Origin of the sequence: Pantoea sp. ICBG 1758 (genome assembly GCF_002928325.1) — a bacterium.
Classification (GTDB): Bacteria; Pseudomonadota; Gammaproteobacteria; order Enterobacterales; family Enterobacteriaceae; genus Pantoea; species Pantoea eucrina.
The window spans coordinates 1-57671 of the sequence record NZ_POWL01000006.1; the positions used below are offsets into that span (position 1 = coordinate 1).

The 57671-nt window shown below is 55.2% G+C and carries 50 protein-coding genes and 5 pseudogenes (1 of these 55 running past the window's edge); 36 read left to right on the plus strand and 19 right to left on the minus strand.

Features of this window, described 5'->3' with window-relative positions; genetic code table 11:
* A pseudogene (locus C1Y41_RS16725) lies at window positions 1-658 on the minus strand (transposase); the annotation flags it as partial.
* 103 nt (window positions 659-761) lie between these two features.
* Between C1Y41_RS16725 and C1Y41_RS16735 the strand changes: the two are divergent.
* Window positions 762-1049: a type II toxin-antitoxin system RelE/ParE family toxin gene (locus C1Y41_RS16735; RefSeq protein WP_369826830.1), complete on the plus strand. Its 288-nt coding sequence runs from the start codon at window positions 762-764 to the stop codon at window positions 1047-1049.
* A complete protein-coding gene (locus tag C1Y41_RS16740; RefSeq protein WP_104085904.1) occupies window positions 1046-1345 on the plus strand; it encodes an XRE family transcriptional regulator in 300 nt (99 codons plus the stop codon). The genes C1Y41_RS16735 and C1Y41_RS16740 overlap by 4 nt, the downstream gene beginning before the upstream one ends.
* Window positions 1346-1540: 195 nt before the next feature.
* On the opposite strand, the pseudogene C1Y41_RS16745 reads toward C1Y41_RS16740, so the two are convergent.
* Window positions 1541-2089 (minus strand): annotated as a pseudogene (locus tag C1Y41_RS16745) (DUF4113 domain-containing protein); the annotation flags it as partial.
* 712 nt (window positions 2090-2801) lie between these two features.
* Window positions 2802-3131, minus strand: a pseudogene (locus tag C1Y41_RS19930) (hypothetical protein); the annotation flags it as partial.
* Window positions 3132-3505: 374 nt separating this feature from the next.
* On the opposite strand from C1Y41_RS19930, the gene C1Y41_RS20475 reads away from it, so the two are divergent.
* The 9 genes and pseudogenes from C1Y41_RS20475 (at window position 3506) to cobA (ending at window position 16480) form a co-directional block, all read left to right on the plus strand.
* Window positions 3506-3742 (plus strand): ATP-binding cassette domain-containing protein, encoded by a 237-nt coding sequence (locus C1Y41_RS20475; protein ID WP_369826831.1) that lies wholly within the window; start codon window positions 3506-3508, stop codon window positions 3740-3742.
* Window positions 3705-3964: pseudogene (locus tag C1Y41_RS20265) on the plus strand (ABC transporter permease); the annotation flags it as partial. The gene C1Y41_RS20475 and the pseudogene C1Y41_RS20265, both read left to right, overlap by 38 nt.
* Before the next feature lie 567 nt (window positions 3965-4531).
* Window positions 4532-5755 (plus strand): nitrate regulatory protein, encoded by a 1224-nt coding sequence (locus C1Y41_RS16770; RefSeq protein WP_104085905.1) that lies wholly within the window; start codon window positions 4532-4534, stop codon window positions 5753-5755.
* A gap of 262 nt (window positions 5756-6017) precedes the next feature.
* Window positions 6018-7280, plus strand: a complete 1263-nt coding sequence (locus C1Y41_RS16775) for a CmpA/NrtA family ABC transporter substrate-binding protein (protein WP_104085906.1) — start codon at window positions 6018-6020, stop codon at window positions 7278-7280.
* Entirely contained in the window at window positions 7280-8152 is an 873-nt protein-coding gene (ntrB, locus tag C1Y41_RS16780) for a nitrate ABC transporter permease (RefSeq protein ID WP_104085907.1), read from the plus strand. The genes C1Y41_RS16775 and ntrB overlap by 1 nt, the downstream gene beginning before the upstream one ends.
* A 10-nt stretch (window positions 8153-8162) precedes the next feature.
* The gene (locus C1Y41_RS16785; RefSeq protein WP_065647954.1) at window positions 8163-8951 is read left to right on the plus strand and encodes an ABC transporter ATP-binding protein; all 789 of its coding nucleotides are present in this window, start codon (window positions 8163-8165) and stop codon (window positions 8949-8951) included.
* Window positions 8952-8961: 10 nt separating this feature from the next.
* Entirely contained in the window at window positions 8962-13035 is a 4074-nt protein-coding gene (nirB, locus tag C1Y41_RS16790) for a nitrite reductase large subunit NirB (RefSeq protein ID WP_104085908.1), read from the plus strand.
* Window positions 13032-15653, plus strand: a complete 2622-nt coding sequence (locus C1Y41_RS16795; protein ID WP_104085909.1) for a nitrate reductase — start codon at window positions 13032-13034, stop codon at window positions 15651-15653. Before nirB ends, C1Y41_RS16795 begins: the two co-directional genes overlap by 4 nt.
* On the plus strand, window positions 15650-16480 hold the full coding sequence (gene cobA, locus C1Y41_RS16800; RefSeq protein ID WP_104085910.1) for a uroporphyrinogen-III C-methyltransferase: 831 nt from the start codon (window positions 15650-15652) through the stop codon (window positions 16478-16480). Before C1Y41_RS16795 ends, cobA begins: the two co-directional genes overlap by 4 nt.
* Window positions 16481-16619: 139 nt before the next feature.
* On the opposite strand, the pseudogene umuC reads toward cobA, so the two are convergent.
* A pseudogene (umuC, locus tag C1Y41_RS16805) lies at window positions 16620-17768 on the minus strand (translesion error-prone DNA polymerase V subunit UmuC); the annotation flags it as partial.
* Window position 17769: 1 nt separating this feature from the next.
* Between umuC and C1Y41_RS20270 the strand changes: the two are divergent.
* From C1Y41_RS20270 to C1Y41_RS16820, 4 genes are all read left to right on the plus strand, one after another.
* Window positions 17770-18189, plus strand: coding sequence for a site-specific integrase (locus C1Y41_RS20270; protein WP_233207459.1), 420 nt, complete (start codon window positions 17770-17772; stop codon window positions 18187-18189).
* Between the two features lie 95 nt (window positions 18190-18284).
* Window positions 18285-18821, plus strand: coding sequence for a site-specific integrase (locus tag C1Y41_RS20275; protein ID WP_233207451.1), 537 nt, complete (start codon window positions 18285-18287; stop codon window positions 18819-18821).
* Window positions 18818-18982, plus strand: a complete 165-nt coding sequence (locus C1Y41_RS20280; protein ID WP_233207452.1) for a hypothetical protein — start codon at window positions 18818-18820, stop codon at window positions 18980-18982. The genes C1Y41_RS20275 and C1Y41_RS20280 overlap by 4 nt, the downstream gene beginning before the upstream one ends.
* Before the next feature lie 224 nt (window positions 18983-19206).
* On the plus strand, window positions 19207-21024 hold the full coding sequence (locus C1Y41_RS16820; RefSeq protein WP_233207453.1) for a tyrosine-type recombinase/integrase: 1818 nt from the start codon (window positions 19207-19209) through the stop codon (window positions 21022-21024).
* A 223-nt stretch (window positions 21025-21247) separates the two neighbouring features.
* Here C1Y41_RS16820 and C1Y41_RS16825 read toward each other — a convergent pair whose 3' ends face one another.
* Window positions 21248-21736: a DUF2938 family protein gene (locus C1Y41_RS16825; RefSeq protein ID WP_104085912.1), complete on the minus strand. Its 489-nt coding sequence runs from the start codon at window positions 21734-21736 to the stop codon at window positions 21248-21250.
* Window positions 21737-21818: 82 nt separating this feature from the next.
* On the opposite strand from C1Y41_RS16825, the gene C1Y41_RS16830 reads away from it, so the two are divergent.
* The 3 genes from C1Y41_RS16830 (at window position 21819) to traI (ending at window position 25735) form a co-directional block, all read left to right on the plus strand.
* Window positions 21819-22939 (plus strand): IS3 family transposase gene (locus tag C1Y41_RS16830; protein WP_104085913.1). Its coding sequence is split into 2 segments (ribosomal slippage): window positions 21819-22077 and window positions 22077-22939, totalling 1122 coding nucleotides; the frame shifts between segments, so codons are not numbered across the junction.
* Between the two features lie 493 nt (window positions 22940-23432).
* Window positions 23433-23774 carry a plasmid mobilization protein MobA gene (gene mobA / locus C1Y41_RS16840; RefSeq protein ID WP_104085914.1) on the plus strand — a complete coding sequence of 114 codons (342 nt, stop codon included), beginning with the start codon at window positions 23433-23435 and terminating at the stop codon, window positions 23772-23774.
* Window positions 23774-25735: a TraI/MobA(P) family conjugative relaxase gene (traI, locus tag C1Y41_RS16845; protein ID WP_104085915.1), complete on the plus strand. Its 1962-nt coding sequence runs from the start codon at window positions 23774-23776 to the stop codon at window positions 25733-25735. The genes mobA and traI overlap by 1 nt, the downstream gene beginning before the upstream one ends.
* A gap of 942 nt (window positions 25736-26677) precedes the next feature.
* Here the strand turns inward: traI and C1Y41_RS16850 are convergent.
* The 3 genes from C1Y41_RS16850 to C1Y41_RS16860 form a co-directional block, all read right to left on the minus strand.
* Window positions 26678-27607 carry a DMT family transporter gene (locus tag C1Y41_RS16850; RefSeq protein WP_084798743.1) on the minus strand — a complete coding sequence of 310 codons (930 nt, stop codon included), beginning with the start codon at window positions 27605-27607 and terminating at the stop codon, window positions 26678-26680.
* Complete coding sequence (locus tag C1Y41_RS16855; RefSeq protein WP_065647982.1) at window positions 27607-28194, minus strand: TetR/AcrR family transcriptional regulator; 588 nt, start codon at window positions 28192-28194, stop codon at window positions 27607-27609. The genes C1Y41_RS16850 and C1Y41_RS16855 overlap by 1 nt, the downstream gene beginning before the upstream one ends.
* A 178-nt stretch (window positions 28195-28372) precedes the next feature.
* Entirely contained in the window at window positions 28373-28612 is a 240-nt protein-coding gene (locus C1Y41_RS16860; protein WP_104085916.1) for a biofilm development regulator YmgB/AriR family protein, read from the minus strand.
* A 433-nt stretch (window positions 28613-29045) separates the two neighbouring features.
* On the opposite strand from C1Y41_RS16860, the gene ycgZ reads away from it, so the two are divergent.
* The 3 genes from ycgZ (at window position 29046) to C1Y41_RS16875 (ending at window position 30060) form a co-directional block, all read left to right on the plus strand.
* Complete coding sequence (gene ycgZ, locus C1Y41_RS16865; protein WP_065647984.1) at window positions 29046-29288, plus strand: regulatory protein YcgZ; 243 nt, start codon at window positions 29046-29048, stop codon at window positions 29286-29288.
* Window positions 29289-29395: 107 nt separating this feature from the next.
* Window positions 29396-29662, plus strand: coding sequence for a hypothetical protein (locus C1Y41_RS16870; RefSeq protein ID WP_065647985.1), 267 nt, complete (start codon window positions 29396-29398; stop codon window positions 29660-29662).
* A gap of 140 nt (window positions 29663-29802) precedes the next feature.
* Window positions 29803-30060: a biofilm development regulator YmgB/AriR family protein gene (locus tag C1Y41_RS16875; protein WP_104085979.1), complete on the plus strand. Its 258-nt coding sequence runs from the start codon at window positions 29803-29805 to the stop codon at window positions 30058-30060.
* A gap of 254 nt (window positions 30061-30314) precedes the next feature.
* On the opposite strand, the gene C1Y41_RS16885 is transcribed toward C1Y41_RS16875, so the two are convergent.
* The 3 genes from C1Y41_RS16885 to C1Y41_RS16895 all read right to left on the minus strand — a co-directional run bounded on the left by C1Y41_RS16885 (window position 30315) and on the right by C1Y41_RS16895 (window position 31473).
* Complete coding sequence (locus C1Y41_RS16885) at window positions 30315-30572, minus strand: hypothetical protein (protein ID WP_104085918.1); 258 nt, start codon at window positions 30570-30572, stop codon at window positions 30315-30317.
* Window positions 30573-30634: 62 nt separating this feature from the next.
* Window positions 30635-30880: a hypothetical protein gene (locus C1Y41_RS16890; RefSeq protein ID WP_040113408.1), complete on the minus strand. Its 246-nt coding sequence runs from the start codon at window positions 30878-30880 to the stop codon at window positions 30635-30637.
* Window positions 30881-31236: 356 nt separating this feature from the next.
* Window positions 31237-31473 carry a DUF2171 domain-containing protein gene (locus C1Y41_RS16895; protein ID WP_065647987.1) on the minus strand — a complete coding sequence of 79 codons (237 nt, stop codon included), beginning with the start codon at window positions 31471-31473 and terminating at the stop codon, window positions 31237-31239.
* A 211-nt stretch (window positions 31474-31684) separates the two neighbouring features.
* Between C1Y41_RS16895 and C1Y41_RS16900 the strand changes: the two genes are divergently transcribed.
* The 7 genes from C1Y41_RS16900 to C1Y41_RS16930 all read left to right on the plus strand — a co-directional run bounded on the left by C1Y41_RS16900 (window position 31685) and on the right by C1Y41_RS16930 (window position 40002).
* On the plus strand, window positions 31685-32485 hold the full coding sequence (locus C1Y41_RS16900) for a glucose 1-dehydrogenase (protein ID WP_104085919.1): 801 nt from the start codon (window positions 31685-31687) through the stop codon (window positions 32483-32485).
* A 111-nt stretch (window positions 32486-32596) separates the two neighbouring features.
* On the plus strand, window positions 32597-34135 hold the full coding sequence (locus tag C1Y41_RS16905) for a methyl-accepting chemotaxis protein (RefSeq protein ID WP_104085920.1): 1539 nt from the start codon (window positions 32597-32599) through the stop codon (window positions 34133-34135).
* 315 nt (window positions 34136-34450) lie between these two features.
* Window positions 34451-35182, plus strand: a complete 732-nt coding sequence (gene traT / locus C1Y41_RS16910; RefSeq protein WP_065647990.1) for a complement resistance protein TraT — start codon at window positions 34451-34453, stop codon at window positions 35180-35182.
* A 673-nt stretch (window positions 35183-35855) separates the two neighbouring features.
* On the plus strand, window positions 35856-37193 hold the full coding sequence (gene frlA, locus C1Y41_RS16915) for a fructoselysine/psicoselysine transporter FrlA (RefSeq protein WP_065647991.1): 1338 nt from the start codon (window positions 35856-35858) through the stop codon (window positions 37191-37193).
* A 21-nt stretch (window positions 37194-37214) separates the two neighbouring features.
* Window positions 37215-38237 (plus strand): fructoselysine 6-phosphate deglycase, encoded by a 1023-nt coding sequence (frlB, locus tag C1Y41_RS16920; protein ID WP_104085921.1) that lies wholly within the window; start codon window positions 37215-37217, stop codon window positions 38235-38237.
* Window positions 38238-38380: 143 nt separating this feature from the next.
* Window positions 38381-39166 carry a fructoselysine 6-kinase gene (frlD, locus tag C1Y41_RS16925; RefSeq protein WP_104085922.1) on the plus strand — a complete coding sequence of 262 codons (786 nt, stop codon included), beginning with the start codon at window positions 38381-38383 and terminating at the stop codon, window positions 39164-39166.
* Between the two features lie 101 nt (window positions 39167-39267).
* Complete coding sequence (locus C1Y41_RS16930) at window positions 39268-40002, plus strand: GntR family transcriptional regulator (RefSeq protein WP_065647994.1); 735 nt, start codon at window positions 39268-39270, stop codon at window positions 40000-40002.
* Between the two features lie 152 nt (window positions 40003-40154).
* On the opposite strand, the gene C1Y41_RS16935 is transcribed toward C1Y41_RS16930, so the two are convergent.
* The gene (locus tag C1Y41_RS16935) at window positions 40155-40838 is read right to left on the minus strand and encodes a haloacid dehalogenase type II (RefSeq protein ID WP_104085923.1); all 684 of its coding nucleotides are present in this window, start codon (window positions 40836-40838) and stop codon (window positions 40155-40157) included.
* A gap of 84 nt (window positions 40839-40922) precedes the next feature.
* The gene (amyA, locus tag C1Y41_RS16940) at window positions 40923-42401 is read right to left on the minus strand and encodes an alpha-amylase (RefSeq protein WP_104085924.1); all 1479 of its coding nucleotides are present in this window, start codon (window positions 42399-42401) and stop codon (window positions 40923-40925) included.
* 200 nt (window positions 42402-42601) lie between these two features.
* Between amyA and C1Y41_RS16945 the strand changes: the two genes are divergently transcribed.
* The gene (locus C1Y41_RS16945) at window positions 42602-43171 is read left to right on the plus strand and encodes a DsrE family protein (RefSeq protein WP_158249874.1); all 570 of its coding nucleotides are present in this window, start codon (window positions 42602-42604) and stop codon (window positions 43169-43171) included.
* A 48-nt stretch (window positions 43172-43219) separates the two neighbouring features.
* Here the strand turns inward: C1Y41_RS16945 and C1Y41_RS16950 are convergent, their stop codons facing one another.
* From C1Y41_RS16950 to C1Y41_RS16965, 4 genes are all read right to left on the minus strand, one after another.
* Entirely contained in the window at window positions 43220-43657 is a 438-nt protein-coding gene (locus C1Y41_RS16950; RefSeq protein WP_104085926.1) for an ASCH domain-containing protein, read from the minus strand.
* Window positions 43650-44135 (minus strand): DinB family protein, encoded by a 486-nt coding sequence (locus C1Y41_RS16955; RefSeq protein ID WP_104085927.1) that lies wholly within the window; start codon window positions 44133-44135, stop codon window positions 43650-43652. Before C1Y41_RS16955 ends, C1Y41_RS16950 begins: the two co-directional genes overlap by 8 nt.
* Before the next feature lie 99 nt (window positions 44136-44234).
* Entirely contained in the window at window positions 44235-46229 is a 1995-nt protein-coding gene (gene betT, locus C1Y41_RS16960) for a choline BCCT transporter BetT (protein WP_104085928.1), read from the minus strand.
* A 90-nt stretch (window positions 46230-46319) separates the two neighbouring features.
* Window positions 46320-47582, minus strand: a complete 1263-nt coding sequence (locus tag C1Y41_RS16965; protein WP_104085929.1) for a DUF2254 domain-containing protein — start codon at window positions 47580-47582, stop codon at window positions 46320-46322.
* 212 nt (window positions 47583-47794) lie between these two features.
* Between C1Y41_RS16965 and C1Y41_RS16970 the strand changes: the two genes are divergently transcribed.
* Entirely contained in the window at window positions 47795-48487 is a 693-nt protein-coding gene (locus tag C1Y41_RS16970; protein WP_104085930.1) for an aspartate/glutamate racemase family protein, read from the plus strand.
* Here C1Y41_RS16970 and C1Y41_RS16975 read toward each other — a convergent pair.
* Entirely contained in the window at window positions 48470-49066 is a 597-nt protein-coding gene (locus tag C1Y41_RS16975) for a TetR/AcrR family transcriptional regulator (RefSeq protein WP_104085980.1), read from the minus strand. The two genes, C1Y41_RS16970 and C1Y41_RS16975, sit on opposite strands and share 18 nt — an antisense overlap.
* Before the next feature lie 278 nt (window positions 49067-49344).
* Here C1Y41_RS16975 and C1Y41_RS16980 point away from each other — a divergent pair, with 278 nt between their 5' ends.
* Together C1Y41_RS16980 and C1Y41_RS16985 are read left to right on the plus strand one after the other, a co-directional pair.
* Window positions 49345-51300, plus strand: a complete 1956-nt coding sequence (locus C1Y41_RS16980) for a methyl-accepting chemotaxis protein (RefSeq protein WP_104085931.1) — start codon at window positions 49345-49347, stop codon at window positions 51298-51300.
* 144 nt (window positions 51301-51444) lie between these two features.
* Window positions 51445-52338 (plus strand): ABC transporter six-transmembrane domain-containing protein, encoded by an 894-nt coding sequence (locus tag C1Y41_RS16985; protein ID WP_104085932.1) that lies wholly within the window; start codon window positions 51445-51447, stop codon window positions 52336-52338.
* A gap of 4 nt (window positions 52339-52342) precedes the next feature.
* On the opposite strand, the gene C1Y41_RS16990 is transcribed toward C1Y41_RS16985, so the two are convergent.
* A complete protein-coding gene (locus tag C1Y41_RS16990) occupies window positions 52343-53224 on the minus strand; it encodes a LysR family transcriptional regulator (RefSeq protein WP_104085933.1) in 882 nt (293 codons plus the stop codon).
* 104 nt (window positions 53225-53328) lie between these two features.
* On the opposite strand from C1Y41_RS16990, the gene budA reads away from it, so the two are divergent.
* From budA to C1Y41_RS17010, 4 genes are all read left to right on the plus strand, one after another.
* Entirely contained in the window at window positions 53329-54111 is a 783-nt protein-coding gene (budA, locus tag C1Y41_RS16995; RefSeq protein ID WP_104085934.1) for an acetolactate decarboxylase, read from the plus strand.
* Window positions 54112-54125: 14 nt separating this feature from the next.
* Window positions 54126-55805 (plus strand): acetolactate synthase AlsS, encoded by a 1680-nt coding sequence (gene alsS, locus C1Y41_RS17000; RefSeq protein ID WP_104085981.1) that lies wholly within the window; start codon window positions 54126-54128, stop codon window positions 55803-55805.
* A gap of 22 nt (window positions 55806-55827) precedes the next feature.
* On the plus strand, window positions 55828-56601 hold the full coding sequence (locus tag C1Y41_RS17005) for a (S)-acetoin forming diacetyl reductase (protein WP_104085935.1): 774 nt from the start codon (window positions 55828-55830) through the stop codon (window positions 56599-56601).
* 507 nt (window positions 56602-57108) lie between these two features.
* Window positions 57109-57671, plus strand: the 5' portion of a protein-coding gene (locus tag C1Y41_RS17010; RefSeq protein WP_104085936.1) for a DUF2235 domain-containing protein. It continues 1126 nt past the right edge of the window; the window shows 563 of its 1689 coding nt (coding positions 1-563); it begins with the start codon at window positions 57109-57111; its stop codon lies beyond the right edge, outside the window.

Below are 57671 nucleotides of genomic sequence, written 5' to 3' on the forward strand. Positions count from 1 at the left end.
GGCTCTGTTACGGCGAACTGTCGCTCAAGATGATTCGGGATAGCAACGTGCTCATGCCCCCCACGCTTATACCGGTGAGTCGGCTGCTGACAACTGACCAGCCCCAGCTCTTTCATGAGTCTGCCAGCGAGCCAGCGCCCCATCTGGTAGCCTCTCTGGATTGCCATTGTGGCGATGCTCCTTGCTCCGGCTGAACCGTGGCTGATGTTATGCAGCTCCAGCACCTGGCTTCGTAATACAGCCCGCATGCCGTCTGGTTTTTCAGGACGGTTTTGCCAGTATTTGTAGCTGCTGCGATGAACCCCGAACACGTGGCAGAGAGAGGCCACTGGATAACGCGCCCTGAGTTTCCCGATTAACGAGAACTGTTCAGGGAGTCTGACATCAAGAGCGCGGTAGCCTTTTTTAGAATATCGTTTTCCATTTCAATACGTTGTAGCTTTTTCTTCAGCTCACGTATTTCGATTTGTTCTGGTGTTATCGGAGAGGCTTTTGGTGTTTTGCCCTGACGCTCTTCACGCAGTTGCTTGACCCATTTTGTCATCGTGGAAAGACCGACATCCATAGCCTTAGCGGCATCAGAGACGGTGTAGTTTTGATCGACAACCAGCTGAGCGGATTCGCGTTTGAATTCAGGACTAAAATTTCTTCGTTTCATTGGTGCACCTATATTGTTCTGAGGTGAGCATATCACCTCTGTTCAGGTGGCCAAATTCAGTAAACCACTTCACAAAGAGCAGAACAGGGCGATGTAACTGGATGTGCTTGCCGCACTGAACCTTCTGAAGCAGGAAGGTCCGCATCTTGGTCGGCCTCATGTGGATACGCTTTACGGCTCAAAAATCCCGAACATGAAAGAACTGAGGGTGCAGAGCAGCGGGCGGCCCGTAAGAGGGTTCTTTGTGTTTGACCCCATGCGTAAAGCGATTGTCCTGTGTGCGGGTAATAAAGAAGGCGCAGATGAAAAGCGCTTCTACAAGACCATGATCAAAACAGCGGAAAATGAGTACCACCGACATCTGGACCAACTGAAACGGAGCGGGAAATGAAAACGCTTGATGACCTGATGGCTGATCTGACACCTGATGAACTCACGCAGGTTCATGAAAAAGTCGCGGCAATGCGACTTGATTCTCAGCTGTATAAACTGCGTGAGGCGCTGTCGAAAACCCAAAAGCAGCAGGCTGAAGCCATGGGTATTGCACAGCCTTCTGTTGCGGCTATTGAAGGGCGCGGTGAAGATCTGAAAATTGCCACGCTCAAACGTTATGTTGAGGCGCTTGGCGGTCAGCTGACGATTGGAGTTAATATGCTTGGCGGCGAGCACGTCGATTTTACCCTCTGACTGATGCTGATATCCCGGAAGGTGCGTCAGCGGAAATACGCCTGACGCATTTTTTCGACAAGTGCCGGTGAGCGCTGACCCTGTTAGTAACGCAAAACAAGGGTGTGATGCCTGGCTTCAGGGCCTGTCCGGTAAAAAATTTTTCATACAGACCCCTCTGAAAAAAAACAGTCGATGTTCCGTTTGCTTGCCCGGCTATAAAATGCGGGCAACTGGAATGTCATCCCAGCGCATGGTCCATGCCGGCGAAAGCATCTCACGTTTCATCTGCCACTCTTTGCTGACACCCTGACGGGCAAACCACATGTGCCCCAGCCCGGACTGATTAATGCCGTCCAGCACCTTCATCAGCTGCGCGCTGTTTGCCCGTGGCTTATCCTCATCAAACAGGTTCAGCTGACTGACGCCGTTCGGTGTGACGTCATCGAGTATAATGCCAGCCTTCATAAAGCATAGCCCGTCAGGCCAGATTCGGTCGAGCGATCATATCGTCCCCCGATCAAGTCCCGCGTATCCTGTGTGACCACCTTTGTCGTGATGCGCTCCTCAAATGACCGGCCGCAGACGATCTGCTATTTCGCCGGCGAAAACTCCTCGAGGTGAATGCACGATTCACCGTTGAGCTCGCGAACGGTGCGTTCGATCACTACGCTGAAGTTTTTTCGGATGAGGGCAGGGTGCGCGCGCCAGCAGTAGGGCGTTTTAAATGCCCATCAGGTTGAGCCTCTTGCCGGTGCGCCGGCCGGCCGGTCATTACCGGTGAAACGGCTGACACGGACAGCATTTATCTTCCTGATTTCAGTTAGGGTACACTGTTATCAGCATTTGGTGAGGAAAATGCCGCCTCTGGCGGCGTCAGTCAGCTCAGTCTCCTCCGCTGCAACCGGCCTTGAGCCCGTCAGAGACATCTGGTACATCCCGGCACTCCAAGATGATATCAAGCATCTGCAGGATATGGCCCACCGGCTTGTCTTCGAGGTCGCTGAGGCGATGGGCTGTGCGGACAACGTGCGGAAAGATAAACACTCTCAGTCAGCAGGCTTTGCCGCCTCCGAAACCAGTAGTGAATTTGTCCTCTTTCTGGCGGGTCTGTTCAGCTCCCTTCCAACAGACAATTCTATATGTTTATGTTCTGCCTAAATTTCTTCGGTACTCAGTCTCCGGAAACCGTCAAAAGCGTTCTGCAAATTCTGCGGAGCGGTAATACGCTGTGGCCTGGTGAAGATGAGTTCTAAGGCAGTCTTTGCTGGAACATCTGCGTGCCGGATGCCACAGGTATTGGGTGCTGAAGGAGATCGACAGGGTTACAGACGGTGAGGTTTTCAGTTAACACGGCCCTGCCTGTTTGTTAGACAGCCTTAAGCCGCTGCCTGACAAACAGGCAGGCTACAGGTGCGGGCGGCATAGAGCCGGCGATTATTTTGACTCATTCGAGCTGAGCCTTTTCAAGGCTATTTTATTGACAACACAAACGTGTTTTTGTATTTAAATAGTTGCCTGGTGTGATCTGTATACCCGTCCAATCATTCCTCTCACGCCGGGACAAAAGCCTTATCCGTACGGATAAGGCTTTTGTTATTTTTACGGTAGCTCCATTTACCCTGCATCTATACACATCACTGAAATGGCTCTGAATTTTATACAGACGCCGTGTTTCTCTTCTGCGACCATTAGGCGTGATATTGACCGCCATACCCAGACTTCGCTCTCTGCGGTGGGCAATGGCCTCGCATTTGGCATCTTCCGTAATCTGATCCATCACTGTCAGCCAGCGGCGTGCAGCGCGTCGCCTTAAGCCCCGTCATTCCAGTGGTTCTGCTGCAGTGTTTTTCGGTTCCATATGCCTCCATTGGCGTAACTCCTGCATCAACAGTGCAACCGATTCTTTTATAGAAGTAATCATGGTTCCTTATTTAACCCAGCGTGCATTCTCAGAAAATGGAGTTCCGTGTGTTAACAGGAGCCTATTGATGTGTATCCGTCGCTTTTTAATGCAATAAGCTGGTGCCCGCCTCGCCGTAGTGCATGCGTTTCTTCCAGAGGTCCATCTATTCATCGTGCCATCGTGCGAGGGGGGTTGCGCAGAAATATTTTGCAGTGAGCTGCATCATATTAATATGTTATTACATACCAGTTTACCTGTCATTGTCGAATACCTATATGTTGACAACAGTGCTGGTTCTCGAAGCCGAGCACCTGACACTTACCTTGAATGGCAAAACGATTGTCCGCGCTCTCTCTTTTTCGTTGCTACGTGGCGAGCGCGTTTGCTTATTGGGCGCATCTGGCTGCTGTAAATCCTTAACCGTGCGCGCCATCACCGGTACGTTACCGGCCCAAACCCGTATTGATGGTGCGGTTCACGTCACTACCCGCATTGGCTCGTCCACTAGTTAAGCATGCAATGCTGCGCGTGCCGGGTATTGCGTTGTCTTTATCAGCGTTGGGATTTTTGGGCCTGGCGCAGCACCGCCGTCACCGGAATGAGGCCGTTTGCTGGCGGAGGGGTTACCCTATACTGAACGCGCTTGGTGGGTAGTGTTCGCGCCGATCAGTGCGCTAATCTTTAGCTTATGCTTTCCTGTATCAGTCCGCGCGGGCTGTCCTCAGACAGGTTGAAATTGCAGCCGATATAGGCCATCCGGTGCTAATAGCTGCTCCAAAATGGGTTAGTGCAGTACGAAGCATCCATATCATAATACGTCGCGGGCCCGGTCAGGCTGGCGGCTTCGTGAACGTGATCAATCAGCATGTTTATTATGTGAGCGCCCCTGTCTGCTCTGACGAACGAGTCGGCCAGTTGAGTAGGGCGGATGCGCAGAGTATTCATGGTGGACTAAGGCGTTGAGTGTCCCGTTCACTGCATCAGTTCGTACAGCGGCATGCCATGCGGTACGCTGGTCAGCGCGGTCACTGCTGAGGCACGCCCCCGGCTGCTGGTTGTCATTCCGCCGCTTGTGCAGAACATAATTACATACGACTCTCAAAGGTGATTTATTCTCTTTCCGGAGAGCATGTTAACCCCCTGTATTAATTTCCAACCGCTGGGGTAGCTCACTTTTGCATCGTTGGTGACAGGAAAGACAGATGGGTTGATAACAAATAGTCTCGGAGAGAAAAGAGGTGATGAGAAAACGGCATGGCTTTTGCTTGACTCACTTTTTCGCATCAAAGGGTGAGGGAGCAATGGATGACGCACTGAGTTGGTTACAGGCCTCAAGGCAAAGCGATATTGCCAGCCTGCAACGCCTACGCCAGACCGGCAAACTCATTACCACCGTCAGCGAGCTGGTGCATCAGCTTCAGCGCGAGCGGGGAGCGAGCAATCTGTGGATATGTTCAGAAGGCAGGCTTTACGGCGAGCAGCGGCTCGCCAGTGAGCAGGATGTGACGCGCTGCCAACGGGATTTTTGCCAGGCCTTACCCAGGGTTGAAGCCCAGCCGGGATACAGCCGCTTCTGCAACCTGATCGCCGCCGCGCTGCAGGCCCTGGCCGGATTACCGGCGTTGCGCCAGCAGATTACGCAACAGCAGATCGCGCACGCGCAGGCCGTTGCGGCGTTCAGTACCATTATCCGTAGCTTACTGAACCTAGTCTTTGAGGCCGCCGACACCGCCAGCCATCCTGACATTACCCGCGCGCTCATTGCGCTGTTCAGCTTTATGCAGGGCAAAGAGCTGACGGGACAGGAACGCGCCCTGGGAGCGGCCGGCTTTGCTGCCGGACAATTCAGCGCGGAGCAGCGCAGCGCCATGGTGGCCTTAATTGAAGCAGAGGAACAAAGCTTTTCGACCTTCCAGCAGTTTGCCGATGAGGCGGTTTTACACCACTGGCAGCCGCTGGCGCAGGCCAGTCGTGAAATTGAACGACTGCGACGCATTGCCTGTACCGACGGTCGGCGGGACGACAGTGGCGCGCTGCACTGGTTTTCGCTGCTGTCACAGCGCATCGACCAAATGAAATTGCTGGAGGATCGGCTGTCAGCCACGCTGATGTTGCGCTGCCGTGAGGCGATCGCACTGGCACAGCATCAGGCAGCTGAACCTCTGCATGTGGCGCAGTCAGGCTGCGATTTTACTTTATATGTCTCCGGTGTGGACTGGCTGCCCACCGAGTCCGGTGCGCTGAACAGCGACGGGCTGGCACCCCAGCTAGGTCGTTCACTGCTGTCGTTGATCACGGAGCAGTCTCAGCGTTTACAGCATCAGGCCAATGAGCTGGCCACCCTGCGCGCCACGCTGGAAGAGCGGAAACTGCTCGACCAGGCCAAAACCTGGCTGATGCAGCAGCATGGGCTGAGTGAAGAGCACGCTTGGCAACGGCTGCGTAAAAGCGCGATGGATCAGAATAAACGGCTACCGGAAATCGCCCAGGCGATCGTCACGGTGGCAGCCACAATGAAGAGATAACTCTAAAGCGTTAGCTGCACAATGCTTGTGCGTGGTCTGCGTCACAAACGTGCAAAATCGGTTAAAAAACCAGCCCGGCGAAAGCCCTGATCGCCACGCGCAGGGCCGTTTCAAAGCTGGCATGCAGTTTGCTTTACCCTATTAAGTGTATGCATTTGCTTTGCCAACGGCGGTAAAGCGAGTGCTTTTGGATAAAGGCGTCCATCTCCCTGTGAAAGCAGTGGAGAGGACGCCTTTTTTTATTTCCTGAGGGTGGCAAAAAATGAGCAAATCGCCAGTTTCACTGTCTCGACGTCAACTGCTGTTATCCAGCGCCGCCGCTGGCGGGCTGTGGCTGTTGCCGGGATTGCGCAACGCCGTATGGGCGGCGGGTTCCGATGCGCCAGAAAAAGCCACCGTGCGGGTGGGATTTATTCCACTGACCGACTGTGCGCCGGTCGTCATGGCCTCGGTGAAAGGCTTCGACAAAAAATATGGTCTGATGCTACAGCCCAGTAAAGAAGCCAGTTGGGCAGCCGTCCGCGACAAACTGATCTCCGGTGAGCTCGATGCGGCACACGTCCTGTACAGCATGATCTATGGCCTGCAACTGGGCGTTGCCGGCCCTCAGCATGCGATGGCGAACCTGATGACGCTCAATAACAATGGCCAGGCAATCTCCCTGTCGAACCAGCTTAAAGCGCAAAAGGTCACCGATGCCGCCAGCCTGAAAAAGACCATCGACAGCAAGGCCAAAGGCAGTCTCACCTTTGCGCATACCTTTCCGACCAGTACCCACGCGATGTGGCTCTACTACTGGCTGGCGAATGCCGGCATCAATCCATTTGATGACGTGCGCACTGTCGTCGTACCGCCGCCGCAGATGGTGATGAATATGAAGATTGGCAATATGAGCGGCTTCTGCGTGGGCGAGCCGTGGAATCAGCGCGCCATCAGTGATGATATTGGTTTTACCGTCGCTACCAGTCAGCAGATTTGGCCCGATCACCCCGAAAAAATTCTTGGCACCCGCGCCGCGTGGGTGAAAGAGAATCCCAATACGGCGCGCGCGCTGACGGCGGCTGTCTTGGAGGCGGCACGCTGGATCGATGCCTCCGATGATAACCGCCGCGAAACGGCGCAGGTGCTGGCCGGACGCGCCTGGATCAACACCAAACCTGAGATTCTGCAGGGTCGCATGCTCGGCCAGTACAAAAACGGGCTGGGACAGAAATGGCAGGACCCGCATGCGATGCGCTTCTTCCATGACGGCAGCGTCAGTTTCCCGTATCTGTCCGATGGCATGTGGTTCCTCACCCAGCTTAAGCGCTGGGGAATGCTGACCGAGGATCCGGACTATCTGGGCGTCGCAAAGCAGATCAACCGAATTGATATCTACAAACAGGCAGCGAGCGCCGTCGGCAACATCACGTTGCCCGGCAGTGAGATGCGCAGCAGCACCCTGATCGACGGCAAGGTGTGGGATGGCACGAATCCTGCCGTTTACGCCGCCAGCTTTGCCATTAACCACAAAGAGAGGTCGTGATGAAAAGCCAGACTCGCTCCCTGACGCAGCCTGAGACGCTGCCCACCCGGGCCACGGTGGTGCCCCTTCAGGTCACGCCAAAAAAGATGCGCTCGCCTGCGCGCCTGCGTCCGTTTTTGCAGCGTGCCATTCCCGCGCTGTGCGGTGTGATGCTTCTGCTTCTGATCTGGCAGATCGCGGCCCTTTCCAGCAAAGGCTTTCCCGGCCCGTACGCCACCTGGGAAGCGGCGAAAATCCTGTTCGCCGATCCGTTATATAACAACGGCCCCAACGATCAGGGCATCGGCTGGAATGTGCTGGCCTCGCTGCAGCGCGTCGCTATCGGCTTTGGTCTGGCCGCGCTGGTAGGGATTCCCGCAGGCTTTCTGCTGGGGCGTTTTGCCTTTGTGGCACGCATGTTCAATCCGGTTATCGCGCTACTGCGTCCGGTCAGCCCGCTAGCCTGGCTGCCTATCGGCCTGCTGCTGTTCCAGCGCGCCGAACCGGCCTCCAGCTGGACCATTTTTATCTGTTCTATCTGGCCGATGATTATTAATACCGCAGAAGGTGTACAGCGCATTCCACAGGATTACCTCAATGTGGCGCGCGTGCTGCAACTGTCGGAATGGACCATCCTGCGCCGCATCCTGTTTCCCGCCGTTCTGCCTGCGGTGCTGACCGGGGTCCGCCTGTCGATTGGTATCGCCTGGCTGGTGATCGTGGCTGCCGAAATGCTGACGGGAGGCCTGGGGATCGGCTTCTGGATCTGGAACGAATGGAACAACCTCAATGTTGAAAACATCCTGATTGCCATTTTGCTGATTGGCGTCGTCGGCCTGCTACTGGAGCAGGGACTGATGCTGCTGGCGCGTCGCTTTAGCTGGGATAAATAAGGGGAACACTATGCAACCTATCATTCGTGTACAGCAGGTCAGCCAGCGTTTTACCACTTCCGGCGGCGATTTTCTGGCGCTCGATAATGTCAGCTTTGATATTCATCAGGGGGAAACCCTGAGCCTGATCGGCCACTCCGGCTGTGGTAAATCCACGCTGCTCAACCTGATAGCCGGTTTAACCCGACCTACCAGCGGCGTCCTGTTATGCGATAACCGCGAAGTCACCGGCCCCGGCCCTGAGCGCGCCGTTGTGTTTCAAAACCACTCGCTGTTGCCCTGGCTGACGGCGTATCAGAACGTTGAGCTGGCGGTGGAGCAGGTGTTTAAAGGCAAGATGAACAAGGCGGAAATGCGTGACTGGATCGAGCACAACCTGAACCAAGTGCAAATGAGTCATGCCATGCATAAACGCCCCAGCGAGATCTCCGGCGGCATGAAGCAGCGTGTCGGTATCGCCCGCGCGCTGGCAATGAAACCTCGCGTGCTGCTGCTCGACGAACCCTTCGGTGCGCTGGATGCCTTAACGCGCGCGCATCTGCAGGACAGCGTCATGCGCATCCAGCAGGCGCTGAACACCACCATCGTCCTGATTACCCATGATGTGGATGAAGCCGTGTTGCTGTCCGATCGGGTACTGATGATGACCAACGGTCCGGCGGCGCAGGTGGGCGATATCCTGACGATCGACCTGGTCCGGCCGCGTTCACGCGTGGCGCTGGCGGATGACGTGCGTTATCACCAGCTGCGCCAGAAAGTGCTGCATTTTCTCTACGAAAAACAGACTTCGGCGGCATAAGGACGACACCATGAGACAACGGCTGCTGGTTGCGGGTAACGGGATGGCGGGCATGCACATGGTAGAAACTCTGTTGCAGCTGGCGCCGATGCGTTACGACATCACTGTGATTGGCCGTGAGCCGCACGGCAACTATAACCGTGTGCTGTTGTCGCCGCTGCTGGCCGGAGAAACCACCGTTGAGCAAACGCTGATCCACGACCCTGACTGGTATCACCGTCACGGCATAACATTGCGGGTGGGAGAGACGGTGGAACAGGTGAATATTGCTGAGCGGACCTTACGCACCGACCAGCGCCTGCTGCACTGGGACCGCCTGGTACTGGCGACCGGATCGCAGCCCTGCAGGCCGTCTGTTCCAGGCAGCGACCTGCCGCATGTCAGCACGTTTCGCACGCTGCAGGATGTGAACACTTTGCTGGCCGGGCACGGTCCGGTAGTGGTGGTCGGTGGGGGCTATCTGGGTATTGAAGCCGCCGCCGGACTTCAGGCGCAGGGACGTCAGGTCACGCTGATTCATCGTCAGTCACGTTTGCTGGACAGACAGCTGGATATCAGGGCAGGGGAATTACTGCTGGCTCAGCTCCGGGCGCGCGACATTCGCTGTGAACTGAATGCCAGCCTTGCGGCGGTCCGGACGGATAGCGTGATCCTCCATGATGGCCGTGCGCTGGCTGCGCAGCAGGTGGTGATGGCCATTGGTGTCCAGCCGGCGATCGCCCTGGCGCAGGCCGCCGGTATTCCCTGTCAGCGCGGCATTCTGGTGGATCGCCAGTTGCGCACTGCGCACGCCGGAATTTATGCCGTAGGCGAATGTTGTGAAATCAGCGGCGAGACCTTCGGTCTGGTCGCGCCCTGTCTGGCCCAAGCAAAGATTCTGGCGGCGCAACTGGCCGATCGGCCTCAGGGAGATTTCTACAGTGCGGCCACGGGCACCCGTCTCAAAGTCAGCGGCATTTCCCTGTTTAGCGCTGGTGACGTTCGCGAAGCCCCGTCTGTCACCAGTTTTGACCCGATCGCCGGGCACTATCGCCGCCTGTTCCTCAAAGACGGCCGACTGAACGGCGTGCTGCTGTATGGCGACTGCCAGCAAAGTGGCGCGCTGCTGAACCAACTCCATAATGCCGGACCGGTTTCTGTGAATACGCTGTTCGGCCTTGATGAACCTGAAACGCAGCCGCTGGCTGCAGGAAACCCTGTGATGAGCCAAACGAAACCTGTATTAGCCGTGGTGGGTCACGGCATGGTCAGCCACCATTTTCTGGAGCAGCTGGTCGCCCGTAACCTGCATCAGCATTATCACATTGTGGTCTACGGCGAAGAGCGCTATCAGGCTTACGATCGGGTTCACCTTTCTGAGTATTTCACCGGTAAAACGGCAACAGAGTTGTCGCTGGTGAGCGAGGATTTTTTTACCCGGAACGCAATTGAACTGCGCAGCGGTTGCCGGGTAGAGGCGATCGATCGCCAGCAGCGCAGCCTGCGTGACAGCGCGGGACGTGAGCTGGCCTGGGATAAGCTGGTGTTGGCCACCGGCTCCCGCGCCTTTGTACCACCGGTACCCGGCCATGACGCCGGGCGCTGCTTTGTCTACCGCACGCTGGACGATCTGGATGCCATCGCAGCTTGTGCCCGCCAGAGTCAGCGCGGCGTGGTGATCGGCGGCGGGCTGCTGGGGCTGGAAGCCGCCAATGCGCTGAAGCAGCTGGGGCTGGAGACGCACGTGGTTGAGTTTGCGCCGCGCCTGATGGCCGTGCAACTGGATGACGGCGGGGCGCTGATGCTGCGGCAAAAGATCGACTCGCTGGGCGTGACGGTGCACACCTCGAAGCAGACCGAACAGATTGCCACCCAGCCTGACGGCAGTCTGGTGCTGCACTTTGCCGATGGCGGCGAGCTGGCCACAGATCTGGTGCTGTTCTCTGCCGGTATCCGCCCGCGTGATGAGCTGGCCCGGAGCGTCGACATCAGCGTGGGGCCGCGCGGCGGCATTACCATCAATGATCAATGCCAGACGAGTGACAGCGACATTTATGCTATCGGCGAATGCGCGTTGTGGAACGGGCAGATTTTTGGCCTGGTAGCGCCTGGCTACCAGATGGCGCGTGTGCTGGCCGGGCATCTGGCGGCCGAACCGGCGCAGTTCACCGGTGCCGACATGAGCACTAAACTGAAGCTGCTGGGCGTAGAAGTCGCCTCCTTTGGCGATGCGCACGGCAAAACGCCGGGCAGCCTGAGCTACCACTGGGCCAACGGGCCAAAAGGCATTTACAAGAAGATCGTGGTTAGCGCCGACAATGCACGACTGCTGGGCGGCGTGCTGGTGGGAGACAGCAGCGACTATGCCACGCTCCTGCAAATGATGTTAAACGCCATGCCGCTGCCGACGGCAGCGGAAGCGCTGATTTTGCCTGCGTTGAATGGCGCGCCGGCCAAAGGGTTGGGCGTCGCTGCGCTGCCGGACAGTGCCCAGGTGTGTTCCTGCCATAACGTCAGTAAAGGCGATATCTGCCATGCAGTGCAGAGTGGCTGTGGCGATATGGCCAGTATAAAAAGCTGCACCAAAGCCGCAACAGGCTGTGGCGGCTGCGCCGCGCTGGTAAAACAGGTGATGGAGCTTCAGCTGGAAAACCTGGGCGTCGCTGTTAAAAAAGACATCTGTGAGCACTTCGCCTATTCTCGTCAGGAGCTGTATCACCTGCTCCGTATTAATGGCATCAAAACCTTTGACGATCTGCTGGCCAGCCACGGACGGGGTTGTGGTTGCGAGGTATGCAAACCGCTGGTGGGGTCGCTACTGGCCTCGTGCTGGAACGATTACCTGCTGAAACCGGCACATTTACCGTTACAGGACACGAATGACCGTTACTTTGCCAATATCCAGAAAGATGGCACCTATTCGGTCGTACCGCGCGTGCCGGGGGGCGAGATCACGCCACAGGGCCTGATTGCTATCGGCGAAGTGGCCGTGCGTTACGATCTCTATACCAAAATTACCGGCGGCCAGCGTATCGATCTGTTTGGTGCGCGGCTGGACCAGCTGCCTGCTATCTGGGAAACCCTGCTGGAAGCCGGTTTTGAAACCGGTCATGCCTACGGAAAATCTCTGCGTACGGTGAAATCCTGCGTCGGCTCGACCTGGTGCCGTTATGGCGTGCAGGATTCTACCGCCTTCGCCATCGCGCTGGAGAACCGGTATAAGGGCCTGCGCGCACCGCATAAGATCAAGATGGCGGTGTCCGGCTGCACCCGCGAATGTGCGGAAGCACAAAGTAAAGATATCGGGGTCATCGCCACGGAAAACGGCTGGAACCTGTACGTCTGCGGCAATGGCGGCATGAAGCCGCGCCATGCGGAACTGTTTGCCAGCGATCTGGACGATGACACGCTAATCCAGTACGTCGACCGGCTTCTGATGTTCTACGTGCGCACGGCGGATCGCCTGCAGCGTACCAGCGTCTGGATGGATAACATGGAGGGCGGGCTGGACTACCTGCGTGAGGTGGTGATTCATGACAGCCTGGGGATCGCCGCCACGCTGGAACAGGAAATGCAACAGGTGGTGGACACCTGGCAATGCGAATGGCAGACCACGCTGGCCGATCCCTCGCGACGTGCGCTGTTTACCGCCACAGTGAACAGCGACCAGCCGGATGAAACGCTGCACTATGCACGCGTGCGCGGACAGCGCCAGCCACACAAGGCCAGTGGTATTCCCCTGATGCATCTGCCCGCCGAACCCTGGAGCGAAATCTGCCCACTGGAGGCCATTCCGCCAGAGGCCGGCATCGGAGCCCGTCTTGGCAGCGTCCGTATTGCCTTATTCCGCATGGGTGATGACTGTTATGCGCTGGAGGATCGTGAGCCGGGCAGCGAAGCCAGCGTACTGTCACGCGGTATCCTTGGTGATGTTGCGGGGGAGCCGGTGGTGATCTCGCCGCTTTACAAACAGCGTGTACGCCTGCGTGACGGACAGAGCCTTGATAATCCCCAGCATCAGCTGCGTTGCTGGCCGGTTAAACTGGAGGACGGCCAGGTCTGGGTCGCAAACCGTCCGCTTAACCTGATGGCGCAGGCATCATGAAAACTACCTGCGCTTATTGCGGGGTGGGCTGCGGCGTCGAGGTCACGCAGCCGCAGAGCGCGTCGCCTCAGGTCAGTGGCGATACCCGTCATCCGGCGAATGCCGGGCGGCTATGCGTAAAGGGCGCGGCACTGGGCGAAACCCTGACACAGGCCGGACGGTTGCTGCATCCTCAGCTTCATCACCAGCGGGTCAGCATGGAGACGGCACTGGATGCCGCGGCTGATGGTTTGCGCAGGATTATCGATGCGCATGGCCCGGAGGCAGTGGCTTTCTACGGTTCCGGCCAGTTGCTCACGGAAGATTACTATGTGGCTAACAAGCTGATGAAAGGCTTTCTCGGCGTCGCCAACATCGATACCAATTCACGCCTGTGTATGGCCTCCGCGGTGACAGGCTATAAACGGGCATTTGGGGCGGATGCCGTACCGTGCTGTTACGAGGATCTGGATGAGGCCGAGGTAGTCATTCTTGTCGGCTCGAACGCCGCCTGGGCCCATCCGGTGCTGTTTCAGCGCCTGAAACAGGCAAAAGCGCAGCGCCCTGAGATGCAGGTTGTGGTTATCGATCCGCGCCGCACGGCCAGTTGTGAATTCGCCGATCTGCATTTACCGCTCCGGCCGGGCAGCGATCCGGCCCTGTTCTCGGGCCTGCTGCACTGGCTGGAACAGCATGACGGCATTGACGCCACGATGCTGCCGCATCTGGACGGTGTAGACACAACCTTACGGGCCGCGTGGCAGTGGGATGGTGCGGCGGTGGCAGCCCATTGTGATATCAGCCAGGAGGTGATCGCTGCGTTCTACCAGTTGTTCGCCCGGCATGAGCGCGTACTGACCTTATGGTGCATGGGCATTAACCAGTCACAAAGCGGCAGTGACAACAACAATGCTATTCTCAATGCGCACCTGCTGAGCGGCAAGATTGGCCGACCCGGCTGCGGCCCGTTTTCGCTGACCGGACAGCCGAATGCGATGGGCGGGCGGGAAGTAGGGGGGCTGGCCAACCAACTGGCGGCGCATATGAGTTTCACCGCAGAAGATTGCGACCGTTTACAGCGTTTCTGGCGCAGTCCGCGTATGGCGCGTGAGCCCGGCCTGACTGCGGTTGATCTGTTTGACGCCATTGACCGTGGAGCAATCAAAGCTGTGTGGATTATGGGCACCAATCCGGCGGTTTCGATGCCAGAAGGCAATCGCATTGCCCGGGCGCTGGCTGCCTGTCCGCTGGTAATTGTGTCAGACGTGCTGGCGCAAACGGATACCACCGCCTTTGCGCATATTTTGCTACCCGCGCAGGGCTGGGGGGAAAAGAACGGCACCGTGACCAATTCTGAACGCCGGATTTCCCGTCAGCGCGCGTTTATGCCTCCGGCCGGAGAAGCTAAACCGGACTGGTGGTTACTCGCGCAGGTCGCCCAGCGTCTGGGCTTTCATGAAGGCTTTACCTGGCCGCATCCGGCAGCCATCTTCCGCGAACATGCGGCGTTGTCGGGGTTTGAGAATAACGGCCAGCGCGCCTTTGATATCAGCGGTCTGGCCGGTATGAGCGACGCACAGTGGGATGCGATGAAGCCGGTACAGTGGCCAATCAACGCTCGTTATCCCGAGGGCTGCGCCCGGCTGTTTAGCGACCGGCACTTTTACCATCCTGATGGTAAAGCCCACCTGTTGCCACCGGCCACGCCGCAGCCAGTGGTGTGCGAAACGGCTTACCCGTTATTAATGAACAGCGGACGGATCCGCGATCAGTGGCACACCATGACGCGTACCGGCCTGGTTCCCCGGCTCATGCAGCACTGTGATGAGCCATTTGCAGCCCTGCATCCGCAGGACGCACAACGCTATGGCCTGTGCGCGGGCGCACTGGCACGGGTGCAGTCCGATGCGGGCTGGATGACGGTGCGTGTGACGCTGGACAGCGGTCTGCGGCGCGGTGAGATCTTTGTCCCTATGCACTGGAACCGACAGTTCAGCCTGCAGGGCACGGTTGGCGGACTGGTGGCTTCAACCCGCTGTCCAGTCTCGGCACAGCCTGCATTTAAACAAACCGCTGTGCGTATCCACCCGCTCAACGCCAGCTGGCAGGGCTGGCTCTGGCAGCGCGACGCAAGCCCGCCTGATGCGCTGCGCTACTGGGCGCGAACACCCTATGAGGGCGTGCAACGCTTTAGCGTGGCTGGAGACGGTTCGCCAGAACAGTGGCTCATGGCAACGATCCCGCTGGCCGGGCTGCAACTGCAAACCGCTCATGCGGCGGAACCGCATTACCGCCTGCTGGCCTGGCGTAACGGTGAGCTGCACCTGGTCTTTTATGCAGGCGCGTCTTTACCCGAGATCAATCATGACTGGGTTGCGCAGGCTTTTCGCCTGGCACCTGTGAATGCGGCGGACCGGCATGCTCTGCTGGCGGGACAATCGGCACAACGTGCCGTGGCTGGCCGGACGATCTGTAGCTGCTTTGGCGTCGGGGAAAACACCATCTTACAGGCGATTAAACAGGGCTGTCACAGCACCCAAGCACTGGGTAACGCACTCAGCTGTGGTACCAACTGCGGCTCATGCCTGCCGGAGCTAAAACACCTTTTGCTTTCTGTTGCTGTACCGGAGGAAGAATGATGGACGCGATCAACCCCTTAGATAAACTGCTGGCGCCGGACAACGCGTCCAGCCCTGGCAAAGTCTGGCTGGTAGGGGCCGGACCGGGGGATGTGGATCTACTGACAGTCAAGGCGCTGCGCCTGCTGCAACGTGCGGATGTCGTGGTCTATGATCGCCTGGTCAGCGAAGCGGTGATGGCGGAAGTCGCCAGCAGTGCACTCTGTATAGACGTGGGTAAACAGCCGGGTCATCACGGCCTGAAGCAGGCTCAGATTAATCAACTGCTGGTGGACCTGGCTGCCAGCGGGCGCAATGTCGTGCGTTTAAAAGGCGGCGATCCCTTTATCTTTGGCCGTGGCGGTGAAGAGATGGTCAGCCTGCAGCAGGCGAATATTGTCTGCGAAGTGGTGCCCGGTATTACCGCCGCAGTGGGCTGTGCGGCTGCCAGCGGCATTCCGCTGACGCACCGTGACTGTGCCCAGTCATTGCGCTTTATCACTGGACACGGGCGCAGCGGCGAACCACAGCTGGATGCGGCGGCGCTGACCGCGACCAATCAGACGCTGGTTTTTTACATGGGGTTGAGCTGGAGCAGCGTGATTAGCGCCCGGTTGCAGGAATATGGCCGCAGAGAGGCAACGCCGGTGGCGATTATTGAGAACGGTACGCGTCAGAACCAGCGGGTGCTGATCACCACGCTGGCCGGGTTGCCCGAAACTGTTGATCAGCAAAAACCGGTGTCGCCGTCGTTACTGATTGTGGGCGACGTGGTGCGCTATTACCGTGCCGATCTAATCGCAGCTCATGAGGGGGAGTTGGCGTTAAGTGATATTGCAGCGCACTGATGCTTATCGTACCGAAGGAAGGAGGACACGATTTTTTCGGGTAGGGGATGAGACGGTCAAAACCAATATTACACCCAGCGCTTATTATGTGGAATACACATTCAACCCTAGAAATAGCCATTTAGCTTATCAGGTCGGGTTACAATATACGTGCAACAGGAATATCTGACCAGCGTGTAGTCCAGGAAGGGCTGAGCATTTCCCGCTTCATTCTCCATTCAGTATTAGTTCCCTGTCCTGCAAACCACACGTGACCCAGCCCGGACTGGTTGATGCCGTCGAGTACCTTCATCAGCTGTGCGCTGTTAGCCCGCGGCTGTACGTCGTCAAAGAGGTTAAGCTGACTCACGCCGTCTAGCGTGAAGTCATCAAGCATAATACCGGCTTTCATGTACCGGCGGCCTTCCAGCCAGATGCGGTCCAAACTGCGCATGGCCACTTCAATGATGTCGCGCGTATCCTGCGTGGGCAGCGTCAGCTTTTCACCGGCCGTGTTGCCGTAAAACACCTCGTTAACAGCATGTGGCGAGGTTCTGATAAAGACACTGATGCGCCTGCAAAACTGTCGTTCGCATAGGAGCTTCTCAGCCGCACGCGTGGCGTACTGACACAGCTCCTGCTGCATGGCCACTTTTGAGGTGATGCGTTCGCCAAAGGATCTTGAACAGCAAATCTGCTGCTTGGCTGGCGGTAGCTCCTCGATCGGAATGCATGACTCGCCGTTCAGTTCGCGTACGGCTCTCTCCAGCACCACGTTGAAGGCTTTGCGAATGAGGGCAGGGTGCGCACGCGCCAGCTGCAGGGCACTGCTGATGCCCATGACGTTCAGTCTTTTACCGATGCGCTGGCCAACGCCCCAGACTTCCTCCACGGGCTGATTGGCCAGCAGTGTTTCGGTGCGTTTCGGATTGCCCGGCGTAAGTGCGAGCACGGCGCGGAACTGCTTCCACTCTTTACTGGCCCACTGCGCTGATTTCGCCAGGGTTTTTGTCGGCCCCATGCCCACGCCGACGGTCAGTCCGGTTGTGGCCAGCACATGCGCGAGCAGGCGCCGGCCGAAGTGCTCAAAGTCTTCGCATCCGTTTATTCCCGTCAGAACGAGAAACATTTCATCAATACTGTACTGCTCGACACGAGGCGTCAGCTCTTCCAGAGCAGTCATCACACGCTGGCTGAGACTATGGTAAAGCCCGTAGTTCGAACTGAAAATGAACACTTTTTCTGGATAAGGCTGATTCTTTATCTGAAACCAGGGGGTTCCCATTTTAATGCCAAGTACCTCTGCATCTATGTTATTTGGAAATGACTATATTTCATACAAACGATTCTCAGAGGGTCACGCCGTGCAAAAGAAGCTGACAGACGCTTTGCCTTTACTGGCCGGAGATGCTTCGGCATGCCGCTGGATAAACCTCCAGGAAGACCTGTTGCGAGCTCCAAATACCGTTGACGCTTATGCCCGTGTGGTCAATGACTGGCTGAGCTTTTGCCACGCTTGTGGCCTGACGGCAACCGGCGCCGGGCATGATACTGTTGCACTGTATATCCGCAGCCTGCATGCTGGCCGTCACCTCTCAGCTGCGACTATCCGTCACCGGTTGACGGTGGTGAGACTCTACAGCGACTGGCTTTGTGAAGAGGGGCTACGGGAAAAAATCGAGTCAGAAGGGGGATCTGGAAAAATAACGGGAAGGGAAAACCGGGCATAGTTCCTGTACAGCGGCGACTGCCGTGGATTCCTGCTGATGAAGACTGGCTGCATTTTCTGACTGTAGCTGCGCAGGCTGACATCAGAACCCGTTTTATGCTGGCACTGGCGTACGACTGTGGATTACGCCGGGAAGAACTCTGTTCAGTGACTACTGGTGATATCGATCCATCCCGACGGTTGCTCTCTGTTCGGGCAGAGCATACCAAAAACCGATCTGGCCGGGTGGTGCCTTATTCCCCGGTGACCGGTGAGCTTTACATGGCCTGGTTGGCTGAGCGGCGTCAGCTCAGTGCATCCCGAGGCCCGCTTTTTCTGTCGCACTCGCCGCGTAACCGGACGGAGCCCATCAGCGGCTGGACCTGGTCAAAAGTGGTACGCAGCCTGGCGCTGCAAGCCGGGCTGCCACTCATCAGTACACATACCTTTCGGCATCTCTGCCTGACGGAACTGGCCCGCACGGGGTGGGATATCCACGAAATTGCCGCATTTGCCGGGCACCGTCGCATCCAGTCAACACTGCTGTACATTCATCTCAGCGCACGCGATCTGAGCCGTCGGTTCAACTGTACAGTGGAGTCTTTGTATACTCACCGCCTTACTCTGTTGCACCTCCAGGATTCTTCACCATGATGCAATCTGAACAGACCGCGCCCTGTCCTGCAATACAGTTCAGCCTTCCCGATCCGCTTTGGGATACGCGACCTGATTTTGCTGTGGGCGAGCTTGAAGCGCTGGACACGCTGATTAGCATTTCCGGCAGGGTGGAAAAAACTGGCCGCCTGAGATATTAAAACAACTGTCTCGTCTTCTCTTACCGCTACGCGACACACTGGTAAGGATGCATGCGGCCAGGGCTCCATACAATTCATCCCTTCACGATATAACCGTAGAGATGCAACGTCTCCGAAAAACATACTGGGCCTGGACACAGTCAGAGTGGTCCGAAGTCATCTGCAGCACAGAAGGTGATTTTCACCAAAGGTTTGGAGCCAGTGGTAATTGCCGGCAATACGTGATGGCACTGGCGTGGTTGCTGTGTGGTTTTGATCGTCTGGAATCCTGCGGTGTTTTTTATCAGTATCGGCTCTGTCTCAAAGTTTTTGGGCGTCAGCATACGGATGCTGCAGTCTTCAGACTTAGCGAAATGATGACTGCAGTGGGATATGTTCCTGGCGATGGGAGAAATAACGGCATCAGGAATGCCTTGTGCATCGCAATGCTGCTTCAGCGGGAACCACAGCCAGAGCGCGTCAATGTCGACACGTTGCAATATATAGCTTCTGCAGGGCCGGCTTACCTCCGCAAGTCTGCTGCTACGTTGTCGCGTATACTAGCGTCATCAGGGATTTTCAATGAAGGTTTCGATTATCGGGTGTCGCAACGTCGCCGGCCGCCCCGGGAATACAATGCTGTGACCGATGTGCCCGCTGAATGGCTTTCCTGGTGTGAACGCTGGCGTGCTACCTCTGTGCAGCGCCCCTCCAGTATTGAAGCTTGCTGGTATGTGTTGCTTAAGTGTGGTCGCTGGCTGGCGGATTGTCATCCGGAGTGCGTGTCACCAGTCAACTGGACACGGGAGACTGCCATGGCATGGGTGACGGCAGCATGCAAAATGAAAGTTGGTGAATGGTCGAACCCAGGAGGAATGTACCGTGAGCGTCGAGGTAGTATGATGAAACCGTCTGCGAGAGCAGGGCTAATCAGACACGTACATACTTTTTTTCATGACCTCCAGGAATGGGGATGGATGCCGGTCAAATTCAGCCCTGAAAGAATCCTCAGGTCTCCGCGGAGTCTTAGCACGCAGATTGGGCCTGACCCTCGCATTGTGAGTGATGAGCTCTGGTGTAAATTAATTCACGCCGGACAAAACCTGCAGGAGACAGACCTGCCAGGCTGCGTCGGGTATCCCTATTTTTATCCGCTTGAGATGGTCAGGGCATTAAGTGTGCTCTGGTTATTTGGTGGTCTCAGACGTGATGAAATTCTGCGCATGCGGTGCGGCTGTATCCGCTGGCAGGCCTCAGAAGAAAATGACGGACAACGTATTTGCCTGATGGATGTCCCGGTCAGTAAGACTTATGCAGCATTTACAAAACCGGTTGACTCCATTGTTGGAGATTATATTGAACGCTGGGAACTGGTTCGTAGCCCGCAGGCGCTTCAGGAAGATCCAAAGACCGGCGAGAGTGTTCATTTTCTTTTTATGCATCGGGGAAAACGGGTGCATGGAAGCTACATCAATAATTCTCTCGTTCCGTTGCTGTGTAAAAAAGCGGGCATTCCTGAGCATGATGCCAGAGGCAGGATCACCAGTCATCGAGCAAGAGCGACTATCGCCAGCCAGCTTTATAATGCCCGGGAACCGCTTGATATTTTCGAACTGCAGAAATGGCTGGGGCATTCTTCACCGGAATCCACCCGACATTATGTCGATATTACGCCAACGAGGCTTGCCGCTTCATTCGATAAAGCGGGGTATTTTGAACGTAATCGTCGCGTGGTTTCGTTACTCATCGATCAGAACATAGTCGCATCAGGTCAGGCAGCAGAGGGAAAGCCGTGGCGCTATTATGATCTCGGGCATGGTTTCTGTACTTATGATTTTTTTGATCAATGTCCACATCGCATGGCCTGTGCAAAATGCTCTTTTTACATACCAAAATCCTCATCGGAAGCTCAGTATCTGGAAGGCCGCCAAAACTTAATAAAGCTTATGCAAGAAATTCCCTTAACCGAGGATGAACTAGCAGCGGTAGATAATGACATTGAAGCAGTCGAGCGGCTTCTGAAAAAACTCAGAAGCGTTGCCTCTCCCGGACAGCGGAAATAGTATGTGGTTAGCTGAATGTCCAACTTATGAGCTTTCGAGAGCCCCCAAGGGTACTGCTCCCCGGATGGCTCTGATGAGCAAAATAAATACTTTAAATAAGTTGCCGGAGTAAAGAGAAATTCAGGTTAAGAGCTTGCTTTAACTGTGTCAGAACAAGCTTTGACGGTCTAATACCAGCCTCAGCAATTAGGCAGATTATTGATTCAAGTGATTCGTTTAGCGTTTAATTGATTGAATAAAGTTGCGCAAATCCATACTGGCCAATGGCAAAGGCAATATGGGCGACGATGATGTAGATAATCATTAAGATCTGATTCGGTAATTTTCTCCCAAAAAAACCGCCACCCATGGCAGGCATCAGCAAAGCTAAGCCTGCAAAAGTGCTGACAACAACGCCAATGATGAAGACAGGGAGAAGGCTCGGTTGCAAAGCAAAGCGGGTACCCCAGAAAACTAACAACAGCAGTGCATAAGCAATACCGATGAGGTAATGGAAAATCCATCTTGTCATTTTTTCAATCGTTCCGGGTGCTCTGGTAGTACGGTTATCGAGAACAATGTTCCCCCGCAGAATCCCTGTAAGCCAGCGGCCAACCATGCCCCAGTCCGTTGGTGGGACTCCCGCTACTTTTTTAACCAGGGTTACCCACAGATCCAGAATAAGGGTAGAACCGATACCCACAATCAGACTAAAAGCAATCCACGTACTCATTTTTGCCCCATTGACCTGCTCCCCGTTGAATAACACACCCCGATGTTAGTAACGTCTTCATAAGCCACATGAGGACATCCCCATGAAGAAGCGTTTTTCCGACGAACAGATCATCAGTATTCTTCGCGAAGCGGAAGCCGGCGTTTCTGCCCGTGAGCTCTGCCGCAAGCACGCCATTTCCGACGCCACCTTTTACACCTGGCGCAAGAAGTTTGGTGGCATGGAAGTTCCTGAGGTGAAGCGGCTTAAATCTCTTGAAGAGGAGAACGCGCGCCTCAAGAAGCTGCTTGCCGAAGCCATGCTGGATAAGGAGGCACTTCAGGTGGCTCTGGGGCGAAAGTACTTACGACAGACCAGAAGCGGGAAGCCGTTGAGTTTATGTGTGATGCGACCGGTCTGTCGCAACGTCGTGCCTGCAGGCTTACAGGTTTGTCTCTGTCGACCTGCCGCTATGAGGCTCAGCGCCCGGCGGCTGATGCGCATTTATCAGGGCGCATTACTGAACTGGCACTGGAGCGCAGGCGTTTTGGCTACCGCCGCATATGGCAGTTACTGCGCCGAGAAGGGCTTCTGGTTAATCACAAGCGCGTGTACCGCCTTTATCATCTGAACGGACTGGGCGTTAAACGCAGACGTCGTCGTAAAGGGCTTGCAACAGAACGTCTGCCGCTGCTCCGCCCGGCGGCGCCCAACATGACCTGGTCGATGGATTTCGTCATGGATGCGCTGGCTACTGGTCGCAGGATCAAGTGCCTTACCTGCGTCGATGACTTCACAAAGGAATGCCTGACGGTCACTGTTGCCTTCGGGATTTCAGGCGTGCAGGTCACGCGTATTCTGGACAGCATTGCGCTGTTTCGCGGCTATCCGGCTACGATAAGAACCGATCAGGGCCCGGAGTTTACCTGCTGCGCGCTCGATCAGTGGGCCTTTGAGCATGGAGTGGAGCTGCGACTTATCCAGCCCGGCAAGCCGACACAGAACGGATTTATTGAGAGTTTTAACGGACGCTTTCGCGATGAATGCCTGAATGAACACTGGTTCAGCGACGTCAGCCATGCCAGGAAAACCATCAGCGAATGGCGTCAGGATTATAGCGAATGTCGTCCACATTCAGCACTGAATTATCAGACGCCATCAGAGTTTGCAGCACGGTGGCGAAATGGAGAATGTGAAGGTAAACAAACCGACATTACTAACTGAAGGTTGTATCTAATATTGGGGGCAGGTCAGTCACTATTACCTCTGTCGGTTGGTGTCAGCGGCTGCTGCTTTAACATCACCTGAAGATCTTACCAGCCCCCGCTTATCCTGATGCTTCTTTTTATCCATAGTGATCTCTTCAAAATTTCTAAGTGTAACATTATAAATTCCAAAATTTTCAAGATGCGCATACACCTTACTAAGCGTGTAGCTCTTTACTGCCATCAGTGTATTTACCCCATCGAACCTGATTAAGTTATAATCCGAATAAATCTGGTTTTAAGCTCCGCAAGGCTCGGTTGGCGATGATAAAACACCTAACCAAATACCACTTCATAGCGCAGTCTGCAATGAAGTGGTAAAATCCTTAACTTGATATTAAAACACGGGGCAGGAAATGTTTTGTCATTACCGCCTGCACGCAGACGGTATCGCCAAAACGACCTGCTCAGGGCTCCGCCCCGAGACCCGGGTAATGTGCCAAGGTTGAGTTATGTCGAAAAGTGAGAAGCGTCAGAAGAACACACTCATTCAGCTTCGCTGTACGGAAGCTGAGGCTGAAGCTATTAAGGCAAAGGCTGTCGCTGCCGGACTTACAACGTCTGAGTACCTGCGGCGCACCGCTCTGAGCCGCCGCATTATGGTGCGTACGGATATCCGGATGATGAACGAACTTCTCCGCCTGGGTGGTCTGCAAAAGCACCTCTATACCCAGATGAAGGACAACATGACAACCGAACTCAGCCAGCAGTTTTCCGGCGTACTGACCAGCATCACTTACGCCATCAATGCGCTGGACATGGCGCCGGTTCCGGCAGAGGAAATCAAGGACTGATGAACGTCATCATCCCGCCAAAACGTCGCGACAAAAAGACCAGCTTCAGAAAGCTCGTTGAATACGTCAGCACGCGCGAAGAAAACAAAAATGCTGAACAGGTGCAGCCTGAGCCTGCGCATACCCCGAATGCCGGTTCTACGGCGACTCCGGGCTTTGGCCAGCTTGTTGACTACGTGGGCCGTAAGAACATATCGCCTGCTTCTGAAATTATCAGCATTTCACCTGAGGGCATTCAGCGCGTGCTTTCAGGTGAAGTGTTGTGCGAAACCAACTGCTTTTCGCTTGAAGCCGCAGCGTCAGAAATGAACATGACCGCGATGCAGAACCGCCACTGTAAGGATGCGGTTTATCACTTTATTCTCTCGTGGCAGAGCGACGAAAATCCTTCTCCTGACGCCGTCTTTACCTCAGTGCGCTACAGCATGGCGCAGCTGGGGATGGCAGATCATCAGTACGTTGCCGCGATTCATAAAGATACCGATAACGTTCACTGTCACGTGTCCGCTAACCGCGTTCATCCGGTCACGTTCCGCGCACAGAATATGTGGAACGATGCAGACACGCTGCAGAAAGCCTGCCGCGTGCTGGAGCGCGATTTAGGCTTCAACGTGGACAACGGCAGCTGGGAAATGAGCGGGGACGGCAGCCTGTACCGCACGCGTCGTGCGCTGCCTTCAGCGCCGCGCGGCGCAGCTAAAAGAGAAATCTTTTCCGATAAGGAAAGCCTTCACGGCTACGCCGTTCGCGAGACGCGTCAGATGATCAGCGACCTGTCCGAAGAGGGCAGTCTCAGCTGGCCGCTGCTTCACAACGTCATGTATACACGCGGGCTTGGCGTGCGGGAACAGAACGGCGGCCTCGCCGTTTTCGATCTGCTCAATCCTGACAGCATCAGCGTGAAAGCATCAGACATTCATCCGGCTATCGGTCTGCAGGCGATGGAAGCAAAGCACGGCAGTTTCCTGCCCGCACCGCCCGCATCCGACCCGGAAAATCATGAGGCCGGCATGCTCATGGTTGATAAGTTTTATCTGCCGCAGCTGCACGTCCGTGACGGAGAGGACCGCCGTGAACGTCGCGAAGCGAGAGCCGTTGCCCGCGACATCCTGCGCACGCGCTATGATGCTTATCGCGCCGGCTGGGAAAGACCCGACCTGCGCGCGGGCGAACGCTTCCGGCAGATATCCGCTCACTGCGTGGCTACGAAGGCGAACGTGCGTCAGGCCGTCCGGGATCCGCTGATGCGCAGGCTGATGTATCGGGTTGCTGAGTTTGAGAAGATGAAGGCAGCAGCAGAGCTGAGACTGCAGCTGCGTGAAGAGCGGCAGACGCTGAAAGAAACCGGACAGGCGCGTCACCTGACCTGGAAGTCGTGGGTTGAACAGGAAGCGCTTAACGGCGACGTCGCCGCAATCAGTCAGATGCGCGGATGGGCCTATCGTGAAAAGCGTGCAGCGTCTAAACGTCAATCTGCCTGGCCGGAGCCAAACGCTGTTATTCATTTCGGGCCGGCTGAAGACGTACCGACATTCAAATCCAGCGCGCATGACACAGCGTTATTACGAGACGGTACGGTGACCTATCTGCGCGACGGTAAACCTGCAGTAACCGACTTTGGCAACAGGGTTGAGGTTTACGCAGCCGCTGACGCAGCGTCTGACCGTCATAACAACGATCTGGCTGCCGAACTGATTGCCTGGCGCAGCGGTGAGAATACTGTTTTACAGGGGGACCCGGCTGCCGTTAACCGCGTGCTTTATGCCGGCGCGGTGAGAAACGTCACGAAACGGGACGAACATTCTTTCAGCGTCAGCGATCAGCAGCACATGGCAAACGTGCGCGCAACTGAGCGTCATCTGAGCGGTCAGGACGTCAGGGCGGAAGCAAGTCATACTGAATATCAGAGCAGGATGGACGATGCAGTCCGTCCGTTACCTAAAGATTTACCACGACCGTGAGGAGAGTAATAGCGAAGACATAACTCAAACTGAAGTACTTAGTCGCTGATTGCACAGGCTGAACCCCTCTACAACCAGCTAACCATTACAACCTGTTGAGGAGGCTGCCATGGCTGCCGTGGATCCTATTCATTTGAAGCTGTTTACAAGTTATTTCCTAGCGTTATTAAAAATTAGGTTGCTAAAATAAACCGGTATTGTGCAGGAGCTAATTTTTTTATGCTGGTAAGTCTAAGATGTAGCGCCAATATATTAATATTTCCCGATGCTTAATGGTGTTTTTAATATTTTCGATCTCTAATCAATTAGGGTGTTATCAAATGGCTTAATTTTTTTCTCGCCGATAAGTTTGAATTATTAGGGGGTTGGGTTTTTTGTTTTTTTGTCAACATCTTGCTGTTCTTGATATTTTTTTGATTTTTTTTATTCGTCCCATCAGTTATAGGTTTTTTTATTTTTTATTTATTATCAATGTGCTGAATCCTAACATCCAAGCCTTGTTCCTATATGCATTATTATAAAGTGGTTTGGTTTTTTTTAATTTCTTGCTAATTTCAATGGTGTTAATAATAAACATGAAGATCAATAAAGCGCTTGGTTAGTTTTGTTGTTATATATTTTATTTGGCTTTATGTTTATTATGGTTTTTATTTTAACTTATTGAAATTCTGTAAAGCTAAGGGGGTGGCAGAAATTACCTTAAAATGGAGTTATTAATTATGAATTCAATCATAGAAGTGCGTAGGTAAAAGGATGTTTTATTAACTCACGTGTTAAGTTGAAGGTGGTTTAAATTTATTTATGATTGGTGGCGGCATCATATCTAATTATAATGTTTTAAGTGCTGCCATTGCCATTATGAAATTTCCCCCTTTATGTTAGCGAAATTGAATTTATCAAGGCGAGAGTTCATTCTCGCCTTGATACCTGTACCAGTTGTTATTAACTTAATAAACGGGGATCTTTGAGCAAATGCTTCTTTGCCGGCGCGGTAATAATGCCGAGGCAGACGACGATCAGACTGACACCTGCCCAGCCGGCAAAGGGCAGCCTTTCACCCACCAGCAGAACCGCCAGCAACGCCGCAATCACCGGTTCGAGCAGGGTGATGGTGGTGGCCATGCTGGCGGGGATACGCGCCAGGCCATAGCCGTAGCAGAGATAGCCGACAAACATCGGGATCAGGGCCATGTAGATCCCGACAGCCGCAGTGTTCCAGCTCGCCAGTAGCGGAGCACCCGTCATAAACAGTACGGGCATCAGCAGGATGCCGCCCGCACCAAACGTTGCTCCCATGGCCGCGCCGGATGCCACACCCGCCTGCATCAGGCGTCGCGCCGACCACGAATAGAACGCGTAGGTAAACCCTGCCAGCAGACCCAGAGCGATACCGCTCAGGGCGTGTTCGTTGCCGGCAGCCTCAGCCTCTCCGCTGCTCTGCGCCAGGCAGAGCAGTATCATTCCGGCGATCCCCGGCACTGCGCCGCACAGCCACTGCTTTGTCAGGCGCCCGCCGTCGAAGCGATACTCAATCAGAGCTGAAAGAAGCGGAGCCGAACCAATCGAAATCACCGTGCCAGTTGTGACGCCGGCATAACGCATTGAGGCATAGAAGGCAAGGGGATACACGGCAACCGCGAGCGCGCCGGTGACCAGAAAGTGCCACTGTGCGGCAATAAGCCGGCGCTGACGAAGAAGTGTGCCAGCCGCAATAAGCCCCTGTAATAAACCGCCGATGCCCATCGCTACGGCCCCAATCGCCAGCGGACTCAGCTCAGGGGCGAAGGTAGCCGCCGTGCCGGTGGTACCCCAGAGGATGGCGGCCACCAGCACGCCCGTTATGCCGCCCAGCCGTTGTCCCGATGAAAGCATCAGCACGCCTCCATCATCTGTTCAGCCATCGCGCGGGCCTGTGCCACACAGTGACTGCTCCCTTCCAGGCCTGCCCGGGAGATGCTGCCTTCCAGCAGGAAGGCGAAATGCTTTGCCACCAGGCCGGCATTTTTTTCCTCTCCGTGTATCAGCTCAGCCAGATGCGAAGCCAGAATCGCTTCAACTTCCTCTTTGTGTTCACGTACAGCCTGGCGTCCCGGTGCTCCGGCAGGCAACTCTGCAGCGGCATTCAGCAGCCCGCAGCCGCGAAAGCCGTGTTCATAAGCATACTCAGCGTGATCTTCATACGCTTTAAAGACGGCCAGAACCCGCTCCCGGGGCGTCGTAGCGATCTGACGCCGCTTTTCATACAGCGCCAGCCACTCTTCATGCCGCACCCTGAGATAAGCTGCTACCAGTTCATCTTTAGAGGCAAAGTTGTTGTACAGGCTTTTCTTTGCGACGCCAGCCCGTTTCACAATCGCATCAATGCCTGTGCCGCCTATTCCGTGGTTGTAAAAAAGAATGCGTGCGGCGTTGAGTAGCTTTTCATAAGCCGTTTCTGAATCAGCAGACTGTTGCGTCATTGTCAGCCCCAATGGCGTTGTGAGTAGGTAGACTAGTCTACCTACTCACAAGTGTATGGCAACCCCAGGAGGCATTCAGCGGAGTGAATGACTTTTTTATCCCGTTAACAAAGGGCAGGCGGAAAAAAGTGAATACAAAACAGCCCGCAAAAGCGGGCTGGCAGCATGATTAACGTTATTAACGGCCAAACAGCATAGCGAGCAGCTCGCGCAGATGCGCAGCCTCTGCGGCATCCTCGGTGCTGTCCAGCCAGCCGATCAATTTAAGGCACACTGCAGTTCGGGTAAGACGTCGCTCCTGACGAAGGATTTCGACAGTGATCCTGCCCAGCATTTCAATCTGGCAGGGGTGCGTTACCCTGCTGAAGTAGCCAGTCAGCCCGATTGTATTTTCAGAAGGCAGTCCGTCCTGGCGCATTGAAATACCTGAAAGTTAATAGAGGGGTCGTGCGCAAAGTAAACGATGCGTAGCGATGTGTACAGCGTTGATTTGTAAGAGCGGCCGCAGACTGGTCTGGATCTAATAAATATCTATAAGTTACAGTCACCTATACAATTTATTTTTCTGATGATTAACAATTCATGCAGGGATAGCATCCTCTTTCTGAAGACAAAGCATTGCCTACAAGCTTTCTGCATCAGTTACTGCTTTTTTATCGAAGCTGCTGATATAGCTGTACAACTTACTTATCCTTATTTTCATTTATAACCCCATGATAAATAGTGCTTAGCATTTTTTGCAAAAAAATCAAGCCAGGGGATATACACAATCGCTGTACAAGTTTATCAATGTTGTATAACTTTACGCTCATTGAGCGATGAGTATATTTCAACCATTACAGAGGTTCCCCATGCGCCAGGACATTGCGAACTATCCAACTACAGCAAATGATATTGCCCATTACTTCAGCAAGGTTTCCGTACCGGGACAGCAGGAAACATTGGGCCAGATTGTGGTAGAAATCCTGCGTGCGGGTAAAAATCTTAATCGCAAAGCGATCTGTTCAAAGCTCTTACGTCGTCTGGAGGTCGCAGCGAGTGTGGAAGAAGAGCGTCACTACCAGGCGCTTATCGGGCTGCTGTTTGATCGCTGAGACGCCTTCAACCGCGTGTTCAGTTTATCCTGCAGCACTTTCAGGGCTGTCCGGACTGGCAGCCAGATATCACTGCCGGAGCAGGCACGCAAATATAAGAAGCGGGTATGCAACGAAGTAACCTGGAAAGACTGACTGATATCGTTATCGGCGAAGCAGTAACATTACTGCTCGGTGATGCCGGCCGTATCAATTCAACCGCTCTGGTTGCTACTCTGAAGCGAATGGCAGCGCTGGAGTCACATCCTGAACGGCTGGCGGCACTGCAGTGTGCACTGGATGAAGTAGCAAAAGAGTTTCCGCGCGCGCGGCAGACTCAGGATATGCCGGTGATGGCGCTACAGTCGGTTCAGGCAGGCAGTAAAAAGCATTAAGAGATATATTCGCGCAAGCGAAGTGTGGCAATAAGCCCGCAGGATGCGGCCATCTGCGGATGGCCGTCTTTATTTCAGGCAGTTAGCCTGGTAACTCAGCCGCTGGTGCGGAATTAAACGGAAAGACTATGCAGCAAGAAATGCAGCACACCCAAACGACCGAAGCCGACATCATTCACCATTTTCGTCACGCTGGCGAGAAGCTGGTTGCTGAAACAGCCGTGCTGGATGCGGTCATCCGCGATATTGTTGTGCACGGCAAACGCGTCACCAGCAAAACCATTATCCTGTATCTTATCGCCGAGCTGGAAAGCACATCAGACATTGTACACCTTGATGTACTGCGTAATGCGCTGGAGATAGTGGTCGGACGCACACCGGACGACGAAGGTATTTAAGATTTTTATTCCTGCTGCACGCTCTGTGCGGCAGGAATGGCTGCTGAGGTCTCAAAACCACCCTTTGAAGCCCATACTGAGCAGCTCGCTGCAGCGATCAACGTAATAGCAATCCACACCTTCATCATCATTCTCTCCCTATCAGTAACGGCTTTAACGTTAAATAAGCCTGGCACGGATTACGCGATCTGCCTGGAGCAGATGAGACAAAAGGATAATTCCGATGTGAGTTTTTGCAGCTAAGGCCCGCTGCCTTAATGCACGTTATCTTCTGCCGTGTGAGATGCAGCGCTATCAGCCTCAACAGCTGTTGTTAACTGCATTTCGCGTCTGATGCCGTCAATAACATGTAATGCTGCGCGCAGATAGGTTTCATCAGCGCTGCTGCTGACTTTGTCATACAGCCGATCCAGCAGCGTTTGCAGGGATATAGTAGTGCCAGCATCAAGCAGCTCCGTTACTGTTTCGCCGATAATTATTTCTGCCAGTTTTTCTTCTAGGTCACTTTTCATTACGCGGTCCGGCTGCAGGTTTCCCGGCGAGTCTATCACAGGGCATTGAGGCGTTGTCAGGCTCAGTCAGCCATCTCATTTTCATCAAGACGATAAAGATTGATATCGTTTCTTTCACGATAACGGGGCGGAAATACCATGGCGCCGTTACCATCCCCCAGATATTGCATACCCAAAGGCTCGATAATGGCATAGGGCTCTGCCAGTGCGCGGCGATAACGCAATATTTCGCGCGCCATTTCAACGGCTTCTGGGGAATTATTATCAGGGTTACCTGCTATATATTGCAGGCGTTCGTCGCTAAGCATCGCTGCCTCCTGTGTTGCTCTGACGCTTTACGGCTCTACCTACGTCGTGACTGGATGTCATCATAGCCAGAAGCGTGGCGGAAACCAAAGCCTGCGTTACGTTGTGATGCACACAGCAGGATGTTGTGAAGCGTAAAAGCAGCAGATCTATTAAATGAAAAGTCGGATTCTGCCATTGGACTTTTCAGAGGCCGGAGTAGCGGGAGAGGATTCTGTCAGGAGAGTCGAAGGATATTATCGATTGGATCGTGAGTTCTTTTCGTATCAGAAGCAATGCTTTTTGAATCAGCCGGTATTGGGCTCTTCACACGTGTAAAAACCAGACCGCAGCAGGGCTGCTGCGGTCCGACAACAGATTATGCGCTCTGCCACTCGGCTTCAACGTCATCCTTTGATTTGGAAAGAATGACTTTATTATCATCAACTTCTTTAACCCAGCTGAATGGGATGATGTGGTGCTTACCGCCCGCTTCCGGATCGCTTTTCGCCAGTTTGATTTTATCTTCGCCTTCGAAGTGATCGACAATGCCCACGTGCTCACCGTTGACGTCAACAACCTGTGCGTGATCCAGGATTTCTGATTTGCTTACCATATTGCCTCCGCTCTGTGAATGTAAATGCAGCAGTTCTGCTGCCGGACTGCTTAAGTCTGGTTATTAATCCGCAGATTTCCAGTAATTTACAGAATGAAATATTTAGGCGAACCGTGACGCGACCAATTCTGCTGCGCCGACTATGATTTCCTGTAGCCGCTGGCGGCACGCGCTGCCAGCCTCCTCTCTGTTCATAACGGGAATTAACAGCATGCAGATATCACTGGAGAAACAGGTTGCGCTGGTTACCGGCGCCAGTTCAGGGCTTGGCTACGCCTGCGCCGAAGCGCTGGCTGCGGCGGGTGCAGCGGTGGTAGTCAACTATAATAGCCAGCAGGAGCCTGCCGAGGCGCTGGCAGAAGCGATCCGGCAGCGCGGCGGTAAGGCGGTGGCGGTAGGGGGTGATGTCTCTGATGAAAAAGCCGTAGAGGCGCTGTTTGCTGAAACCATCAACCATTTTGGGCGGCTGGATATCCTGGTCGCGAACTCCGGACTGCAGCGCGATGCGCCAGCCAGCGAGATGACGCTGGAGGAGTGGAACAAAGTTATCCAGGTTAATCTCACCGGTCAGTTTCTCTGTGCCCGGGCAGCGCTGCGTCAGTTTCGCCAGCAGGAGAAACGTCTGGACGTGAGCCGCGCTGCCGGAAAAATCATTCATATGAGTTCGGTTCATCAGCTCATCCCTTGGGCTGGCCATATCAACTATGCCGCCTCTAAAGGGGGTGTCGATCTGCTGATGCGTAGCCTGGCGCAGGAGGTGGGTGAGGAGTGCATTCGCATTAATTCGATTGCTCCGGGGGCCATCAGAACCCCAATCAATACCGAAGCCACGGAGGGCGACGCGGAGAAAAAGCTGCTGCAGCTCATTCCCTATGGCCGGGTAGGCGATCCGGAAGATGTGGGTAATGCGGTGATATGGCTGGCCAGCGATTTATCCGACTACGTGCATGGCACCACGCTGTTTATTGATGGCGGGATGAGTCTCTATCCTGGCTTTCGCGATAACGGTTAAGCACTTACCAATTACGCTGTCGCAATCAGTCGATTGCGACACTTTCACGGCTAATGAGTTGCGTCGCCGGGCCGATATAACTAACTCTCCACCTTCAACCGGAAGTTAATTATGTCGCTGAAAAAATCCTCACTGCTGGTGTTCCTCACGATGCTGGTACTGTTTCTGGCCAGCGTGGCCATCAGCAGCTGGCTGCTGGTGCGCAGTAACGCCTCGCTGACCGCCGTTAACAAAGAGATCCGCGTAGTGCTCTCCGTTATCGATCCTATCAACCACAGCCGTACGCTGCGCGTCAGGGTGATGGAATATATGAAAGCGAGCGAGGGGGACGATACCGCATCAGCAGCGTCACTTGAGAGTGTTAAAGCGGTGGCTGTCAAAGCAGACGCGGCATTTCAGGCCTATATGGATGCCCCGCGTCTGGCCGGTGAGGCAGCAGAAGCAGAAGCTTACCGGCAGGCTTATCTCAGCTATCGCGATGAAGGGATCCGGCCGCTGGTGGCGGCCGCTGAAGCGTACGATCAGGCACGCTTTAAAGCGCAAATCCCGACCGTCGTCCGTCTCGATCGCCAGTATGAAATTATCCTCGATAAGGTACTGGCGCAGCATGAAGCTTATGCACGCCAGCTCAATGATGACGCACAACGTCACTTTCACTCCGGCCTGATGTTGCTGGTGCTGTTTGGTGCGCTGTTTGTCGGCATCATTGTTGTGATTTCACTGCTGATGCATCGCTTTGTGCTGCTGCCGCTCAGCATGGCAAAACAGCATTGCGATTTGATCGCCGCCGGCGAGCTTAACCGCCCTGTTCCGGCAAAGGGCGCGTCGCGCAGTGAAATTCAGAGTCTGATGGGCTCGCTGGAAGCGATGCGTCTCGCCCTGACACAAATCATTATGCAGGTACGTGACTCCGCGCATTCGGTCTCCACCGCCTCGGGCGAAATCGCAGCCGGAAACGTTGACCTGGCCTCGCGCACTGAGCAGCAGGCTGCGGCGCTGACGGAAACCGCGGCCAGCATGGAACAGCTGGGTGCTACGGTGAAGCAGAACACTGACAACGTCTTTGAAGCCTGCCGCCTGACAGGCGAGGCGGTGCAAAATGCGGAAACAGGTGAAAAAGTCTCGCGTGAGGTGATTGTGTCGATGGACCTGATCAACGCCAGCTCGAAAAAAATCGAAGAGATCATCTCGGTGATCAACGGGATCGCGTTTCAGACCAACATCCTTGCGCTGAACGCCGCTGTGGAAGCAGCGCGAGCGGGTGAGCAGGGCAGGGGGTTTGCAGTGGTTGCCGGAGAGGTCCGCAATCTGGCACAGCGCAGCGCGCTGGCAGCCAAAGAGATAGAGACGCTGATTGCAGAGTCGGTAGCGATTATCCACACCGGCTCGGAGCAGGTCAGCCGCACCGGGGAGGCGATGAGCGCTATCATCGCGTCGGTAAGCCGCGTTAACCTTTTGATGGAGCATATTTCCGTGGCGTCAGGTGAACAGAGTCGCGGCATCGGTCAGATTGAGAAAGCGGTGACTGAAATGGACTCTGTCACGCAGCAGAACGCTGCACTGGTACAGGAGTCAGCGGCTGCGTCAGCATCGCTTGAAGAGCAGGTACAGTATCTGACCCGTTCAGTTTCCACTTTCCATCTGGCATAAGCGCCCCGTGCCGGCTCTTTTTAAGGGGCTGGCAATCTCTCAGACCACAATACAGAACCTTTTGTGAACACTGCTTCACTATTAATGATTAAAAGAGCACATCTGAAAATTCATCTATAAAAAGCTACTATTTCAATGTATTAGAAATAGTGGTGCCTTTTTGACAAATTTATTTTCTTCAAAGCGTAAATTTATCTTACGCTTTGCCGATATTCCTCCCTGCCACCTTAGCGCAAACCGGTACGTTTGCGCCTGTTTTACAGGTGTGCTGCGGGCAAGAGTGCGCCGCAGTTAATTCTTCTCAGGGAGCAGTAAATGAACCATCGTAAACCCCTGGTGGCGGCCGTCGTCGCCTCCTGCATCGTTCTTTCCGGCTGCAGCGCCATGACTACCGCCATCAAAAAGCGCAATCTTGAAGTTAAAACGCAGATGAGCCAGACGGTATGGCTTGAGCCTTCCAGTCAGAAAACGGTCTATCTGCAGGTGCGTAATACCTCTGACAAAGATATGAGCGATCTGCAGTCGCTGCTGGCGCAGGACCTGCAGGCTAAAGGGTATACTGTCACATCCTCGCCCGATACCGCGTTCTACTGGATTCAGGCTAACGTGCTGAAGGCGGAAAAAATGGATCTGCGCCAGTCGCAGGGCTTCCTGGCGACCGGCTATGAAGGCGCGGTTACCGGTGCAGCGCTGGGTGCCGGCATTACGGCCTATAACGGTAACTCGGGTGGTGCGATGCTTGGCGTCGGTCTGGCCGCAGGCCTGGCAGGAATGGCAGCCGATGCGCTGATTGAAGATGTTAACTTCACCATGGTGACCGATCTGCAGATCTCCGAACGCAGTAAAAACGCCGTGACCACTGACAACATTGCCGCACTGCGTCAGGGCACATCGGGCATTAAGTTGCAGACCAGCAGCGAAGAGGGCAACCGCATGAAGTATCAGACGCGCGTGGTGTCCAACGCCAACAAGGTCAATCTCAAGTTTGAAGAAGCGAAGCCGGTGCTGGAAGCGCAGCTGGCGAAATCCGTGGCAGGCATCATGTAATCACGGGTGCCGCTGGTGCTTTCCGGCCGGCGGCAAATTATAACTGTGTAACTTTGAATATACGTCCTGAATAGTTACAGCATCCCTTAACATGAAACACTAACTGGTACCGGTCTGACGCACACTGCCCCTCTCTGACCCTTTCAACCTCAGGTACAGATCTGAAACAGGGTTGCCCCTCCTGACTCGCCGCCGCGCCCGGCCCGAAGGGCCGGAATGAGTGGAACAGGTAAAAGAGTGCTGTAACTAAAAAATCGTCTGACAGGAAAGGAATTGTCACTTATTTAGTCTGACCGTTACGCTTCCGGACGCACCTGCGACAGAGAATGTTTTGTCTATTGCCACCAGAGTCTGCTTTCAGGAACACAGACAGCAACCTGCCATACCCCGCTTTCTGCATTTAATCGTCCTCATGCGCCAGATATCAAAACAACTGCATTATCAGTTGCTTAATCAATAATCGCGTAACTGCTTTAGCGCAAGTGACGATTTTGTGATCTGCTTCGCCAATGCAATTCATTATATGTTGTTATATTCGTCATGCGTCATCCCATAATGAAATACAGCAAAGCGCACTCCCGCCATCTTGTACACAGATAGTGCGGTGACCTGCTGCCTTCATTCAGGCGCACTTAACCCTACAACTCCATTTAATCATTAAAAAGGTAACGATATGGAAAGCCAGGAACTCCAACGCAAACTCGGCTTTTGGGCCGTGCTGGCCATTTCCGTCGGAACGACCGTGGGTTCAGGTATTTTCGTTTCGGTTGGTGAAGTAGCAAAAGCGGCAGGTTCTCCATGGCTTACCGTACTTGCTTTTGTTATTGGCGGACTGATTGTTATCCCGCAGATGTGCGTGTATGCGGAGCTCTCTACCGCCTATCCGGAAAATGGCGCTGATTATGTGTATCTGAAAAACGCGGGCAGCCGTCCGCTGGCGTTTCTTTCCGGGTGGGCCAGTTTCTGGGCAAACGATGCGCCGTCACTCTCTATTATGGCGCTGGCGATTGTCGGTAATATGGCCTTTCTGATACCAATCGACCCGTTCATCGGGAAACTCATTGCCACCGGTCTTATTCTGGCATTTATGCTGCTGCACCTGCGGTCGGTTGAGGGCGGCGCAACCTTTCAGACGCTGATCACCATCGCTAAAATCATCCCGTTTGCCATTGTGATTGGCATCGGCGTGTTCTGGCTAAAAGGGGATAACTTTAGCGCACCCGCGACCGCCACCACCGGTACGGCGGCAGGGATCATGGCCCTGCTGGCCGGGATTTCCGCCACCAGCTGGTCATATACCGGTATGGCCTCTATTTGCTACATGACCGGAGAGATCAAAAATCCCGGTAAGACGATGCCGCGAGCGCTGATCGGCTCCTGTTTACTGGTGTTAGCACTCTATTCACTGCTGGCACTGGTGATCACAGGCCTGATGCCGTTTGACAAACTCTCCGCTTCAGGGACACCCATTTCCGACGCACTCACCTATATTCCGGCGCTCGGTAGCGTAGCGGGCATCTTTGTCGCCATCACTGCCATCATCGTGATTCTGGGCTCGCTTTCCAGCTGCGTGATGTATCAGCCGCGCCTCGAGTACGCGATGGCGAAAGATAATCTGTTTTTCAAAAGTTTCGGGCACGTACATCCGAAATACAATACGCCGGATGTCTCTATTATCCTGCAGTGCGCCCTCGGCATCTTCTTTATCTTTGTCTCTGACCTGACCAGCCTGCTCGGCTACTTCACGCTGGTGATGTGCTTCAAAAACACCCTGACCTTCGCCTCGATCATCTGGTGCCGCAAGCGTGAAGACTATAAACCGCTATGGCGCACCCCGGCATTTGGCCTGATGGCCTTTGCTGCTATCGCCTCGAGCTTAATTCTTGTTGCTTCCACCTTTGTGTGGGCACCCGTCCCGGGGCTGGTCTGTGCCCTGATTGTTATCGCTACCGGCCTGCCCGCTTATGCCTTCTGGGAAAAGCGCAACCGCCGTCTGGCTCATGTTTCTTAACCCTGTCTGGAGAGTTATTGCATGCTGAATATTGATAAAAACACGGTGGATTTCCTGGTAACTGAAAATATGGTCAGTGAAGTGGAGAAGGTGCTTGAGAAAGACGTTCCCCGCGTACATGCCATTGTTGATGAAATGATCGGGCGTGGCGTAGATCGCATTTACTTTGTCGCCTGCGGTTCCCCGCTGAATGCAGCGCAGACGGCAAAGCATCTCGCAGATCGTTTCTCCGGCCTTCAGGTATACGCGCTTTCTGGCTGGGAATTCTGTGATAACACCCCGCATCGACTGGACTCACGCTGTGCGGTAATCGGAGTCTCTGATTACGGTAAAACTGAGGAGGTCATTCAGGCGCTTGAGCTGGGCGCAGCGTGTGGCGCGCTGACCGCCGCCTTTACCAAACGTACAGACAGTCCTGTTAATCAGGCTGCTCAGCATGTGGTGGCGTATGAAGCAGACTGCATCTGGGAAATCCATCTGCTGCTGTGCTACAGCGTGGTGCTGGAGATGATTACGCGCCTCGCGCCGCATACCGAAATCGGCAAAATCAAAAACGATCTGCGCAAACTTCCGCAGGCGCTCGGGCATCTGGTGCGCACCTGGGAGGAAAAAGGACGTCAGCTTGGCGAACAGGCCTCGCAGTGGCCGATGATCTATACCGTTGCCGCCGGTCCGCTGCGTCCGCTGAGTTATAAAGAGGGGATTGTGACGCTGATGGAGTTTACCTGGACCCATGGCTCAGTGATCGAGAGCGGCGAGTTTCGTCACGGCCCGCTGGAAATCGTTGAGCCGGGCGTTCCGTTTCTGTTCCTGCTGGGTAATGACGAGAGTCGTCACACCACGGAGCGCGCCATCCGTTTCGTGCGTGAGCGTACCGATAACGTGATTGTGATCGACTATGCCGACATCGCTCAGGGACTACACCCGTGGCTCGCGCCGTTCCTGATGTTCGTTCCGATGGAGTGGCTCTGTTACTACCTCTCTATTTACAAAGATCACAACCCGGACGATCGCCGTTACTACGGTGGCCTCGTCGAATATTAATCTCCTGCCCGGCCTCTATACAGGCCGGGCAGCACAGCAAGGAACAGAGAGATGAAAACGGGTAGGGTTGCCTGCGAACATCAGCGTTTAGCGCTGGCGCAGGTCTATTGCACTATGAGCGCGCCGCTCTCACAGGAGGGACAATGAAACGTCTGGCAACGGTAGGCGATAATTGCGTAGATATCTATCCTCAGCTGGGTAAAGCGTTTTCCGGGGGCAACGCTGTTAACGTGGCGGTTTACAGCACGCGTTACGGGATGCAGCCCGCCTGCGTCAGTTGGGTAGGGGAGGACGATTACGGTGCCATGCTGCGTCGCGACCTTGCGCAGCATGGCGTGGATATTTCCCGTCTGCGAGTGATGCCCGGTGTCACAGCGCAAACCCAGGTGGAGCTGCAGAATAACGATCGCCTTCTCGGTGATTATACCGAAGGTGTAATGGCAGACTTTCGCGTCGGTGAGCAGGAGCTGGCGTGGCTGATGGAGTTCGACATTATCCACTCTGCCATTTGGGGGCATGCAGAGTCCGCTTTTCCTGCACTGAAGGCGGCGGGCAAAATTCTGTCTTTTGATTTTGCCGATAAATGGGAAAGTCCGCTGTGGCACACACTACCGGAACATCTTGATTTTGTTTTTGCTTCGGCAAATAAAGATAATCCGTGGTTGCGCGACCGGCTGCAGAGCGTGGTGCAGTTTGGCGCGGGTGTGGCGATCGCCACGCTGGGAGAAAATGGCAGCCTGGCGTGGGATGGCACGCAGTTCTGGCTGATACCGCCGCAGCGCGTCGAAGTAGTGGATACCATGGGGGCCGGGGATTCCTACATCGCCGGGTTCCTGTGCGCTATCGCTAACGGGCTGCCGCTCCAGAACGCCATGAAACAGGGTACCCGGTGTGCTGCACGCACCATTGGCTACCATGGTGCGTGGTAAGCGCCGGCGCTGGCGTAACATTACTCGTGCCAGCGCCTGTTACTCATCCGGAAACGCTCATATAATCAACCCCACTCCTTTTATAACATCAGGGTCGATTCATGCCAGCTACGGAGCGCTACTCCCATCAACTCCTTTACGCCACTGTGCGCCAGCGCCTGCTGGATGATATCGCGCAGGGAGTCTACCGGGCTGGTCAGCAGATCCCGACTGAAAGCGAGTTGTGCACGCTCTATAACGTCAGCCGCATTACCATTCGCAAAGCGATCAGCGATCTGGTCAACGACGGCGTGCTGCAGCGCTGGCAGGGCAAAGGCACCTTTGTACAGAGTAAAAAAGTTGAGAATGCGCTGCTGACGGTAAGTGGTTTCACTGACTTTGGCGTGTCCCAGGGTAAGCCAACCCGGGAAGAGGTTATCGAACAGGAGCGCATCAGTGCCGATCCATTCTGCGAACGGCTGAATATACCAGGTGGCGGCGAAATTTTTCGCCTGATGCGGGTCATGTATCTCGACGATGAGCCGCTGTTTATCGACAGCTCCTGGATCCCGCTTTCCCGTTATCCGGCCTTTGACGAAATTTATACCGCAGGCGCCTCGACTTATAAGCTGCTTCAGGAAAAATTCGACACCCGCGTGGTGAGTGATAAAAAAACCATCGATATTTTTATGGCCACCAAAGCTGAGGCCCAAAGGCTGAAGTGTGAACTGGGCGAGCCGCTGTTCCGCATCAGCAAAATCGCTTTCGATCAGAATGCGAAACCGGTGCACTATTCGGAGCTATTCTGCCGCGCCAACCGGGTCAGCCTGACTATTGATAACCAGCGCCAGAAATGAAAAAGAGAACCGAAGCCCTCTTAACGGTTCCTGTCGCCGGATTATTTAAAACCGCATGCCGCTCATGTCCTGAGCGGCCCTTGTGCTCAAGCATCAGCAGCGCAGGATATTTCTGCTTATCAGTCAGGCGAGCTGTAACCCTTCTCGCCGTTTTATCCCCGCCTGTCTGCCGCAATGATCTGTTCTGCTATCGCCTGTAAATCGGGCCCGCAGATATCGGGCTGTTCGCCCAGCAACAGCGGCGCGTTACCGGCGCGGGTGAGCAGGGCGCCTTTCCAGCCACAGGCCATGGCACCAATAATATCCCAGGCGTGCGTGGCTATCATTCTGAGCGCAGCAGGAGGCCGATCCAGCGCCTGACTGACACTCCCATAAGCGGCAGCGGCAGGTTTGAAACAGCCGCTCAGCTCAACGGAGAACTGTTGTGAAAAAAATTGTGCCAGTCCGGATTGCGCCAGCACTTTTTTGCCCGCTTTTGCCGATGAGTTCGTGAACGTCACCATTTCAAAACCCGCAGTACGAAGTTTTTCCAGCGCGGGCTGCGCATCAGGATGAGCGGGTAACGCCGCCATCTCCTCCTGAAACTGCGTTATCTGTGCTGAAGTGAGCGCTGTACTGCGGATGGTGGCTACCATTTTCAACACGGCAACCGCCAGTTCACCAAATGGCACATAGCGTCCGCTTAAGGTGAGCGTCTGGGAGTAGAGGATCTGTTCTGCAAACCACTGACGCATGACCTGCGTATCGCCAAACGTGTCCAGAAAAAAATCATCCAGATAGGTCAGATCGAGCAGCGTTTCATTAACATCAAATACCAGCAGGGTGCTCTCTTTCATTTTTATCTGCGTACCTTTTTTGCATAAAACGTATTGCTGCAGAGCATAACGTGCGGGCTGCCAGAGGCGCAGCCCGCGCGGATATCACTCAATAACCCAGACGCTGACGCTGCCGCCGTTGCAGGTGAATACCGCTTCACCCTGTTCGTTGGTGGTGATCGTCTCGTCGCGATTGTCAAGGAAATCGCGCCAGTTTTTGCCGGCGTAATTCTCTCCCAGCGTCAGCGTTTTCTCTCCGCTGTCGCCGTTAGACATCACAACCACGCAGCCTGGCTCATCTTCCGTGCCGCTGCGACTGAACGCGATGCAGTTGGGGTGATCAAACCACAGCGTCTGCACCCCGTGTGCAAAACGCTGGCGCGCAATCATCAGCCGATCGAGCTTGTCGATCACCGGCATCTCAACGTTATGCGTTTCGCCATCGCTGCCGGTGTCCTCATAGCTGGCGCCGTAGAGATCCGGATAGAACACGCACGGCACACCGTTTTCACGCAGTAAAATCAGCGCATAGGCGAGCGGCTTGAACCAGGCCTCTACCGGCGCTTCAAGCGCCTGCAGCGGCTGAGTATCGTGGTTAGCAACGATAGTGACGGCGTGGAACGGATCGGCTTCTACCAGCGTACCGGAGAAAATCTGGCTCATGTCGTAACTGCTGCCCTGCTTAGAGGCTTCATGAAACTTCATGTGCAGTGGGGCATCAAACAGCAGCGTTTTACCCTCAACCTGATTGATATACTGCTGCAGTTTATCCAGCTCAAACGACCAGTACTCCGCTACGATAAACAGCGGCTTTTCAGAGACCTCCTGCACATGGTCAATCCACTCTTTGTAGAACCAGGCCGGAATATGTTTAACCGCATCCAGACGGAATCCGTCGCACTGGGTGGTTTCCATCATCCAGCGCGCCCAGTATTTGATCTCCTCCGTCGCCGAGCGGTTACGGAAATCGATATTGGAGCCCATCAGATAATCAAAGTTGCCCAGCTCATTATCAACCTGGTCGTTCCAGCCCTCGCCGGTATAGTCGTTCACAATCTTGAACACGCCATCTTCATCGGGATTTTCGATGTGATCAACGCCGCTGAAGCACTTATAGTCCCAGATAAACTTTGAATACTTTCCGGCACGAACCGGGAAGGTGTAGCGCGTCCAGGCTTCGCACTCCACTACCTCTTCATGAATCTGTGAACGATCCTGCTCGTCGACGCGGTTAACCAGAATGCGTTCTTTCTCATCCGCGCCCATTTTGTGGTTAACTACCACATCCATCAGCACCGCAATCTGATGCTGATGAAGCGTTTCAATCGCCGTATGGAGCTGCGCTTTGTCGCCATATTTCGTGGCAACGGTGCCTTTCTGATCAAACTCACCCAGGTCAAACAGATCGTAAGTGTCATAGCCGACTGAACTGCCGCCTGAAGCACCTTTATAGGCTGGTGGCAGCCAGATCATATTGATACCCGATTCGCTCATATGCGCTGCCCGTTCGGTCAGCTCAGGCCAGAGCTGGCCGCCTTCGGGGTAATACCAGTGAAATGCCTGTAACAGGGTTGGATTTTTCATCGCCGGGCTCCGTTTATAGTCAAAAGAATTATGGAGCGGGAATGGAAAAGCGCGCGAATATTCAGCGGCCACCGCACTTTTTGCTGTTGCAACAGCAGGACCGGCACGGGATGTGCATTACTCTTAAAAACAGGCCAGCCGCTTTGCAGCGGCGTTTTTTAATTTATGCTGACCCCGCCATTTGCTTATGCGGAACGCACATGACCCGATATTTCTCTTTCTGTTCGCTTATTGTTCTCGCCTATCTTTACGCAACGCAGGGGGCGCATGCGGATACGCCCAGGGCGCCGCTCGTTGCCGGCTACGGTAAGCTTTATGACACCCCTGACGCGGCTTTTCAGCCCGACAGTACGCAGCACTACAAACTGGTTTTTAAAGTGAGCGAGGCGGCCAGCAATGCAGCAGATATCAATCCCGGCCTGAATGAGGTGGCGCGCGTCATCAATCTTTATGGCCGTTCCGGCGTGCCGGCTAATCAGCTGGACGCCGTGGTGGCGGTTAACGGCGGTGCCACGCCCGCTATGCTGGATGAGCAGCACTACCGGAAGCTGTTTGGCGCGGCTAATCCTAACCTGCAGCTGATAAAAGCGCTGAACGATGCGGGTGTAAAAGTGACGCTGTGCAGTCAGGCGCTGGCCTGGCATCATTACGATCCGCGCTGGGTCGCGTCCCCCGTGATCCGCACTCCCTCAGCGCTGACGACGCTGACCACGCTGCAGAACCAGGGTTACGCGCTGCTGGATACGCAGGGGGCCGGACAGGTTGAATAATCCCTGCTGATTGATGCTGGAGATAGATTACGCGGAGAAAATAAAGATCTAGATGCGCTCAATGCTGGCCTGACAGGCGACTACCTCAATCAGCTCAAACTCTTCAGCCACCAGCTCCATACGTTCATCGAAAACGCCACTGTTTTCAAAGAAGCGCTGGTGCTCCTGACGCCAGTAGCGGAGGCTCAGATCGCCTTCACCCTCTTTACGGGCAAACGCTTCGGTAACGTCGCAGAAGCGTATCAGCTGCAGACTGACGATGCGGACCACGCAAACCGGCTGATTGCGGCCGTCGAGGACGATGCTGTAGCGGCCCACAGTTGGCGCTTCAGCATCGTTCTGAAAAGCAGCCAGCGAACTGCAGGTGGCGGTTTTCCTGCCCTCTGTAATCAGTTTCGCCAGCGTATCTGCCAGGGCAGGGGAATCACCAAACGTCCAGCTCAGCGCCTGCGGGTATTTCGCTTTAAGAGCAGTTATCTTAGGCATTATGATCCCGCAAAAAGACTGTCAGCACATCCTTCGGTGGCGTAACGCCGCATTCTGATAAGAGCCAGCCCACAGCACCGCGATGATAGGTGCCGTGAAACAGCATATGGTTGATCATCTCTTCAGCCTGCATTTCTCCGGCGCCACCATCCACAAAACGAAAGCGGATCACTTCAGCAAGATCGGCTTCATTAAGCGTGGCGACATGCTTCAGGTACCAGCGAGTGGTCTCCGACAGAGCGTGCGTCAGTTCTTCAACGGCAGGCGTTTCAGGGGTATTCAGTGCGGTGTAACCATGTTGCTCACCGGTGAGGTTGGCTTTGAAAATAGCGTCCACGACATAGATGTGGTTCATCAGGCGCAGTGCCAGATGACGTTTCTCCGCAAACTGTGCGGCATCAATGTCAGAAATTGCCTGCAGGGTGGCGGCATCTATCCATAATTTATAGCGGAGAAGGGTGGTCAGGGTGCTGCTCATGGTTTCATCCTGAAAAAGGCAGAGGCCCATCATAGCAGCAAAAAAAAGTGGCCGAACAACAAAAAAGAGGAGCCAGGCTCCTCTTTTGTCATGCCGTCACTAACGCACGATGTGCAGGAAGTGCAGGTGCTTCTCATACTGGTCGAGGATATCGTTGATGATCTGCTCCTGATTCCAGCCCATCACGTCATAATCCTGGCCACCCTCTTTGAGGTAGACCACCGCACGGTAATATTTCTGCTCTTCTGCCTTATCGCTGGCTGACATACCCGCCAGCGCAAAGGCAGGCTGCAGATAGGGACGCGCGCGGACTTCGTAAACGAAGTTAAGCTCCTGTCCCAGATCCACCTCAAACCGCACGCGATCGTCTTCATCGGCACGGGTATGCGACGGGGTATTTTGCTTTGCCAGCTCCTGCTCGACCATCTCCATCGCCGGATAGATCACTTCCGTCATAAAGCGTTTCACCTGCGAGCGCTTCGGGAAATAGGCGATATTACGTAAACGACGCTGCCACGGAATCGGATTGCGTGCAGCCGTGGGCGCGATGGTCGCAATCTGCTTGCTGTCCCGCTTCCAGGCATCGATACGAAGCGCTTTAAGCAACCCATACATCGACATCAGCAGGATAATGGCAAACGGCAGGGCGCTGGCGATAGTCACAAACTGCAGCGCTTTCATGCCGCCAGCTAACAGTAAGGTGATGGCTACGACGCCCATCAGCGCGGACCAGAAAATACGCTGCCAGACTGGCGTTTGATCGGTGCCCCCTGACGCGAGCGTATCCACCACCATCGCCCCGGAATCCGCGGACGTGACAAAGAAGACCACTACCATGGCGACGGCAATGCAGGAGAGAGCAAAGCTGAAAGGAAAATGCTCCAGAAAATTAAACAGCGCGAGCGTTTGATCGCTCATCACCGTCTGCGCCAGATCGGTGGCACCCTGCTGCATGATCATCCAGATTGCGCTGTTACCAAAGAAGGTCATCCAGAGCAGCGTAAAGCCCGCCGGCACGAACAGCACGCCGGTGACGAATTCACGGATGGTACGACCGCGCGATACGCGGGCGATAAACATGCCGACAAAGGGTGACCACGCCAGCCACCAGCCCCAGTAGAACAGCGTCCAGCCGCCCAGCCACTTACTCGATTTAGGCTCATAGGCATAGAGGTTGAAGGTTTTTGTCACCAGCTCGGAAAGATAGCCGCCGGTATTCTCCACAAACGACTTCAGCAGCAGGACCGTCGGCCCCAGAGTGCCGACCAGGATCAGCAGCAGCACCGCCAGACCGAGGTTTATTTCCGATAAAATACGGATACCTTTGTCCAGTCCGGAGACAACGGACAGTGTTGCCAGGGCGGTGATCACCACAATCAGAATCACCTGCATGGTGGCGCTGACCGGTAAACCAAACAGATGATTGAGACCGGCGTTAACCTGCAGTACGCCGTAGCCCAGCGAGGTAGCCACACCCAGCACCGTACCAATCACCGCAAAAATATCCACGGCGTGACCCATCCAGCCATAGATGCGGTTACCGATAATCGGATAGAGCGCTGAGCGCAGTGTCAGCGGTAATCCATGACGATAGCTAAAGAAGGCCAGGATGAGCGCCACAATCGCATATATCGACCAGGCGTGCAGTCCCCAGTGGAAGAACGTGATACGCAACGCTTCCCGCGCCGCATTGACGGTTTCCGGCTCGCCTGACGGCGGTGCCATGTAGTGCATCACCGGCTCAGCTACGCCGAAAAACATCAGGCCTATCCCCATGCCGGCAGAAAAAAGCATGGCAAACCAGGAGTGATAACTGAAATCGGGCTCAGCGTGATCGGGCCCGAGTTTGATATCGCCATAGCGCGACACCCCCAGGTAGATCACGGTCAGCAGTATCAGCGCAACGGCGAGAATATAAAACCAGCTGGCATTGGCAAACAGCGACGTCTGCAGGGCGGTGAGCTGGGTATCCGCCTGTTCAGGAAAGAGCGCGGCAAAGGCGACCAGGATAAAAATCAGGGCGGCTGAAGTGAAAAAGACCGGTGGGTTAATCTGACTTCGCTTTTTTTGGATGTCCGTTTCTGATGTTGGCATAAGTATCCTGCATAACGTGAATGAAGACCAAATGTAACAATCAGTATGAAAGAGTAAAAGCGAAACGCCAGCAGGTGCTTAAAAACCAGGCTAATCACAGGAGATTTTTTCCGGAAGCGCCCAGATGGCTGCACGCTCCACGGCGGTTTTATCCGCTGCGCAGCTCATGGCCATGTTTGCGCGTGACAGTGCAAGGCTGGAGTGGCGCTGTGCATCAGCGGCGTAACGATGCGGCGCAATCAGCGCCAGCGCCTGAAGCGATTTCTGCAGACGAATTTGTACCTCAGCCAATCCTGCGCCATCGCGTCCGATGGCGGTGAACACATCATCAAACATATCGCTGATTTGGGCGGGCCGGATAAATATGCGCGGCCAGGCTACTTCATCAGAAGCCGGAGGAACAGGGAGGCCGAATAGTCTGACAGCCCGGCCAATGATATCTATGGCGGTGCCGGGATCGTTAACTGCGGGGGAAAGCGCGCGTGAGGCGATTTCTGCGAGCACGCAGAGGCCAAAGCGCGGGTCCTGCTCATAAGAGCGCTGCTCACCGATGGTAAATGCACTCTTCAGATGGTGCTGATCTTCTTCAGACATCGGCTGGGTGCACCATAGCAGAGGCGATCCCGGATGAACAAAGCTGCCGGGCTGAGCAGCCAGATAGAGATGCACCTGCTGCGCGTCTGCCCGGTCGTTAAGCCGTTGCAAATCGATATGCTGCAGGTAACCAATACTCTCTGGCAGAAGCGGATGGGGTCGTGCCGCGGCGGGCAGATCACCCTGCCAGGCCGAGCCGCCCATACAGGGGTTCTGCAATCGTTCAGTCAGCGCCGCGCGGGTCGCCTGCTCGACACGCTGAGAGGTTTCGCCCAGGCTGCCAAAATTAGCGAGATGCTGGATCCAGCGCAGCAGGGTGATCACAATCATGGCGATCACCAGCAGCGTCACAAAGAACAGCACCACCCGCCCCTGTGTGCCGTATGCGCCCATACCCAGCGCAATGATCCCCACCAGGCTGTAGAGAAAGGAGCCGATGAACGTCGCCAGCACATTCTGCGTGGTGCGATCTTCCATCAGCAGACTGGTAGCACGCGGCGTCACGCTGCTGCTCGCGGAGTTATAGGCTGTCACCATGATATTCAGCGAAAACGTCGTCACCGCCAGCATACTGGAGGCGAGGATAGCCAGAATCTCATCTACGGCTTCACTGCCAATCAGGCCCGATACGGAGGCAGGAATAAACGGTTTCACCGCAATAGCCACCAGCGCGGTGATCACCGCCAGTACCGCAAAAAGCGAGCTGCGAAACCAGAGCTGTTTAGTCAGCTGGCGCAGTAACCATTGTGTTTTGGACATTGTGTTCTCTGTTGTTATACACCGATCGTCAGGCGCACCTCAGCCGGCATCAGGAGGCTTGCTGCAGCACAGAGGCGAATAGCGCTGATGATCCTGGAAAAAGTGAGCCTGCGAATGACATCGTCGCTTTGAGTGTGCGATAAAACACCATAGTCGATATATACGCAGCGTGCATAGCTGTCTGGCAGCGCAGAGAAGGAAAATCACAAACGATGAAAACCATTGGTATTCTGGGCGGAATGTCTGCCGCCTCAACGCAAACCTACTATCGTCAGCTATGCGAGCTGACGCGCCAGCAGCTGGGTGGCCTGCACTCGCCGGAGCTGCTGATTCGATCGCTCGACTTTGCGCGCATTGAGCAGCTGCAGGCGAGCGGGCAGTGGGAGGCGGCCGGGGAGATCCTCAACGCAGAGGCGCACGCGCTGGCACGCGGCGGCGCAGATTTTATCGTGCTGGCCACTAACACTATGCACAAACTGGCTGACATCATGATGAAAGATGTCGCTGTTCCGCTGCTGCATATCGCCGATGCTACCGCTGAGCGCATCGTAGCGTCGGGACTGCGCGCGCCGGGCCTGATCGCCACCGCCTTTACCATGGAACAGCAGTTCTATCGTCAGCGGCTGGAAACGGCCGGGCTGCAGCCGCTTATCCCGGACAACGACGATCGCGCCAGAGTGCACCACATTATTTATGATGAGTTGTGCAAAGATATCACCACGACAGCCAGCCGCGAGGCGTTTGAGCAGGTGGCTGAACGGCTGGTAGCGCAGGGCGCGGATTGCATGATCCTCGGCTGTACCGAGGTCGGGATGCTGCTTAATCCGCGTAATGTGTCGGTTCCCGTCTTTGATACCACGCAGATCCACTGCGAAGCGGCGCTGGCGTTAGCGCTGGCCCCCTGAGGCCGGCCGCAGCGCCAGCCGGATAAACGCGGTGATATCCATCATCGCCTGCCGATGCTTCTCTGCTGAGGGAGTGATGCTCAGCACCTCAGCGTAACCATTGAGCATAGCGCTGAGCTGGCGGGTCACCCGGGCTGCATCAGCGGTGTGAAAGCGCTGCTGCTCCACTCCCTGCTGGATCATACCGCCAATCAGTGCGCTCCAGCTGGCGATATTCTTTTCAGCGAGTGCGGCCCAGACCTCATTGTTCGCCGCCATCTGCCAGAGTGAATCGTAGAGCTTCCACGTTGCATCCACACTATCGGGCAGGTAGATCTCTGCCAGCCGGAGAAGCTGCTGTTCCGGTGCCAGTTCCTCAGCTTCGCGCGTGAACTGTGCGATCTCCTGCGCCATAAAGCGCTCAAGCGCCGCCAGCGAGAGCGCCTGCCAGTTACTGAAGTAGTGATAGATATGGCTGCGCGACAGGCCAAGTTGCTCGGTGACGTCACGGGTCGTGACGCCAGCAATGCCTTTTTCAATAAACAGCGCCACAGCGGTATCAAGAATACGGTGCTTTAACTCGTCGGTATTTTTCTTCATCTGCGCTTTTTGCATTCCGGCCACAATACAGGGCGCATGGTAGCAGATATGCCGGCGATTGCAGCGTTTAACCATTGGTGTGGTCTATAACAGCAATTGCTGAAGATTGTGCCCGACAGGTCGATAACCCTGGTCCGCTTCTGCACAGATCAGCGTGCAGCAGCGGTCACTCAATGATGAGTTCTGATTGCGAACGGACCCTGCTTTTAGCCCTCTTTTAACCACACCAGGATGCGCATTTTCAGTGCGCAACAGCTTACAGCAGGAAATATAAGAATATGTCTTTAATGAAGACGATGTTTAGCCGCGCCCGTTTTAACGCACGATCTCAGCCTTCAGATGGTCTCTTTGATTGCCAGAACCTGCCTGCGTCGCCGGGTGATATAGGTCTTTCCTCGCGCGCGGCCGGTATTTTACTGACCTTCGTGCCACCGGAAGCGGACTTTTATCGCGTCAGCCAGGCATGGCAACGTTTCAATTCCGCCGCCTTAACGGTCATTACGCTGTCATCCAACGGCGCGCTGAGCGCCAGCGGTAAACACAGCACCTACTGTGACGGTAACGGGCAGGAGGGCAGCTGGCTCTGGCTGCCTGATTCACTGGTCGCTGAACATGAAACGCATATCATCGATTTGCATCTGGAGGATACGCACAGCGTTACCGACCGTATCAGCGCCATCCAGCGCGACCTGGCCGCCCTTCAGCTGCGTATGCCGCTCTCTGCCGATCGCACCTTTGCGATGATCTACTGCGACGGCTTATCTGCCTCAGAAGGCTTTTTTATGCAGGCCTGGTATAACAGCGGCCGCTTTCCCTGCCTGGCCATCGGCGGTTCTGCAGGCGGGCGCGTGACGTTTGATGGTACGTGGATAGGTGCAGGTGGACGGGTGCTGCAGGGGAAAGCGGTGGTGGTGTTCTGCCGCATGGCGGCCGGTAAATCATTTGCACCGTTCAAAAGCCAGAATTTTACGCCGCTGGATAAAAGCTGGCTGATCGCCGAGGCCGATCCGCTGACGCGTACCGTGACCTCTGTCTTTACCTCTCAGGGACAGCAGCAGCCGTTCACTGCCGCACTGGCAGAGCAGCTTGGCTGCAGTGAACAGCAGCTGAGTCAGCGTCTGCAGGGGCTGACGTTTGCTGTTAAAGCCGGCGATGAATATTTCATACGCTCGGTTGCGAAAATCGAGGCCGGGCGGGTGTATTTCTTCTGCGATCTGGAATTTGGCGACCGCCTCTGGCTGATGCAGGAGCGCGACTTCAAAGCGACGACGCTGCAGGACTGGGAAAAGTTTGTCTCACGCCACGGCAGGCCCGCCGCTGTGATGATGAATGACTGCATTCTGCGGCGGCAGGGAAATCTGAACGCCCTGCAGAGCGCACATTTCTTTAAAGGCATTCCGGCGGCCGGGTTTTCCAGCTTTGGTGAAATTCTCGGCGTGCCGATTAATCAGACGCTCTCGGCGCTGGTATTTTTCAACCGCGACGTGAAGGCGATGGCGCAGTTTCCGGTAGAGTATGCCGGATATGCCGCGCACTACGCACAGCGCGCGCTGCGCCGCTGGGAGGCGCTGAACGGCATTCAGACCCGGGTGCTGGGGCGCGTGGTCAGCTATCAGCAGGAGCTGGCGCCCATTGTACAGGCGCTGCCGGCGCTGGAAGCGGCGACGCACAGCCAGAGTGAAACGCTGAGCATGGCAGAGAATAGCATCCGCGCAATCAGCGCCATTGCCAGCGAAAGTCAGCAGGCACAAAGTCAGCTGGGTGAAGGTCTGGACGATCTGGAGCGGATCTCTGATGGCATTAATGTCATCACACACGGCATCAGCAACATCGCGTTTCAGACCAATATCCTGGCGCTGAACGCCGCCGTCGAGGCCGCACGCGCAGGCGAAGCAGGGCGCGGCTTTGCCGTGGTCGCCGGCGAGGTCCGGCGGCTGGCGCATTCGTCAAAAGAGCAGGCGGAAGCGACCGCCAGCAATATCAGCGACGCCGTCGGCACCATTTCCCGCATCCGCAGCGTGGCCAGTCATACGGTGCAGACCGCCAGTGACATGGCCGATCGCAGCCTGCACGCGGCGGATGCTATCGCAGCCATGAGCCAGCAGACGCGCAGTGAACGGGCTGACATTTCACAACAGCTGCAGAGCCTGCGCACGATGACGGCCGGTATGGATGCGATGCAGGCCGCCGTTGACGAACTGAAAGTGCTGCAAAAGCTTTCGGCCGAACGTTAATCTGTCTTCCCCCGGGCGCACGACTGGCTGCGCCCGATTCTTCCGGTTTCAGCCTGACAGCAGATTGACTTTGAGCAGTTGCTCAAATAGACTCACTCTCAATTTGAGCAACCGCTCAAATATTTAATAACCTCAGATGAATCTATGAAAACCCTCAGTGCAAAACATCCTCAGCTGGCTCCGACAGGCGCGGCCGCCATGCTTAAAATGCTGGGAATGCGCCACAGTAAAAAACTGATTATTACGCTCGGGCTGGTGGTTGCCGAAAACGCACTCTATCTGCTTTACCCGCTACTGGCGGGTTTTGCCGTCAACGCCATTCTGGCGGGTAACGCGCTGCATGCGGTGCTCTATGCCGTGATGGTACTGGTTATGTGGCTGATTGGTGCCGCACGACGCAGCGTTGATACCCGCACCTTTGCCCGCATTTATGCAGAAATGGCCGTACCGGTGATCCTCGCTCAGCGGCGTGAAAACAATCGCGCCTCCATGGTGGCCGCCCGGGTGACGCTGTCACGTGAGTTTGTCGACTTTTTTGAAAAGCATCTGCCGGTGCTGATCACCTCAGTAGCCTCCATCGCCGGCGCGGCGGGTATGCTGCTGCTGATTGAGTTCTGGTCAGGCGTGGCGTGCCTCGGCATTCTGCTGTTTTTTGCGCTGTTCCTGAAAGGATTCACACGTAAGAATGAGCAGCTGTTTCTGCGCCTGAATAACCGGCTGGAAAAAGAGGTCGATATGGTGAGTCACGCGTCCGCCTCACCGCTGGTACGGCACTATCGCGTCCTGGCCCGGCTGCGGATCTGCCTCTCCGATCGCGAAGCGTTCGGCTATCTGGCCATCGGCAGCGTAGCCGCACTGCTGTTTGGCAGTACCATCCTGGTGATGAGCCTGAGAGGCGGCGTGGAGGCGGGTCACGTCTACTCTGTCATGACCTATATGTGGATGTTTGCCATGAGCCTTGATGACGCTCCTCAGCTGCTGGAAAAATATTCTCAGCTGAAGGATATCGGACGCCGGGTAAACAGCGGTCAGGTCTGATCCGTCACCCTTCGCTGACCAGGCTCAGCAGATGCAGCACGCTTCTGCTGGGGTGATTACGCCGCCAGGCAAACGCGATATCCGTAAACAGCGTATTGTTTTCGATCTCGCAAAACCGCAGCTGCGGATTGCTGATACAGCAGAGCGAGGCAGGCACCAGCGCAATGCCGCTGCCGGCCGCGACCATACCCAGCGAAGAGGCGATCTGCGGCGCCTGCTGAAAGCGACTGGCGCAAAAGCCGGCGCGCAGGCAGGTACTGACAATCAGCTCATAGAGGCTGGGCGCCACCTCGCGCGGAAACATAATCAGCGTCTCTTCCGCCAGCTGCGTCAGCGCCAGGCTTGCCTGCTGGCTCAGCGCATGCCCGGCCGGCAGCGCAATCATCATACGTTCAGTCGAGATAACCCGCAGATTGAAGGCTTTGCTGCTTTCGCACGGCAGGCGGATAAACGCGGCATCCAGCAGGCCGTCACGCAGATCCTGCATCAGCAGCGCCATATTCTCTTCGCGGGTGATAAGCTCCATCGCCGGATAGCGCGCTCTGAAGCGCCCGATAAGTTCAAACACCGGCGTGCCAAACGCAACGGAGCTGGCAAAACCCAGCGACATCTGACCGCTCATTCCCCGCGCCACGCCGCGCGCTTTCTCCAGCGCGTGGTCTGCCAGCTGCACAATCTGCAGCGCATCGGGCAAAAATGCGCGCCCCGCTTCCGTCAGCTCAACGCCGCGCGTCAGGCGCTTCAGCAGCGGCGTCCCTATCTCATGCTCCAGACGCTGGATCTGCTGACTTAACGGTGGCTGAGAAATACCGAGCATCTCAGCTGCACGGGTAAAGTGCAGCGTTTCGGCAACGGCAACAAAATAACGCAGATGGCGCAGTTCCATATCAAAAACGTCTCAAAGCTGGCAGCTTTCGCTATTGGATTCTGTGAGCAGGCTGGCTCATTCTGATATTAACACGGCTTAACTATCAGTTTGCGAGGCAGTAAATGTATGATTTTGTATCTGGTTGTTCATGTGAAGAACAGCTCAGGAAAACCGCTGATCAGCTGGCCAGTCAATCAGCAGAAAAGGTTATCTATCAGACCTCGCTGATGAGCGCACTGCTGCACGGCGTCTATGACGGCACGACGACCGTTGCCCGACTGCTGGAGAAGGGCGACTTTGGTCTCGGCACCTTTAATCAGCTTGATGGTGAACTGGTCGCCTTTGATCGCCAGGTCTGGCAGCTACGTGCTGACGGCAGCGCCCGCCCGGCCCATCCGGATCAGCAATCCCCGTTTGCGGTCATGACCTTTTTCACTCCGGAACATCAGCACCATTTCAGCGAAAAAAGCAGTCGTGAAGAGGTACACCGCGTCATCGACAGCGTGATTACCTCGGATAATCATTTTTGCGCGCTGCGTATCAGCGGCGACTTTGTCTCGGTGCAGACGCGCACCGTGCCCTGCCAGTGCCGCCCCTATCGTTCAATGCCTGACGTACTGGGCAATCAGCCCACGTTTGATTTTCGTCAGCGCACCGGCGAACTGATCGGTTTTCGCACGCCGCAATATATGCAGGGCATCAATGTCGCGGGCTATCACGAGCATTTTATTACCGATGACCGGCAGGGCGGTGGCCACATTCTCGACTATGTGCTGGCGCAGGGCACGCTGACCTTTGGCGCAATCAGCAAACTGGTGATCGACTTACCGCAGGATCGCGACTTTCTGCAGGCCAACCTGAACCCTGACAACCTGGATGAAGCTATCCGCTCCGTTGAGAGTTAATAACCGAGGTAATGATGAAAGAAGATAAAACCCAAACGAGCTGGCGCAGCGGGGCAGATCTGGTCGTCGCGCAGCTGGAAACCCAGGGCGTAAAACACGTGTTTGGCATTCCCGGTGCGAAAATCGACAAAGTCTTCGATTCGCTGGTGGATTCGCGCATTGAACTGATCCCGGTGCGTCATGAGGCAAATGCCGCTTTTATGGCTGCAGCGGTCGGGCGGCTCACCGGTAACGCAGGCGTCGCGCTGGTCACCTCCGGGCCTGGCTGTTCCAACCTGGTAACCGGTATGGCAACCGCCACCAGCGAGGGCGATCCGGTGGTGGCGATTGGCGGCGCGGTAAAACGGTCGGACAGCGCAAAACAGGTTCACCAGAGCATGGATACGGTATCGATATTTCGCCCGGTCACCCGATTTGCCGTCGAAGTCACCGACGCTTCCGCCCTGGCAGAATGCGTGTCTAACGCGTTTCGTCACGCGGAAAACGGGCGCGGCGGCGGGGCGTTCCTTAGCCTGCCGCAGGATATCGTCGATCAGCCGGTTACCGGCAGCCTGCTGCAGCATAAGGCACGCGTTACGCTTGGCGCCGCGCCAGATGCGCTGGTGGATGCAGTAAGCCGCGAAATTGCCCGCGCAAAAAATCCGGTGATCCTGCTGGGACTGATGGCGAGTCAGCCGGAGAACAGCGCGGCCATCCATGAGCTGCTGAGCAGAAGCCATATTCCGGTGACCAGTACCTATCAGGCGGCGGGCGCGGTACGGCAGGAACATTTCTCGCGCTTTGCCGGGCGAATCGGCCTGTTTAATAACCAGGCGGGCGATCGTCTGCTGCAGCAGGCTGACCTGATCATTACCATCGGCTACAGCCCGGTAGAGTATGAACCGGCGATGTGGAACTGCGGCAACGCACTCCTGGTGCATATCGATGTGCTGCCCGCCGAGACCGATAATCGCTATCTGCCCGATGCGGAGCTGGTGGGAGACATTGCACAAACCGTACGCAACATCGCGGCACGTATTGACTCGCCGCTGCAGCTCAGCGCCGCTGCAGCAGCCATTCTTGATGACCGGCAGCACCAGCGGCAGCTGCTGGCGCTGCAGGGCGCAAGCCTCGATCAGTTTGCGCTGCATCCGCTGCGTATCGTGCGTGCAATGCAGGACATCATTAACAGCGATGTCAGTCTGACGGTGGATATGGGCAGCTTTCATATCTGGATCGCCCGCTATCTCTACAGTTTCCGCGCACGGCAAATCATGATTTCTAACGGCCAGCAGACTATGGGCGTTGCGCTGCCGTGGGCGATTGGGGCCTGGCTGGTTGATCCTGCCCGTAAAGTGGTGTCGGTCTCAGGCGATGGCGGCTTCCTGCAATCCAGCATGGAGCTTGAGACGGCGGTGCGGCTCAACGCCAATATCCTGCACATCATCTGGGTGGATAACGCTTACAACATGGTGGCCATTCAGGAGGAGAAAAAATATCAGCGCGTTTCCGGGGTGAACTTTGGCCCGGTAGATTTCAAAGCCTACGCTGAAGCGTTTGGCGCTGCCGGATTCTCCGTTAACAGCGCAGCAGAGCTGGAGCCAGTGCTGCGCCGGGCAATGGACGTGAACGGTCCGGCCGTGGTCGCCATTCCGGTCGACTACAGCGATAACCCGCTGCTGATGGGTCAGCTGCACCTCAGCCAGCTGCTTTAATAATCTCAAAAAGGAGAACACGATGAAAACCAGAGTGGCATTTGTGACCGGGGCCGGTCAGGGCATTGGCGCGGCGATTGCGCGGCGGCTGGCACAGGACGGGTTTGCCGTAGCGGTCAGCGATTACAATGCGCAAACCGCGCAGCAGGTGGCTGACCAGATCGTCAGCGCTGGCGGCAGGGCTATCGCGCTGCAGGCTGACGTGGCAAAGCGCGACCAGGTCTTTCGCGCAACAGAGGAGGCACGTCAGGCGCTTGGCGGATTTGATGTCATTGTGAATAACGCGGGGGTCGCTCCCTCCACGCCAATTGCGGAGATCACCGAAGAGGTGGTGGATAAAGTTTATAACATCAATGTGAAAGGGGTGATCTGGGGCATTCAGGCGGCGGTCCAGGCCTTTGCGGCAGAAGGGCACGGCGGCAAAATTATCAACGCCTGCTCGCAGGCGGGACACACCGGTAATCCGGAGCTGGCGGTCTACAGCTCCAGCAAATTTGCCGTGCGCGGGCTGACTCAAACCGCCGCGCGCGACCTCGCACCGGCGGGCATTACGGTAAACGCATTCTGTCCGGGAATTGTGAAAACGCCGATGTGGGAAGCTATCGATCGGCAAATTTCCGCTGCGGCAGGCCAGCCGGAGGGATATGGCACCCAGGAATTTGCAAAACGCATCACGCTGGGCCGCCTGTCAGAACCGGAAGACGTTGCCGCCTGCGTGGCGTTTCTGGCAGGCCCCGACTCCGATTATATGACCGGGCAGTCGCTGCTGATTGATGGCGGTATGGTGTTCAGTTAAGACCAAAGAGGCGTCGCGCCGTGCGGTGGAGAATTCTTGCATCAGCATGTAGTTGCGACTTTAATTCACTTCTGCTGAAACACAATATGTTACCGGAGGCGGATGAGGTCTGAAGCTTAGCGATGCGAGAATCCACGTTAAGCCATATTTTATTTCTCTGACGCCTCTTTTATGGGTGCAGCCACCGGCTACTGGTCACCCACTCTGCCAGCATGGAACTCTAAAAACCCATCATATCGATATGCCCACAGCATAGCGGTGAGAGACGTGCAATATCCTCCTTATTTACAGCTTCACTCTGTTTCTGCAGATGCCTCAGGGCAACAGCATGGCGACTTCGTGACGATTAAGTTAAGTCAGGATGCGCCAGCGCCCGCTGTTTTCTTAAATCCCGCTCAGATAATGTCGTTCTGTGGTGTCTCCAGACGTAAATTTCTATGCCACAGATATAGAACATCATGGTGTATGATGGCAGTTTGTTACCCAGGTAAACTATAAGGATATTACATGGCTGCAGATGGAAAGAACGTGTCGGCCAACACTGGCTATCACCGGTATGAAATTGCAGGGGACAATACGCACTATACCGATGTTCTGTGCAGTGAAAAAGTCATCCGATGCCGGCGTGTGCCGGTCAGAGGAATCACGCTGACGGTGGGAATATTCTTTGACGGAACGGGCAATAACCGGGCCAACGCCAACGATTTGCGACTGGCGTATGCCCACTGTGCCGGGCTCATCGGCGAGGAGCGGGCCAAAGCGTGCGCAAAGTATGAAAAGCATGCCAGAGCGAAGCTGGGCAATGCCAGCTGGCAGGGGGGAATCACTAATATTTCGCGGCTTAATGACCTTTACAAATCTGATACTGTCCTGGCTGAAGAGCAGATAGATGCGCAGATCAAAGCCTACGTCAGCGGCATCGGGACGGCAGATGGAGAGAGCGACTCGGTGCTGGGTATGGGGCTGGGCAGCAGCCTTATCTGGCTGTTTAAAGGTGTGGTGACGAAGACGGATGAAGCTCTTGAAGAAATTGCTTCCGCACTAAAAACATTTATTAGTCGTAACCGCAA

Bases quoted from the DNA above. Each gene is read 5' to 3' on its own strand.
- C1Y41_RS16740 (WP_104085904.1), top strand. From the start codon at position 1,046: ATGAAAACGCTTGATGACCTGATGGCTGATCTGACACCTGATGAACTC.
- C1Y41_RS16850 (WP_084798743.1), bottom strand. From the start codon at position 27,607: ATGCTTTCATCGGGACAACGGCTGGGCGGCATAACGGGCGTGCTGGTG.
- C1Y41_RS16975 (WP_104085980.1), bottom strand. From the start codon at position 49,066: ATGAAGAAAAATACCGACGAGTTAAAGCACCGTATTCTTGATACCGCT.
- cobA (WP_104085910.1), top strand. From the start codon at position 15,650: ATGATGGACGCGATCAACCCCTTAGATAAACTGCTGGCGCCGGACAAC.
- C1Y41_RS16990 (WP_104085933.1), bottom strand. From the start codon at position 53,224: ATGGAACTGCGCCATCTGCGTTATTTTGTTGCCGTTGCCGAAACGCTG.
- traI (WP_104085915.1), top strand. From the start codon at position 23,774: ATGAACGTCATCATCCCGCCAAAACGTCGCGACAAAAAGACCAGCTTC.
- C1Y41_RS16770 (WP_104085905.1), top strand. From the start codon at position 4,532: ATGGATGACGCACTGAGTTGGTTACAGGCCTCAAGGCAAAGCGATATT.
- amyA (WP_104085924.1), bottom strand. From the start codon at position 42,401: ATGAAAAATCCAACCCTGTTACAGGCATTTCACTGGTATTACCCCGAA.
- nirB (WP_104085908.1), top strand. From the start codon at position 8,962: ATGAGACAACGGCTGCTGGTTGCGGGTAACGGGATGGCGGGCATGCAC.
- frlB (WP_104085921.1), top strand. From the start codon at position 37,215: ATGCTGAATATTGATAAAAACACGGTGGATTTCCTGGTAACTGAAAAT.
- C1Y41_RS16895 (WP_065647987.1), bottom strand. From the start codon at position 31,473: ATGGTAAGCAAATCAGAAATCCTGGATCACGCACAGGTTGTTGACGTC.
- C1Y41_RS17005 (WP_104085935.1), top strand. From the start codon at position 55,828: ATGAAAACCAGAGTGGCATTTGTGACCGGGGCCGGTCAGGGCATTGGC.
- C1Y41_RS16875 (WP_104085979.1), top strand. From the start codon at position 29,803: ATGCAGCACACCCAAACGACCGAAGCCGACATCATTCACCATTTTCGT.
- C1Y41_RS16950 (WP_104085926.1), bottom strand. From the start codon at position 43,657: ATGCCTAAGATAACTGCTCTTAAAGCGAAATACCCGCAGGCGCTGAGC.
- C1Y41_RS16775 (WP_104085906.1), top strand. From the start codon at position 6,018: ATGAGCAAATCGCCAGTTTCACTGTCTCGACGTCAACTGCTGTTATCC.
- C1Y41_RS16860 (WP_104085916.1), bottom strand. From the start codon at position 28,612: ATGCGCCAGGACGGACTGCCTTCTGAAAATACAATCGGGCTGACTGGC.
- C1Y41_RS16900 (WP_104085919.1), top strand. From the start codon at position 31,685: ATGCAGATATCACTGGAGAAACAGGTTGCGCTGGTTACCGGCGCCAGT.
- C1Y41_RS16985 (WP_104085932.1), top strand. From the start codon at position 51,445: ATGAAAACCCTCAGTGCAAAACATCCTCAGCTGGCTCCGACAGGCGCG.
- C1Y41_RS16785 (WP_065647954.1), top strand. From the start codon at position 8,163: ATGCAACCTATCATTCGTGTACAGCAGGTCAGCCAGCGTTTTACCACT.
- C1Y41_RS16870 (WP_065647985.1), top strand. From the start codon at position 29,396: ATGCAACGAAGTAACCTGGAAAGACTGACTGATATCGTTATCGGCGAA.
- ntrB (WP_104085907.1), top strand. From the start codon at position 7,280: ATGAAAAGCCAGACTCGCTCCCTGACGCAGCCTGAGACGCTGCCCACC.
- traT (WP_065647990.1), top strand. From the start codon at position 34,451: ATGAACCATCGTAAACCCCTGGTGGCGGCCGTCGTCGCCTCCTGCATC.
- betT (WP_104085928.1), bottom strand. From the start codon at position 46,229: ATGCCAACATCAGAAACGGACATCCAAAAAAAGCGAAGTCAGATTAAC.
- ycgZ (WP_065647984.1), top strand. From the start codon at position 29,046: ATGCGCCAGGACATTGCGAACTATCCAACTACAGCAAATGATATTGCC.
- C1Y41_RS16965 (WP_104085929.1), bottom strand. From the start codon at position 47,582: ATGTCCAAAACACAATGGTTACTGCGCCAGCTGACTAAACAGCTCTGG.
- C1Y41_RS20270 (WP_233207459.1), top strand. From the start codon at position 17,770: ATGTTATTTGGAAATGACTATATTTCATACAAACGATTCTCAGAGGGT.
- C1Y41_RS16980 (WP_104085931.1), top strand. From the start codon at position 49,345: ATGTCTTTAATGAAGACGATGTTTAGCCGCGCCCGTTTTAACGCACGA.
- C1Y41_RS16935 (WP_104085923.1), bottom strand. From the start codon at position 40,838: ATGAAAGAGAGCACCCTGCTGGTATTTGATGTTAATGAAACGCTGCTC.
- C1Y41_RS16945 (WP_158249874.1), top strand. From the start codon at position 42,602: ATGACCCGATATTTCTCTTTCTGTTCGCTTATTGTTCTCGCCTATCTT.
- C1Y41_RS16930 (WP_065647994.1), top strand. From the start codon at position 39,268: ATGCCAGCTACGGAGCGCTACTCCCATCAACTCCTTTACGCCACTGTG.
- C1Y41_RS16905 (WP_104085920.1), top strand. From the start codon at position 32,597: ATGTCGCTGAAAAAATCCTCACTGCTGGTGTTCCTCACGATGCTGGTA.
- mobA (WP_104085914.1), top strand. From the start codon at position 23,433: ATGTCGAAAAGTGAGAAGCGTCAGAAGAACACACTCATTCAGCTTCGC.
- budA (WP_104085934.1), top strand. From the start codon at position 53,329: ATGTATGATTTTGTATCTGGTTGTTCATGTGAAGAACAGCTCAGGAAA.
- C1Y41_RS20280 (WP_233207452.1), top strand. From the start codon at position 18,818: ATGATGCAATCTGAACAGACCGCGCCCTGTCCTGCAATACAGTTCAGC.
- C1Y41_RS16890 (WP_040113408.1), bottom strand. From the start codon at position 30,880: ATGCTTAGCGACGAACGCCTGCAATATATAGCAGGTAACCCTGATAAT.
- C1Y41_RS16885 (WP_104085918.1), bottom strand. From the start codon at position 30,572: ATGAAAAGTGACCTAGAAGAAAAACTGGCAGAAATAATTATCGGCGAA.
- C1Y41_RS16820 (WP_233207453.1), top strand. From the start codon at position 19,207: ATGGCACTGGCGTGGTTGCTGTGTGGTTTTGATCGTCTGGAATCCTGC.
- C1Y41_RS16855 (WP_065647982.1), bottom strand. From the start codon at position 28,194: ATGACGCAACAGTCTGCTGATTCAGAAACGGCTTATGAAAAGCTACTC.
- C1Y41_RS16955 (WP_104085927.1), bottom strand. From the start codon at position 44,135: ATGAGCAGCACCCTGACCACCCTTCTCCGCTATAAATTATGGATAGAT.
- C1Y41_RS20475 (WP_369826831.1), top strand. From the start codon at position 3,506: ATGTTGACAACAGTGCTGGTTCTCGAAGCCGAGCACCTGACACTTACC.
- C1Y41_RS16970 (WP_104085930.1), top strand. From the start codon at position 47,795: ATGAAAACCATTGGTATTCTGGGCGGAATGTCTGCCGCCTCAACGCAA.
- alsS (WP_104085981.1), top strand. From the start codon at position 54,126: ATGAAAGAAGATAAAACCCAAACGAGCTGGCGCAGCGGGGCAGATCTG.
- C1Y41_RS20275 (WP_233207451.1), top strand. From the start codon at position 18,285: ATGCTGGCACTGGCGTACGACTGTGGATTACGCCGGGAAGAACTCTGT.
- C1Y41_RS16825 (WP_104085912.1), bottom strand. From the start codon at position 21,736: ATGAGTACGTGGATTGCTTTTAGTCTGATTGTGGGTATCGGTTCTACC.
- frlA (WP_065647991.1), top strand. From the start codon at position 35,856: ATGGAAAGCCAGGAACTCCAACGCAAACTCGGCTTTTGGGCCGTGCTG.
- frlD (WP_104085922.1), top strand. From the start codon at position 38,381: ATGAAACGTCTGGCAACGGTAGGCGATAATTGCGTAGATATCTATCCT.
- C1Y41_RS16795 (WP_104085909.1), top strand. From the start codon at position 13,032: ATGAAAACTACCTGCGCTTATTGCGGGGTGGGCTGCGGCGTCGAGGTC.